The 55,500-nt window shown below is 69.7% G+C and carries 53 protein-coding genes (2 of these 53 only partly in view); 35 read left to right on the top strand and 18 right to left on the bottom strand.

Going from position 1 to position 55,500, the window contains the following annotated elements:
• A protein-coding gene (locus HDC36_RS22950; protein WP_179571160.1) for a hypothetical protein crosses the window boundary here: on the bottom strand, nt 1-116 show its beginning. It extends 229 nt beyond the left edge of the window; only the first 116 of its 345 coding nucleotides appear in the window; it begins with the start codon at nt 114-116; its stop codon lies off the left edge, out of view.
• Between the two features lie 65 nt (nt 117-181).
• Here HDC36_RS22950 and HDC36_RS22945 point away from each other — a divergent pair, with 65 nt between their 5' ends.
• Complete coding sequence (locus HDC36_RS22945) at nt 182-364, top strand: hypothetical protein (protein WP_179571159.1); 183 nt, start codon at nt 182-184, stop codon at nt 362-364.
• Nucleotides 365-495: 131 nt separating this feature from the next.
• The gene (locus HDC36_RS22940) at nt 496-1,275 is read left to right on the top strand and encodes a hypothetical protein (RefSeq protein ID WP_179571158.1); all 780 of its coding nucleotides are present in this window, start codon (nt 496-498) and stop codon (nt 1,273-1,275) included.
• Between the two features lie 446 nt (nt 1,276-1,721).
• On the opposite strand, the gene HDC36_RS22935 is transcribed toward HDC36_RS22940, so the two are convergent.
• The gene (locus tag HDC36_RS22935) at nt 1,722-5,429 is read right to left on the bottom strand and encodes an indolepyruvate ferredoxin oxidoreductase family protein (RefSeq protein WP_179571157.1); all 3,708 of its coding nucleotides are present in this window, start codon (nt 5,427-5,429) and stop codon (nt 1,722-1,724) included.
• A gap of 190 nt (nt 5,430-5,619) precedes the next feature.
• Here HDC36_RS22935 and HDC36_RS22930 point away from each other — a divergent pair, with 190 nt between their 5' ends.
• Nucleotides 5,620-6,228, top strand: a complete 609-nt coding sequence (locus tag HDC36_RS22930; protein WP_179571221.1) for a tetratricopeptide repeat protein — start codon at nt 5,620-5,622, stop codon at nt 6,226-6,228.
• Nucleotides 6,229-6,712: 484 nt separating this feature from the next.
• A complete protein-coding gene (locus HDC36_RS22925) occupies nt 6,713-7,627 on the top strand; it encodes an AEC family transporter (protein ID WP_179571156.1) in 915 nt (304 codons plus the stop codon).
• 120 nt (nt 7,628-7,747) lie between these two features.
• Here HDC36_RS22925 and HDC36_RS22920 read toward each other — a convergent pair whose 3' ends face one another.
• Nucleotides 7,748-9,241, bottom strand: a complete 1,494-nt coding sequence (locus HDC36_RS22920; RefSeq protein WP_179571155.1) for an AAA family ATPase — start codon at nt 9,239-9,241, stop codon at nt 7,748-7,750.
• A 123-nt stretch (nt 9,242-9,364) separates the two neighbouring features.
• Between HDC36_RS22920 and HDC36_RS22915 the strand changes: the two genes are divergently transcribed.
• The 9 genes from HDC36_RS22915 to HDC36_RS22875 all read left to right on the top strand — a co-directional run bounded on the left by HDC36_RS22915 (nt 9,365) and on the right by HDC36_RS22875 (nt 18,495).
• The gene (locus tag HDC36_RS22915; RefSeq protein ID WP_039006481.1) at nt 9,365-9,997 is read left to right on the top strand and encodes a ParA family protein; all 633 of its coding nucleotides are present in this window, start codon (nt 9,365-9,367) and stop codon (nt 9,995-9,997) included.
• 15 nt (nt 9,998-10,012) lie between these two features.
• Nucleotides 10,013-10,489: a histidine phosphatase family protein gene (locus HDC36_RS22910; protein ID WP_179571220.1), complete on the top strand. Its 477-nt coding sequence runs from the start codon at nt 10,013-10,015 to the stop codon at nt 10,487-10,489.
• Nucleotides 10,490-10,539: 50 nt separating this feature from the next.
• Complete coding sequence (locus HDC36_RS22905) at nt 10,540-11,094, top strand: YceI family protein (protein WP_241092918.1); 555 nt, start codon at nt 10,540-10,542, stop codon at nt 11,092-11,094.
• The gene (locus tag HDC36_RS22900) at nt 11,091-13,073 is read left to right on the top strand and encodes a phospholipase D family protein (RefSeq protein ID WP_179571153.1); all 1,983 of its coding nucleotides are present in this window, start codon (nt 11,091-11,093) and stop codon (nt 13,071-13,073) included. Before HDC36_RS22905 ends, HDC36_RS22900 begins: the two co-directional genes overlap by 4 nt.
• 116 nt (nt 13,074-13,189) lie before the next feature.
• On the top strand, nt 13,190-13,609 hold the full coding sequence (locus HDC36_RS22895; RefSeq protein ID WP_179571152.1) for a hotdog fold thioesterase: 420 nt from the start codon (nt 13,190-13,192) through the stop codon (nt 13,607-13,609).
• Between the two features lie 76 nt (nt 13,610-13,685).
• Nucleotides 13,686-14,480, top strand: coding sequence for a lysophospholipid acyltransferase family protein (locus HDC36_RS22890; RefSeq protein WP_179571151.1), 795 nt, complete (start codon nt 13,686-13,688; stop codon nt 14,478-14,480).
• Nucleotides 14,481-14,551: 71 nt separating this feature from the next.
• Nucleotides 14,552-15,544: an alpha/beta fold hydrolase gene (locus HDC36_RS22885; protein WP_179571219.1), complete on the top strand. Its 993-nt coding sequence runs from the start codon at nt 14,552-14,554 to the stop codon at nt 15,542-15,544.
• A 244-nt stretch (nt 15,545-15,788) separates the two neighbouring features.
• Complete coding sequence (locus HDC36_RS22880) at nt 15,789-17,861, top strand: tetratricopeptide repeat protein (RefSeq protein ID WP_179571150.1); 2,073 nt, start codon at nt 15,789-15,791, stop codon at nt 17,859-17,861.
• A gap of 22 nt (nt 17,862-17,883) precedes the next feature.
• Nucleotides 17,884-18,495 carry a YbhB/YbcL family Raf kinase inhibitor-like protein gene (locus HDC36_RS22875; RefSeq protein ID WP_179571149.1) on the top strand — a complete coding sequence of 204 codons (612 nt, stop codon included), beginning with the start codon at nt 17,884-17,886 and terminating at the stop codon, nt 18,493-18,495.
• Between the two features lie 486 nt (nt 18,496-18,981).
• Here the strand turns inward: HDC36_RS22875 and HDC36_RS22870 are convergent, their stop codons facing one another.
• Entirely contained in the window at nt 18,982-19,773 is a 792-nt protein-coding gene (locus tag HDC36_RS22870) for an undecaprenyl-diphosphate phosphatase (RefSeq protein WP_179571148.1), read from the bottom strand.
• A 221-nt stretch (nt 19,774-19,994) separates the two neighbouring features.
• Between HDC36_RS22870 and glnA the strand changes: the two genes are divergently transcribed.
• The 7 genes from glnA (at nt 19,995) to HDC36_RS22835 (ending at nt 27,946) form a co-directional block, all read left to right on the top strand.
• Nucleotides 19,995-21,404, top strand: a complete 1,410-nt coding sequence (glnA, locus tag HDC36_RS22865) for a type I glutamate--ammonia ligase (RefSeq protein WP_003480122.1) — start codon at nt 19,995-19,997, stop codon at nt 21,402-21,404.
• Nucleotides 21,405-21,731: 327 nt separating this feature from the next.
• Nucleotides 21,732-22,070 (top strand): P-II family nitrogen regulator, encoded by a 339-nt coding sequence (locus HDC36_RS22860; protein ID WP_039009092.1) that lies wholly within the window; start codon nt 21,732-21,734, stop codon nt 22,068-22,070.
• 19 nt (nt 22,071-22,089) lie between these two features.
• Nucleotides 22,090-23,529: an ammonium transporter gene (amt, locus tag HDC36_RS22855; RefSeq protein WP_179571147.1), complete on the top strand. Its 1,440-nt coding sequence runs from the start codon at nt 22,090-22,092 to the stop codon at nt 23,527-23,529.
• 340 nt (nt 23,530-23,869) lie between these two features.
• Nucleotides 23,870-24,907, top strand: coding sequence for an ATP-binding protein (locus tag HDC36_RS22850; RefSeq protein ID WP_179571146.1), 1,038 nt, complete (start codon nt 23,870-23,872; stop codon nt 24,905-24,907).
• Between the two features lie 10 nt (nt 24,908-24,917).
• Nucleotides 24,918-26,342, top strand: a complete 1,425-nt coding sequence (gene ntrC, locus HDC36_RS22845) for a nitrogen regulation protein NR(I) (RefSeq protein WP_179571145.1) — start codon at nt 24,918-24,920, stop codon at nt 26,340-26,342.
• A 302-nt stretch (nt 26,343-26,644) separates the two neighbouring features.
• The gene (locus HDC36_RS22840; RefSeq protein ID WP_179571144.1) at nt 26,645-27,226 is read left to right on the top strand and encodes a superoxide dismutase family protein; all 582 of its coding nucleotides are present in this window, start codon (nt 26,645-26,647) and stop codon (nt 27,224-27,226) included.
• Nucleotides 27,227-27,295: 69 nt separating this feature from the next.
• The gene (locus tag HDC36_RS22835) at nt 27,296-27,946 is read left to right on the top strand and encodes a superoxide dismutase family protein (RefSeq protein WP_179571143.1); all 651 of its coding nucleotides are present in this window, start codon (nt 27,296-27,298) and stop codon (nt 27,944-27,946) included.
• Between the two features lie 613 nt (nt 27,947-28,559).
• Here the strand turns inward: HDC36_RS22835 and HDC36_RS22830 are convergent.
• Complete coding sequence (locus tag HDC36_RS22830) at nt 28,560-29,447, bottom strand: hypothetical protein (RefSeq protein WP_179571142.1); 888 nt, start codon at nt 29,445-29,447, stop codon at nt 28,560-28,562.
• 102 nt (nt 29,448-29,549) lie between these two features.
• Here HDC36_RS22830 and HDC36_RS22825 point away from each other — a divergent pair, with 102 nt between their 5' ends.
• On the top strand, nt 29,550-30,830 hold the full coding sequence (locus HDC36_RS22825; protein ID WP_179571141.1) for an acetyl-CoA C-acetyltransferase: 1,281 nt from the start codon (nt 29,550-29,552) through the stop codon (nt 30,828-30,830).
• 220 nt (nt 30,831-31,050) lie between these two features.
• Nucleotides 31,051-31,620 carry a hypothetical protein gene (locus HDC36_RS22820; RefSeq protein ID WP_179571140.1) on the top strand — a complete coding sequence of 190 codons (570 nt, stop codon included), beginning with the start codon at nt 31,051-31,053 and terminating at the stop codon, nt 31,618-31,620.
• A 114-nt stretch (nt 31,621-31,734) separates the two neighbouring features.
• On the opposite strand, the gene HDC36_RS22815 is transcribed toward HDC36_RS22820, so the two are convergent.
• From HDC36_RS22815 to HDC36_RS22805, 3 genes are all read right to left on the bottom strand, one after another.
• Nucleotides 31,735-33,003: a heme biosynthesis HemY N-terminal domain-containing protein gene (locus HDC36_RS22815; RefSeq protein WP_179571139.1), complete on the bottom strand. Its 1,269-nt coding sequence runs from the start codon at nt 33,001-33,003 to the stop codon at nt 31,735-31,737.
• The gene (locus HDC36_RS22810) at nt 33,000-33,977 is read right to left on the bottom strand and encodes a uroporphyrinogen-III C-methyltransferase (protein ID WP_179571138.1); all 978 of its coding nucleotides are present in this window, start codon (nt 33,975-33,977) and stop codon (nt 33,000-33,002) included. The genes HDC36_RS22815 and HDC36_RS22810 overlap by 4 nt, the downstream gene beginning before the upstream one ends.
• Before the next feature lie 119 nt (nt 33,978-34,096).
• On the bottom strand, nt 34,097-34,882 hold the full coding sequence (locus tag HDC36_RS22805; RefSeq protein WP_179571137.1) for a uroporphyrinogen-III synthase: 786 nt from the start codon (nt 34,880-34,882) through the stop codon (nt 34,097-34,099).
• A 33-nt stretch (nt 34,883-34,915) separates the two neighbouring features.
• Here HDC36_RS22805 and HDC36_RS22800 point away from each other — a divergent pair, with 33 nt between their 5' ends.
• From HDC36_RS22800 to HDC36_RS22780, 5 genes are all read left to right on the top strand, one after another.
• On the top strand, nt 34,916-35,386 hold the full coding sequence (locus tag HDC36_RS22800; protein ID WP_179571136.1) for a YiiD C-terminal domain-containing protein: 471 nt from the start codon (nt 34,916-34,918) through the stop codon (nt 35,384-35,386).
• A gap of 37 nt (nt 35,387-35,423) precedes the next feature.
• Nucleotides 35,424-35,843, top strand: a complete 420-nt coding sequence (locus HDC36_RS22795) for a hypothetical protein (RefSeq protein ID WP_179571135.1) — start codon at nt 35,424-35,426, stop codon at nt 35,841-35,843.
• Between the two features lie 53 nt (nt 35,844-35,896).
• Nucleotides 35,897-36,331 carry a rhodanese-like domain-containing protein gene (locus HDC36_RS22790; protein WP_179571134.1) on the top strand — a complete coding sequence of 145 codons (435 nt, stop codon included), beginning with the start codon at nt 35,897-35,899 and terminating at the stop codon, nt 36,329-36,331.
• 88 nt (nt 36,332-36,419) lie between these two features.
• Nucleotides 36,420-36,938 carry a protein-export chaperone SecB gene (gene secB / locus HDC36_RS22785; RefSeq protein ID WP_179571133.1) on the top strand — a complete coding sequence of 173 codons (519 nt, stop codon included), beginning with the start codon at nt 36,420-36,422 and terminating at the stop codon, nt 36,936-36,938.
• Nucleotides 36,939-36,956: 18 nt separating this feature from the next.
• Complete coding sequence (locus tag HDC36_RS22780) at nt 36,957-37,982, top strand: NAD(P)H-dependent glycerol-3-phosphate dehydrogenase (RefSeq protein WP_179571132.1); 1,026 nt, start codon at nt 36,957-36,959, stop codon at nt 37,980-37,982.
• 165 nt (nt 37,983-38,147) lie between these two features.
• Here HDC36_RS22780 and HDC36_RS22775 read toward each other — a convergent pair whose 3' ends face one another.
• The 4 genes from HDC36_RS22775 to HDC36_RS22760 all read right to left on the bottom strand — a co-directional run bounded on the left by HDC36_RS22775 (nt 38,148) and on the right by HDC36_RS22760 (nt 41,231).
• Complete coding sequence (locus HDC36_RS22775; RefSeq protein ID WP_179571131.1) at nt 38,148-38,720, bottom strand: Ax21 family protein; 573 nt, start codon at nt 38,718-38,720, stop codon at nt 38,148-38,150.
• 346 nt (nt 38,721-39,066) lie between these two features.
• Complete coding sequence (locus HDC36_RS22770; protein WP_179571130.1) at nt 39,067-39,735, bottom strand: SDR family oxidoreductase; 669 nt, start codon at nt 39,733-39,735, stop codon at nt 39,067-39,069.
• Between the two features lie 113 nt (nt 39,736-39,848).
• A complete protein-coding gene (locus HDC36_RS22765; RefSeq protein ID WP_179571129.1) occupies nt 39,849-40,322 on the bottom strand; it encodes an SRPBCC family protein in 474 nt (157 codons plus the stop codon).
• A gap of 39 nt (nt 40,323-40,361) precedes the next feature.
• Nucleotides 40,362-41,231 carry an NmrA/HSCARG family protein gene (locus HDC36_RS22760; protein ID WP_179571128.1) on the bottom strand — a complete coding sequence of 290 codons (870 nt, stop codon included), beginning with the start codon at nt 41,229-41,231 and terminating at the stop codon, nt 40,362-40,364.
• A 110-nt stretch (nt 41,232-41,341) separates the two neighbouring features.
• Between HDC36_RS22760 and HDC36_RS22755 the strand changes: the two genes are divergently transcribed.
• Nucleotides 41,342-42,223, top strand: a complete 882-nt coding sequence (locus HDC36_RS22755) for a LysR family transcriptional regulator (RefSeq protein WP_179571127.1) — start codon at nt 41,342-41,344, stop codon at nt 42,221-42,223.
• A gap of 173 nt (nt 42,224-42,396) precedes the next feature.
• Here the strand turns inward: HDC36_RS22755 and HDC36_RS22750 are convergent, their stop codons facing one another.
• From HDC36_RS22750 to HDC36_RS22735, 4 genes are all read right to left on the bottom strand, one after another.
• Nucleotides 42,397-42,804 carry a DUF2000 domain-containing protein gene (locus tag HDC36_RS22750; protein ID WP_179571126.1) on the bottom strand — a complete coding sequence of 136 codons (408 nt, stop codon included), beginning with the start codon at nt 42,802-42,804 and terminating at the stop codon, nt 42,397-42,399.
• A gap of 52 nt (nt 42,805-42,856) precedes the next feature.
• Nucleotides 42,857-43,708 (bottom strand): AraC family transcriptional regulator, encoded by an 852-nt coding sequence (locus HDC36_RS22745; protein ID WP_179571125.1) that lies wholly within the window; start codon nt 43,706-43,708, stop codon nt 42,857-42,859.
• Between the two features lie 302 nt (nt 43,709-44,010).
• Nucleotides 44,011-44,490, bottom strand: coding sequence for a tRNA (cytidine(34)-2'-O)-methyltransferase (locus HDC36_RS22740; RefSeq protein ID WP_179571124.1), 480 nt, complete (start codon nt 44,488-44,490; stop codon nt 44,011-44,013).
• 51 nt (nt 44,491-44,541) lie between these two features.
• Entirely contained in the window at nt 44,542-45,018 is a 477-nt protein-coding gene (locus HDC36_RS22735) for a hypothetical protein (protein WP_179571123.1), read from the bottom strand.
• A gap of 412 nt (nt 45,019-45,430) precedes the next feature.
• On the opposite strand from HDC36_RS22735, the gene HDC36_RS22730 reads away from it, so the two are divergent.
• The 6 genes from HDC36_RS22730 (at nt 45,431) to HDC36_RS22705 (ending at nt 53,337) form a co-directional block, all read left to right on the top strand.
• Nucleotides 45,431-48,307 carry a pitrilysin family protein gene (locus tag HDC36_RS22730; protein WP_179571122.1) on the top strand — a complete coding sequence of 959 codons (2,877 nt, stop codon included), beginning with the start codon at nt 45,431-45,433 and terminating at the stop codon, nt 48,305-48,307.
• 602 nt (nt 48,308-48,909) lie between these two features.
• Nucleotides 48,910-49,227 (top strand): DUF4156 domain-containing protein, encoded by a 318-nt coding sequence (locus tag HDC36_RS22725; protein ID WP_179571121.1) that lies wholly within the window; start codon nt 48,910-48,912, stop codon nt 49,225-49,227.
• A gap of 102 nt (nt 49,228-49,329) precedes the next feature.
• Nucleotides 49,330-50,346, top strand: a complete 1,017-nt coding sequence (locus HDC36_RS22720; RefSeq protein WP_179571120.1) for a 3-oxoacyl-ACP synthase III — start codon at nt 49,330-49,332, stop codon at nt 50,344-50,346.
• 87 nt (nt 50,347-50,433) lie between these two features.
• Nucleotides 50,434-51,597, top strand: coding sequence for a Fic family protein (locus HDC36_RS22715; protein WP_179571119.1), 1,164 nt, complete (start codon nt 50,434-50,436; stop codon nt 51,595-51,597).
• Nucleotides 51,598-51,745: 148 nt separating this feature from the next.
• On the top strand, nt 51,746-52,651 hold the full coding sequence (locus HDC36_RS22710) for an alpha/beta fold hydrolase (RefSeq protein WP_179571118.1): 906 nt from the start codon (nt 51,746-51,748) through the stop codon (nt 52,649-52,651).
• Between the two features lie 194 nt (nt 52,652-52,845).
• Nucleotides 52,846-53,337 carry a hypothetical protein gene (locus HDC36_RS22705; protein WP_343204371.1) on the top strand — a complete coding sequence of 164 codons (492 nt, stop codon included), beginning with the start codon at nt 52,846-52,848 and terminating at the stop codon, nt 53,335-53,337.
• Between the two features lie 140 nt (nt 53,338-53,477).
• On the opposite strand, the gene HDC36_RS22700 is transcribed toward HDC36_RS22705, so the two are convergent.
• Together HDC36_RS22700 and HDC36_RS22695 are read right to left on the bottom strand one after the other, a co-directional pair.
• Nucleotides 53,478-53,852 (bottom strand): YkgJ family cysteine cluster protein, encoded by a 375-nt coding sequence (locus HDC36_RS22700; RefSeq protein ID WP_179571116.1) that lies wholly within the window; start codon nt 53,850-53,852, stop codon nt 53,478-53,480.
• A 108-nt stretch (nt 53,853-53,960) separates the two neighbouring features.
• Nucleotides 53,961-54,857 carry a LysR family transcriptional regulator gene (locus HDC36_RS22695; RefSeq protein ID WP_179571115.1) on the bottom strand — a complete coding sequence of 299 codons (897 nt, stop codon included), beginning with the start codon at nt 54,855-54,857 and terminating at the stop codon, nt 53,961-53,963.
• A gap of 100 nt (nt 54,858-54,957) precedes the next feature.
• Between HDC36_RS22695 and HDC36_RS22690 the strand changes: the two genes are divergently transcribed.
• A protein-coding gene (locus HDC36_RS22690) for a short chain dehydrogenase (protein WP_179571114.1) crosses the window boundary here: on the top strand, nt 54,958-55,500 show its 5' portion. 57 nt of this gene lie beyond the right edge of the window; 543 of the gene's 600 nt are visible here — the first part of the coding sequence; its start codon is at nt 54,958-54,960; its stop codon lies beyond the right edge, outside the window.

Raw genomic sequence — 55,500 nt, 5'->3', positions numbered from 1 at the left:
AGGTTGCTTCCGGTACAGTCGAGGGTGACGCTTTGGGCGCGTGCCGATGGCGCGATGCCCAGCGAGGCGGCAGCGACGAACAGCAAAGCGGCGAGTGTCGAAACGGCCTTGTTCATGGACATGTCCTGGCTGAAGATCCCCTGCGTCGGCGATGCTGCCAGATCGTTCGGGCGAAGACGCGATGTCCATCACCGTCCACGAAGCGCGGCAGGTTGCCACGTCGCGACGTGGCGCATTTGGGATTGATTTCTCGGCGTATCGGGAGATCGACGGCCACGCTTGCATGGCGCCGGCCGGCAAATGGATGCACCGCAGCATGGCGTTGCCGCGCCGGCGTCTGCCGAGGCGCGTTGCGGGTACGTGAGGACAAGGACGTGCAGCCTCATCGCGCGCTCACTCCGGTGGCACGGGGGATTAACCGGACGTTCGCCACTGTGCGATCACCACGGGCCGATGCAGATGGCCGGTGATCCCAATCACTGCGGAGCGTTCCCAATGAGCAACAACGAAGCACGCGATCTCAATCGCGATCCCATCTCCGGCACGCCGGGCTCGCATCCGGTCGGCGTCGGCGTCGGCGGCACCGCGGGCGGCGTCGCCGCCGGGGCGCTGGCCGGTACCGTGTTCGGACCGCTCGGCACGCTGATCGGTGCTGCGGTCGGCGTCGTCGTCGGTGCCGCCGCGGGCAAGGGCGTGGCCGAACGCATCGACCCGACCGGCGAAACCGAGTACTGGCGCGAGGAATACCGCAACCGCGACTACGTGAAGTCCGATTACGACTACGAGCGCGACTATGCGGCGGCCTACGGCCTCGGCCTGCAGGCGCGCGAGCAGTATCCGACCCGCAGCTGGGAAGAGACAGAAACCGAGCTGTCGCGCGACTGGGGCACGCGCCGCGGCGAGTCGCGCCTGGAGTGGGAGGATGCCCGCCTGGCGGCGCGCGACTCCTGGCAGCGTGCCGACACCACGTATCGCACCTACGAAGACAGCGACCGCTACTACGCCGAGCGCTTCGACAGCGTGGATTACCGCGACGCCGATGCCGGCTACGACGACTACCGCCCGGCCTACCGCTACGGCATCCAGGCGCGCAGCCGCTATCAGGACCGCGACTGGGACGACCGCCTGGAGACGGACCTGGAAAGCGGTTGGGAACGCGCCAAGGATCGCTCGCGGCTGACCTGGGCGCAGGCCAAGGCGGCGGTGCGCGAGGCCTTCCATTCGGATCGCTACCACGGTACGGGTCGCGGCACGCCGCCGGATCCGCGCGTCTGACCCGGCGCATCTCCAGGCCACGGGGCCCATGCCTAGTGCCTGGCGATGCGTGCTTTCAGAACATGAAAGCGGAAGCCTGCTGTCCAACCTGTAGGAGCGGCTTCAGCGACATGCGCCATCAGTCGCCCATGTCGCGGCTGAAGCCGCTCCTACAGAAATCGGCGCCTTGCACACGAGGCGTTGCCGGTTGCTCCTGGACTCGGACCAGCCCTGCCACTCACATACTGACACTTTTGGGAGCGACTTCAATCGCGACGGGGGCCTTCGCCCATACGTCCCGTCGCGACTGAAGTCGCTCCCACATTCGTCATGTCTCGCCCTGCATGCCAGCAATCGTGCGCGCATTGCAGGAAGCAGTCTGTCGCTGGACGCCTCTCCGCCAAGCAAGCGCTGTTCTCCAGCGGATACGGCACGGCCGCAACCGCGCGATCCGCGACCGCTATCGCTCAAGCCGCCTGCACGATATGCAGCGCCTTCGGATTGCGCCAGGTCGCCAGCAGCCGCGCCTCGCGCTGCTTGGCCTCGTGCAGGTGCGCTTCCTTGACGTGGCCGTAGCCGCGGATGTGTTCCGGCACGCTGGCGATCTCCACCGCCAGCGCCAGGTTGTCCGCCGCGAGCCGTTCCAGCAGCTCGCCCACGGTGCGCTGGTAGTCGGCGATCAGCTGCCGTTCGCCGCGGCGTTCGGCGCTGTAGCCGAAGAGGTCGAACGCGCCGCCGCGCAGCACGCGCAGCTTGGCCAGCCACTTGAACGCGGTGAACATCCACGGCCCAAACTCGCGCTTGAGGGCGCGGCCTTGCGCGTCCTTCTTGGCCAGCAGCGGCGGCGCCAGGTGGAAACGCAGCGAATAGGCGCCGTCGAACTGCTGCTGCAGCTGGCGCTGGAAATCGCCGCTGGTGTACAGCCGGGCCACTTCGTATTCGTCCTTGTAGGCCATCAGCTTGAACGCGTAGCGCGCCACCGCCTCGGTCAAGGCGGTGGAACCGGCGGCGACGCGCTGCTCGGCCTCGCGCACGCGTTCCACCAGCGCGGCGTAGCGCGCGGCGTAGGCGGCGTCCTGGTAATCGACCAGGAACGCGCGGCGGCGCGCGACCAGTTCGTGCAGCGAGCGCGACAGGCGGGTGTCGTCCAGCGGCGCATGGCCGCTGTCGCCGGCATCGCCGGCGGCGGGCAGGTCGCGTGCCTGGCGCGCGTTGTGCGGATTGCGCGGCGCGGCGCTGGCGCCGCCCTCGTGGCCTTCCCACTCGCCCGGCGGCAGCTGCTGCAGCCGTTGCGCGCCGGGTACGGCGCCGGCCGCGACGCTGCCGGGCATGCCCGCGGCCTGCTGCACCGCGGCCAGGTCCAGCGCCGCCAGGCGGCCCCAGGCGAAGGCCTGCTGGTTCATCGCCACCGCGGCGCCGTTGAGTTCGATCGCGCGCATCAGCGCGTCGTGCGACAGCGGCACCAGCCCCTGCTGCCAGGCGTAGCCGAGCATGAACAGGTTGCTGGCGATGGCGTCGCCGAGCAGCGCGGTGGCCAGTTGCGTGGCGTCGAGCAGCAAGGGCTCGCGCCCGCCCAGGGCCAGGCGCACGCCGGCGACGATGTCGGCGGCGGGGAACTGCATGTCCGGGTGCGTGGTGAAGGTGCCGGGCATCGCCTCGTAGGTGTTGAGCACCACCTGCGAGCGGTCGCCGCGCACCTTGGACAGCGCCCAGTAGTCGTTGACCACCACCATGTCGCAGCCCAGCACCAGATCGGCCTCGCCGGCGGCGATGCGCACCGCGTGCAGGTCCTCGGGCTGGCGCGCCAGGCGGATATGGGTGGTGACCGCGCCGCCCTTCTGCGCCAGCCCGGTCTGGTCGAGCACGCTGGCGCCCTTGCCTTCCAGGTGTCCGGCCATGCCCAGCAGCGCGCCGATGGTGACCACGCCGGTGCCGCCGACGCCGGTGATCAGGATGTTCCAGGGCTGCGCCAGGTCGCTGCGGAACACCGGCGGCGGCAGGTCCTGCAGCAGCGTGGCCGCGTCGGCCTTGCGGCCCTTGCGCAGCGCTCCGCCATGCACGGTGACGAAGCTGGGGCAGAAGCCGGAGACGCAGGAGTAGTCCTTGTTGCAGCCGGACTGGTCGATCTGCCGCTTGCGCCCGAACTCGGTCTCCTTCGGCAGCACCGACACGCAGAAGCTCTTCTCGCCGCAGTCGCCGCAGCCTTCGCAGACCAGCGAGTTGACCAGCACCCGCTTGGCCGGATCGGGCAGCTTGCCGCGCTTGCGCCGGCGCCGCTTCTCGGTGGCGCAGGTCTGGTCGTAGATCAGGATGCTGGTGCCCTTGACCTCGCGCAGGCGCTTTTGCACCGCGTCCAGCTCGCTGCGGTCGTGGAACTCGACGTCGCTGGGGAACTGCTCGCGGCGCCGCGTCCACTTGCCGATGTCGTCGCTGACCAGGGCGATGCTGTGCACGCCTTCGGCACGCATCTGCCGGGCGATGTCGGGCACGCTCAACGTGCCGTCCACCGGCTGCCCGCCGGTCATCGCCACCGCGTCGTTGTAGAGGATCTTGTAGGTGATGTTGACGCCGGCGGCGATCGACTGCCGGATCGCCAGCGAGCCGCTGTGGAAATAGGTGCCGTCGCCCAGGTTCTGGAACACGTGCGGGGTGTCGGTGAACGGCGCCTGCCCGGCCCAGGTCACGCCTTCGCCGCCCATGTGGGTGAAGGTGTCGGTGGAGCGGTCCATCCACGTCACCATGTAGTGGCAGCCGATCCCGCCGAGCGCGCGCGAGCCCTCCGGCACCACGGTGGAGGTGTTGTGCGGGCAGCCGGAGCAGTAGTGCGGCACGCGCGGGAAATTGGCGCGCGGCAGGGCCATTTCCGCTTCCTTGGCCTCCATCCAGCGCAGCCGCTGCTCGATCGACTCGGTATTGAAGAACCGCTGGATACGCTTGCCGATCACCGCGGCGATGGTCGCCGGGGTCAGTTCGCCGGTGGACGGCAGGATCCACTCGCCGGCCTCGTCGTACTTGCCGACGATGCTCGGGCGCGGACCGGCGCTGGCCGGCCAGTTGTAGAACTGTTCCTTCATCTGCCGCTCGATGAAGGCCTTCTTCTCCTCCACCACCACGATGTCGTCCAGGCCCTGCGCGAACGCGGCGATGCCGATCGGCTCCAGCGGCCAGGTCATGCCGACCTTGTACACGCGGATGCCGATGTCGCGGCAGGCGCGTTCGTCCAGGCCCAGGTATTCCAGCGCCTGCAGCACGTCCAGGTAGCTCTTGCCGGTGGTGACGATGCCCAGCCGCGCATGCGGCGAATCCATCACCGTGCGGTCCACGCCGTTGGCGCGGGCGAAGGCCTGCGCGGCGCGCACTGCGTAACGGTGCAGGCGCATCTCCTGGTCCAGCGGCGGATCCGGCCAGCGGATGTTGAGCCCGCCCGGCGGCAATGCGAAATCCTCCGGCAGCACGATCTGCCGCGCGAACGGATCCACCTCCACCGAGGCCGAGGATTCCACCGTCTCGGCGATGGTCTTGAAGCCGATCCAGCGCCCGGTGTAGCGGCTCATCGCCCAGCCGAGCAGGCCCAGGTCGAGGATGTCCTGCACCCCGGCCGGGTTGAGCACCGGCATCATCGCGCTGACGAATTCCTCCTCCGAGCCGTGCGGCAGGGTCGAACTGCGGCAGGCGTGGTCGTCGGCGGCCAGCGCCAGCACGCCGCCGTGGCGCGAGGTGCCGGCGGCGTTGCCGTGCTTGAACACGTCGCCGCAGCGGTCCACGCCCGGGCCCTTGCCGTACCACATCGCGTACACGCCATCCACGCGCGCGCCGGGGAACAGGTTGGTCTGCTGCGTGCCCCACACCATGGTCGCGCCCAGGTCCTCGTTGAGGCCGGGCTGGAACTTCACGTTGGCCGCATCCAGGTGCTTGCGCGCGCGCCACAGTTCCAGGTCGAAGCCGCCCAGCGGGCTGCCGCGGTAGCCGCTGACGAAGCCGCCGGTGTTGAGTCCGGCGGCGCGGTCGCGCAACTGCTGCATCAGCGGCAGGCGCACCAGCGCCTGCACGCCGGACAGATAGATGCGGCCGTCGGTGCGGGTGTACTTGTGCTCCAGGGTGTAGCCGCTATCCACGCTGTCGGCGGCCGGTGTGACGAGGGAGGACGGCGGACGCGGATCGGCGATGCGGTTCATGGCTTGCCTGGAGATGGAAGGCTGGCGCGCGCCCGGCGCAGGCCAGGCACGATCCCCCGATTGTATCAGCGGCATTTTGTGCGCCCGCCCCTCGCCCCCGGCGGCGGACGCGGTTAGGATGCGGATGGGGGAGGGGACCACCTCCAAGGGGTTGTCAGCAGTGAATGCACATAAATACGCACTGGCCGCGATGCTGGCCTGGGTGGGCATGGCCGCGGTCGATGCGCACGCGCAGGCCTTGCCGGCGCCGAAGGAGTTCTATTTCGACCAGGACCGCAGCACCACGCGGCCGGTGACGGCGATCGCCGGCAGCGGCGAGGCGCTGGTCGATCGCCTCGCCAGCACCGTGCAACGCGATCCGAACGCGGTCGAGGCGCGCGCGCAGCTGGCGGCGATCGCGATGGCCGGCGGGCGCCGTGAGCTGGGCGAAGAGCTGTACCAGACGGCGCTGCGCGCGCTGAGCGCCGGCGCGCAGCGCCGCCAGATCGAGTGGAACTACGGCTGGGACCTGTTGCGTGGCGGCGACCCGGCGCGCGCGCTGGCGCAGTGGAGCGGCCTGGTCAACGGCCGTCCGGCGGCGCCGGACTGGGTGCCGCCGACGCTGGCGCTGGTGCTGTGGCGGCTGGACCGCAAGGACGAGGCGGTGAAGTGGTACGCCGCCGCCGTGCGCACCTGGCCGGACCAGTGGGGCGCTGGCGCCGACTTCGCCAAGCTGCTGCCGGCCTGGCGCGACGACGAACGCGCCACCCTGGCCGACGTGCAAGCCGCCTGGCAGGCCAAGCCGCCTGCCTGGCCTTGAGTTGCGCTTGTCCTCGAGCTGTAGCCTGAGTCGCCGCCGCTGCAGCTAGCGATGGCGCGGTTGGGCTGCTGCGGGAGGGTCTTCGGCCCCGACGCTGTGCGCGGTCGTCGGGTGCATCGCTCCGTTCGTCGCGGCTGAAGCCGCTCCTACAGGGGCTTGCGCGAAGCCGGCCGGATGCACTGTGGGAGGGGCTTCAGCCCCGACGCGGGACCGCTGCATGCGCCAGCGCCGCCACGCCGCGCTCCACCGCACGGGCATATCCGAAACCGAAGGTGCATCGCTCCGTTCGTCGCGGCTGAAGCCGCTCCTACAGTGGCTTGCGCGAAGCCGGCTGGGTGCACTGTGGGAGGGGCTTCAGCCCCGACGCAGGAACGTTGCAAGCGCCAGCGCCGCCGCGTCGCGCGCAGCGGTGCATGCGATCGACCGGCCTGCCCGCACGCGCATGCGATGATGCCGGCGTACCCGCCAGATTCCCGTTGTACCGATGGCTTTCGACGCGTTCGCCCTGATCCTGGCCATGTTGGCGCTCGGCAAGCTGTTCGCGCGCCTGCGCGTGTTGCCGGCCAACACCACCGAAGTGCTCAACGGCGTGGTGCTGTACCTGTGCCTGCCGGCCTCGGTGCTGATCTACGTGCCGCGCCTGCAGTTGAACCTGTCCCTGCTCGGGCTGATGCTGACCCCGTGGCTGTTGGCCGGCGTCACCGTGCTGGCGGTGCTGGCGCTGCGCCGGCCGCTGCGCCTGCGCCGCGAGGAGCACGCGGCGCTGCTGTTGTGCGTGGGCCTGAGCAATTCCAGCTTCATCGGCTATCCGATGGTGCGCGCGCTGCTCGGCGAGACGGCGCTGCCGTATGCGGTGGTCTACGACCAGTTCGGCACCTTCGTGCTGCTGTCCAGCTTCGGCCTGTACGTGCTGGCCCGCTACGGCGGCGAGACCCCGCCGTCGCTGCGGCAGACGCTGCTGCGCATGGCCCGCTTCCCGCCGCTGTGGGCGCTGGCGTTCGCGCTGACCCTGATGCCGGCGCAGCCGCCGGCGTGGATCGCCTCGGGCCTGCAGCATCTGGCCGATGCGATGCTGCCGCTGGTGATGCTGGCGGTGGGCTTCTCGATCCAGTTGCGGTTGCCGCGCGAGGAACTCAAGCCGCTCGCCGCCGGCCTGCTGCTGAAGCTGCTGCTGTTGCCGGCGCTGGCCTGGCCGCTGTCGTGGGCGCTGGGCCTGCGCGGACAGGCGCTGCAGGCCAACGTGCTCGAGTCGGCGATGCCGACGATGATCACCGCGGCGGCGCTGGCGATCTCGCACCGGCTGGCGCCGCGGCTGGCGGCGGCGTTGGTCGGTTACGGCATCCTGTTGTCCCTGGCCACGCTGCCGGCGTGGGCGTGGCTGCTCGGGGCGCTGGGCTGACGCTTCCGTTTCGCGCGATCGCGCGTGGAGCCCCGTAGCGGCGCTAAGACGGCACTACCGGCAAAACCCCCGATCGAGGGCGAAGCACCTCCCGCAGCGAAACGGAACCCAGCCGGACACTCAATCCGCCGGCACCGTGCGCTCGCGCGCCCACTCGCGCAGCGCCTGCACCTGCTCGGCCATCACCACCGACAGCGGCCGCGTGCCGCGGAGTTCCTGCATCAGCAGTTCGGTGTCCAGCGGCCGGCTCTCGGCATGCGCCGCATACAGGCCGGAGACGATGGCCTGCTCGATCTCGGCGCCGGAAAAGCCGTTCGCCGCGGCGGCCAGCGCCGGCAGCGCGAAGTCGTCCTCGCGCAGTTTGCGCCGCGCCAGGTGCAGGCGCAGCAATTCCACCCGCGTGTCGGCATCGGGCAGGTCGACGAAGAAGATCTCGTCGAAGCGGCCCTTGCGCAGCAGTTCCGCCGGCAGTTCGTGCACCTGGTTGGCGGTGGCGACGATGAACACGCCGCCGGCACCGGCTGTGCCGCCGCGCTCGGCCATCCAGGTCAGCAGGTAGCCGAGCACGCGCCGCGACACGCCGCCGTCCTCGCCGCCGCTGGCCAGGCCCTTCTCGATCTCGTCGATCCACAGCACGCACGGCGCCAGCTGTTCGGCCGCGGCCAGCGCCCCGCGCAGGTTCTTCTCGGTCTCGCCGTGGTACTTGTCGTACAGCGAGCCGAAGTCCAGGCGCAGCAGCGGCACGCCGAAGCCGGCGGCGGTGGCCTTGGCCAGCATCGACTTGCCGCAGCCCTGCACGCCCAGCAGCAGCACGCCCTTGGGCGGGTCCAGCCCGGGCGGGGCGGTGCCGGCGAACACCGCGCGGCGCTGCTCGATCCAGCGCTTGAGCCGGCGCGCGCCGGCCACGTCGGCGAAGCGGGTGGCGTCGTATTCGTAGTGCAGGTGGCCGCTGCGGTTGAGCAGCTCGAACTTGAGCCTGGCCAGCTGCGGCAGGTCGGCGGCGTTGAGCGCGCCGTCGGCGTAGATCAGCTGGCGGGCGATGCGGCGCGCGTCGATCAGGCTCAGCCCCTGCAGGTTGCGCACGACCTGCTTGACCGCCTCGCCGTCCACCTCGACCCGGCGCCCGCCGAACTCGCGCGCGTAGCCGGCGGCCTCTTCCTGCACCATCTTCAGCAGCGCGTTGGCGTCCGGCAGGCGCGGGTTGAAGCGCGTGGCCAGCGCTTCCAGCTCGGCCGGCAGCTCGACCCTGGCGCCGATCAGCACCAGCACGTGCGGCTGGCAATGGCGGCGCTCGACGATGTCGCGCAGCAGGCGCTGGTGGCTGGCGTAGCCCAGGTACGGCACCACGTCCAGCAACAGGTAGATGCCGCGCTGGTCGGCCTGCTTGATCGCCTGCAGCACCGCGCTGGCGTCGGGCGGGCCGCTCGGCTCGTCCTCGCGGTCCAGGTCGATGCGGCGCAGGCCCTCGGTGATCGACCAGCGGTGCAGCGCGCGCCAGACCTGCATCAGCGCCTGCCGGAACAGCGCCACGATGCGCGCCTCCTCCTGGGTCTCGATGACGATCAGGGGGGTGTTGGCGCGGATCAGCGCGGTCAGGTCCTGCAGCTCGCTCATGGGCGATCCGTTGCCGTGGGGCCGCCACGATAGCAACGCGCCGCCCCGCCCGCTACGCGTTGACTACCGGCCAACATGGGGCCGGTGTACGCTGCGGCCTCTTCTTCCGGAAGCGAGGCGCGCATGAAGACGATCCTGGTGGCCGGCTCCAAGGGCGGCGTGGGCAAGACCACGATTGCCACGCACCTGGCCGCGTACTACGCGCTGGCCGGCAAGCGTACGGTGCTGGCCGATGCCGATCCGCAGGGCTCCTCGACCCGCTGGGCCGAGCGCCGCGCCGGCCTGGACAGCGCGGTGCTGCCGATCGACGCCAGCCGCAAACGCAACTGGCGCGCGGCGCTGCCGGACGACACCCAGCGGGTGATCATCGACGGTGCCGCCGGCGCCATGGCCGAGGACCTGGCCCAGTTCCTGGACGAGGCCGACGCGGTGGTGGTGCCGGTGATGCCCTCGGCGCTGGACATCGAGGCCACCGTCGGCTTCCTCAACACCCTGGCCAAGGTGCCGCGGGTGCACCAGCGCAAGCTGCCGGTGGGGCTGGTGATCAACCGCAGCAAGCCGTGGACCCACGCCGCGCAACAGGCGCTGGAGATGCTCGGCGGCTGGCCGTATCCGGTTCTGGCGCAGCTGCGCGACAGCCAGGCCTACGTGGTGCTGGTCGGCCTCGGCCGCAGCCTGTTCGACTACCGTTCCGCTCAGGTGCGCGATCACCAGCAGGACTGGGAACCCTTGCTCAAGTGGCTCAAGAAGGCCTGACCGATGACCATCGTCCTGCGTGAAGTGATCCTGCTGCGCCATGCCCATGCCGAACCGGCCGACACCGGCCAGGCCGATTTCGACCGGCCGCTGTCGCCGCACGGCCTGGCCGAGGCCGAGGCCGCCGGGCGCTGGCTGCTGGAGCAGCGGCTGGTGCCCGACCGCGTGCTGTGCTCGCCGGCGCGCCGCGCGCGCGAGACCCTGGAAGCGGTGCTGGAACTGACCGGCTATGCCGAGCAGCGCCTGGAACCGCGGATCTACGAGGCCACCTCCGGCACCCTGGCCGCGCTGATGGACGAGCATCGCGACGTCGAGCGCCTGCTGCTGGTCGGCCACAACCCGGGCCTGGAGCAGCTGGCCGCGCTGATGCACAGCGGCCAGTCCGGCGACTACCGCGGCATGCCCACCGCCAGCGTGGTGGTGCTGACGGTGCCGCAGGACGCGGCGATCGAGCCGGGTGTCGCCCGACTGACTGCGTTCTGGTGGCCCTGAACGCACCGCGCCGGCGCCTGCGCCCGGCGCTGTGCACCGCGCTGCTGTCGCTGTGCCTGTTGCCGGGCTGGGGCAGCGCGCAGGCGCCGCCGCTGTCGCCGGGGGAGCATGCCTTCGACCCGGCCCAATCGCGCTTCGGTTTCGAGATCCGCACCCGTTTCGGGCAGCGCATCGAGGGCTTCTTCCCGCGCTTCGAAGGCACCGTGGAGATGCTGCCCGACGGCCGCCACCAGGTGCGCCTGCGCCTGTTCACCGCTTACGTGCAGATCCCCGGCAAGCCGCGCTACACCGGCTGGATGCGCGGCGAGGATTTCTTCGACGCGGAACGCTTTCCGACCGTGTCCTTCGATTCGCAACCGTTCTCTCCGCAGCTGCTGACCAGCGGCGGCGCGCTGGTCGGCACGCTGAGCATCCGCGGGGTCGGCCATACCGAGACCCTGACCATGATGCCGTCGGCATGCAGCCGCCCAGGCTATGATTGCGATGTGATCAGCCGCGGTACGGTTCTGCGTGGACGTTATGGAATGGACAAGTGGGATCTGGCCTTGAGCGATCGGGTCACCTTCGTGCTGCGCGCACGGCTGACCGGAGCGGACGCCCGGTGACAGCGTGGTTGAGGGTCCTGGTGCTGGCGGCGATGCTGCTCGGCAGCGGTTGCGCGAGCCTGTCGCAGGCCCAGCACGGCCGCGCGGTGGCGATCGCCGAGGCGGCGCGCGATGGCCGCGTCGATTGCACGCAAAGCGACCACTGCGCGCTGGCCTCGCCGCTGCGCGCGCTGGCCGGCAAGGCCTTCGCCGCATCCGGCGACGCCGCCCCGCGCCACTACGCCACCATCCTGGACCACGGCGAGGAAGCGCTGGTGGCGCGGGTCAACCTAATCCGCAGCGCCAGCCGCAGCATCGACCTGCAGACCTACATCTTCGACAAGGACGACAGCGCGCGGCTGGTGATGGACGAGCTGCTGGCCGCGGCGCGGCGCGGCGTGCAGGTGCGGGTGCTGATCGACCAGCTGTCGGCGATCTCCGACCTGCAGATCCTCGGCGCGCTGGCCGGCGCGCACCAGAATTTCTCGCTGCGCATCTACAACCCCACCTTCGGCCTGGCCAAGCCCAACTACATGCACTACGCCGCCAGCGTGCTGTGCTGTTTCCGCCGCTTCAACCAGCGCATGCACAACAAGCTGCTGGTGGTGGACGACGCGATCGGCGTGGTCGGCGGGCGCAACTACCAGGACGACTATTACGACTGGGACAGCGAGTACAACTTCCGCGACCGCGACGTGCTGGTGGCCGGGCCGGTGGCGCGCAGCATGGCCGCCAACTTCGACGCGTACTGGGCGGCGCGGCGCAGCGTGCCGGTGGCGCGGCTCAACGATGTCGGCAAGCTGCTGCTGCGCGACGGCGTGCCGCAGATGCCGCCGGCGCAGTTCCTGCGCCCGGAGCGGGTGCAGCGGGTGAGCGAGGAGGCCGCCGATCCGGCCTTCGTCGAGGACGCCTTCGTGCTGCCGGCGCTGCCGGTCAGGCACGTGGACTACGTCGCCGACCTGCCGCAGAAGCACCGCCGCGAGCACGGCCCCAAGGCGATCTCCACTGCGCCCAGGCTGGACAGGCTGATCGCCGATGCCAAGCAGGAGATCATCCTGCAGACGCCGTACCTGGTGCTGTCGGATCCGGCGCAGGAGATCTTCCGCGACCTGCGCAAGCGCGCGCAGCCGCCGAAGGTGATCGTGGCCACCAACAGCCTGGCCAGCACCGACAACCCGGTGGTGTATGCGCTGTCGTACAAGTACAAGCGCCGCAACCTGCGCGAGATGGGCTTCGACATCTACGAGTACAAGCCGTTCCCGCTGGACGCGCCGGTGGACTACGCCAACCTGCTGCCGTCGCCGCTGCAGTTGCCGGACGCCGGGGAGGCCCGCGGCCGCAATCCGCTGATCGGCGGCAGTGCCGCCGGGCGCAGCACGGTGCTCGGCAGCGGCAGCGGCGGAGCCTCCGGCAGCGGCCGTCGCGCCGACGGCAGCCAGGTCGATCGGCGCGTGCTGCGCACCGAGACCCGCCCGTCGTTCCTCAGCCGCCGCGTCGCCAACCGGCCGCTGCCGGTGACCCGCGACGGCGCGCGCATGGGCCTGCACGCCAAGTCGCTGGTGGTGGACCGACGCGTCGGCGTGATCGGCACCCACAACTTCGATCCGCGCAGCGAGACCTACAACACCGAGGGCGCGGTGATCATCGACGATCCGGCGTTCGCGCAGGCACTGGCCGCCAGCATCGGCCGCGACATCGAGCCGGAGAATTCGTGGACGGTGGCGGCGCGGGTCAAGCCGCCGGTGCTGTCGGGCCTGAACTACAGCATGGGCAAGGCCTCCGAGGCGCTGCCGGTGCTGGATTTCTGGCCATGGCGCTACGCCACCAACTACGAATTCCAGCCCGGCCCCGACTGCCCGGCGCCGCTGACCCGGCGCGATCCGGGCTTCCACCGCTGCTACAGCGCGGTCGGCGACTTCCCCGAGGTCAACGTCGGCCCGAAGTGGCTGCTGGTGCGGATGCTGACGGCGTTCGGTTCGGGGTTGGTGCCGATTCTTTGAGTGCCGGGATTGGGGATTGGGGATTCGGGATTGGCAAAAGCGGTAGTACTGTTTGAGGGAGACGCCGCTGGCGAATCCCCAATCCCGAATCCCAAATCCCTAATCCCGGACCCAACATGACCTTCCGCGACCCTGTCGATCTCGATGCCCTCAACGCCGCCGCCCGCGACACTCTGATCGCGCACCTGGGCATCGTCTTCACCGAGGCCGGGCCGGACTGGCTGCGCGCGACGATGCCGGTCGATGCGCGCACGCTGCAGCCGTACGGACTGCTGCACGGCGGCGCCTCGGTGGTGCTGGCCGAAACCCTGGGCAGCAGCGCCGGCAACCTGTGCGTGGCGCCGGACCGGATCTGCGTGGGCCTGGAGATCAACGCCAACCACTTGCGCGCGGCCCGCGCCGGCACGGTCACCGGCACCGCGCGGCCGCTGCACGTGGGCCGCGCCACCCAGGTCTGGGAGATCCGCATCGAGGACGCGGCCGGCAAGCCGGTCTGCGTGTCGCGGCTGACCCTGGCGGTGATCGCACGCAATTAGCGTGCACTCAGCCGTAACCGTCTTCATGCTGACACAATAGGGTGCTTCCCTCCCGGCTTCCGGTACCCTGACCAGAATGAGCGAGTTCTCCTCAACCGCCACGCACCACCACGGTGGGGCGCTGCGCTGGGTCCGTTACGGCTACCGCGTTCCGCTGCTGGCGTTGCACGTGTTGGTGTCGTTGCCGTTCCTGCTGGCGTGCATGGCGCTGTCGCCCGGCCGCGCCGGCGTCGAATCGTTCGGCGACCGCGTGGTGTGCTGGTGGTCGACCTGGTTGCTGCGCATCTTCGGCCTGCGCGTGCGCCGGGTCGGCACGCCGCTGCCCAATCCGGTGCTGTTCGTGGCCAACCACGTCAGCTGGATCGACATCGTGATGCTGCACAGCCAGCGCATGATGGGCTTCGTCGCCAAGCGCGAGATCGCCGGCTGGCCGCTGGTCGGCTGGCTGGCCACGCGCGGCCAGACCATCTTCCACCAGCGCGGCAACACCGAATCGCTGGGCGGGGTGCTGCAGGCGATGCTGGAACGGCTGCGCTCGGGGCGCTCGGTCGGCGTGTTCCCGGAGGGGCGCACCCGCGGCGGCCACGATGTCGGCCCGTTCCACGCGCGCATCTTCCAGGCCGCGGTGGAGGCCGAGGTGGCGGTGCAGCCGGTGGCGGTGCGCTACGGCGCCGGCGGTTCGGCGCAGACGGTCATCGCGTTCGGCCCGCACGAGAGCTTCTTCGCCAATTTCCTGCGCCTGCTGGGCGAGCCGGGCCGGGTGGCCGAGGTGCACTTCCTGGAACCGATCCGGCTGCAGGACGTGGAAGGGCGCCGGCGCATCGCCGAGATCGCGCGCGCGCGCATCGTCGCGGCGATGGCGCAACGCTGAACCATGGAACACTGCGGTCCGGGCGATTTGACCTATTGCTCCAATCGCCCGGCGCAAGCTCGCTGCCGATGATGAATGCCGCCGACTACCTCCCCCCGCGTTGGCTGCGCAACCCGCACCTGCAATCGGTGCTGGGCTCCAGCGCGCTGCGCGTGCGCCGCGGCGAACAGCTGCTCGCCGCCAGCGGCGCGACCACCACCTCGCACATCCTGGATGGCGGCGACGGCGTACGCCTGCAGGGCTGGCTGAGCGTGCCGGCCGGCGTTGCCGAGCCGCGCGGCACCGTGTTGCTGCTGCACGGTTGGGAAGGCAGCGCCGACTCCAGCTACATGCGCCTGACCGCGGCGCAACTGCTGGCGCGCGGCTACCAGGTGTTCCGGCTCAACTTCCGCGACCACGGCGGGACCCACCACCTCAACGTGGACCTGTTCCACTCCGAGCGCCTGGACGAAGTGGTCAACGCCGCCGGCGACCTGTGGCGGCGTTTTCCGGCGCCGATCCTGCTGGCCGCCGGCTATTCGCTGGGCGGCAATTTCGCGTTGCGCCTGGCGCTGCGCGCCCCCGACGCCGGCCTGCCGCTGCAGCACGTGGCGGCGGTGTGCCCGCTGCTGGATCCGGCCACCACCATGCATCGGATCGAGCATGGCCCGCAGTTCTACGACTGGTATTTCCGCCGCAAGTGGCGCGAATCGCTGCTGCGCAAGCGCGAGCTGTTCCCCGACCGGCACGGCTACGACGATGCCACCCTGGCGCTGGACATGCGCGAGTTGATGGGCTGGCTGGCGCAGCGCCATGCCGGCTTCGCCAGCCTGGATGCGTATTTCGAAAGCTATTCGATCGCCGGCGAGCGCTTGCGCAACCTGAGCGTGCCGGCCGACATCCTGATGGCCGAGGACGACCCGGTGATCCCGCTGGACGATTTCCGCAACCTGCGCCTGCCGGACCTGGCGCGGCTGGAAATCGCGCGCTGGGGCGGGCACTGCGGCTTCATCGAGAATGCGCGCGGCGACGGGTTCGCCGAGCGCTGGGTGGCCGAACGCCTGACCGACGGCCTGCCTGCCTGAGCTAGGGTCTGTCGCCGTTTGCAGGGCGGGCCGCGCCGTGCGTGGCCCTGCCGGTGGGACCTGGCAGACCGCCAGCCGGCACCGCGTCGCTTGACCCGACCGGCGTCGCGCCACGCAGCACCAACCGACGGCCTGCCAGACCCAACGCGGCCTGCGCGCGAATTGGTGACGCGTCCAGCGCGCCCAGGCGCAGGCCGGCCGGGCGCTCCCGTTACAATGCCGGTTTGCCCAGAGCCGGACCCTCATGCAAGAGCAAATTCTCGACGCCCTGCGCCGCCAGGCCAACGCCGACGCGCTGCGCATCGCCCAGGCCTGGGTGGCCGACGCCGCCGCCGACGCGCAGGCGCACCGCTGGCTGGCGCTGGCGCAGCAACAGAACGGCGACACCGCCGCTGCGCTGGTCAGCATCGACCAGGCCATCGCGCTGGCGCCGGAAGACGCCGGCCTGCACCTGCTGCGCGCCGGCATGCTGCTCAGCGCCAACGACCTGGCCCAGGCCGAGGACGCGCTGGCACGCACCGCCGCGCTGGATCCCAACCAGTTCCTGGCCTACGTGATGCGCGCCCATCTGGCGCTGGGCCGCGGCGATCTGGACGAAGTGGAGCGGCTCAGCCGCACCGCCGCGCGGCTGGATCCGGAACATCCGCAACTGTTGGGCCTGGACGGCATGCTGGCGCTGCGCCGCGGCGATGCCGACCGCGCGCTGGCGCTGCTGTCGCGCGCGAGCAAGGCGCTGCCCGACGATCCGCGCTTGCTGTACGCGCTCGGTTTCGCCTACCTGGACAAGCAGCACCTGGCATTCGCCGAGACCGCGTTCCGCCGCGTCGCCACGCTGACCCGCGGCACCAGCGCGCTGATGGCGCTGGTCGCGCAGCTGGCGTACCGCCAGGGCCGCCTCGACGACGCCATCGCCGCGCTGGACGCGGTGCTGGCCGATCCGGTCAGCGACACCGCCGGCATGCGCCGGCTGGCCGGCGAATACGCCTTGCAGGCCGGGCGCCCGGCCGATGCGCTGGAGCACCTGCGGCGCGCACTGGGCGCCGCCCCGGCCGACCGCCGCACCCTGCATGCAGCGTTGATCGCCTGGCAGCGGCTGGGGGCGGTCGAGGATGCCCGCGCCACCCTGGAAGCGGCGCTGGCCACCACCACCGATGCGCACGACCTGTGGCTGGCGCGGCTGGCGCTGGAGCCGGTCGGCGGCGCCGAGGCGCGCGCGCTGATCGCGCGCTGGCAGGCGGCGATGCCGGGCCACGTGCCGGCATTGGAAGCGCAGCTGCGGGTGCACGACATGGCCGGCGAACGCGATCAAGGCGAGGCCGTGGCGCAGCGCATCGTGGCCCTGGAGCCGGGCCGCATCAGCGGCGAGGAGCGCCTGGTCGAAGCGCTGCTGGAGCGTGGCGAGCACGACGCCGCCATCGCCCACGTGCGTGGCCTGATGCAGCGCATGCCCGAGAACGAGCAGACCACGCTGCGGCCGTGGCTGGCGGCGGTGCAGGACCGCGCCGGGCACTCGGCCGAGGCGCTGGCGACCTGGCTGGCGTTCCAGCAGGAGCAGCTGCCGCATCGCCTGCCGCTGCCGCCGCTGGGCCAGGCCACGACGGCGTGGCCGGCGTTGGCCGAGATCGATCCGCAACAGCCTGCGCGGCCGCTGTTCGTATGGGGCGCGCCGGGCAGCGGCGTGGAGCGGGTGATCGCGGTGATGGACGCGACCAGCCAGGTGCTGCGCAGCGACCGCTTCGGCGTGCAGCCGCCCACCGACGGCTTCCAGCGCTACCGCACCGTCCCCGAGCTCGACAGCGGCGAACTCGACGGCGCGGCGCTGATCGCCGAGTGGCGCGCGCAGCTGCCGGCACGCGGCATCGACGACGGCAACATCGTCGATTGGCTGCTGTGGTGGGACAACGCGCTGCTGCGCGCGCTGCGCCCGCAGCTGCCGGAAGGGCGGCTGCTGATCGCGCTGCGCGACCCGCGCGACATGCTGCTGGACTGGCTGGCCAACGGCGCCCCGGCGCCGCTCGGCCTGGCCACCCCGGAGACCGGCGCGCGCTGGCTGGCGGCGGTGCTGACCCAGGTCGCCGACTTGCACGAGCAGGACCTGTATCCGCACCGCCTGCTGCGCCTGGACGGCATCGAGGCCGATCCGGCCGGGGTGGCCGCGGCGCTGCAACAGGCCTTCGGCATTCCGTTCCCGAGCGTGCCCACGATCGGTCCGCCGCGCCTGCCGTCCGGCCACTGGCGCGCCTACGCCGCGCCGCTGGCGGCCGCGTTCGCGCTGCTCACGCCGGTGGCCGTGCGCCTCGGCTACGCCGAAACCTGATTCCCCCCACAGGAGTTTTCGCATGCGTCTTCGCAGTGACAGCATCCAGCCCGGCCAGCCGATCGCCGCGACCTACGCGATGGGCCAGGCCGACGGCTTCGCCGCCAATCGCAATCCGCACCTGGCCTGGGACGACGTCCCGGCCGGCACCGCGGCGTTCGCGCTGCTGTGCATCGATCCGGACGTACCGACCGTGGCCGAGATGGTCGGCCGCGAGGACGTGCAGATCCCGGTCGAGCAGCCACGCACCAATTTCGTGCATTGGGCTGCCGTTGATCTTCCGGCCGACCTGCGCGAGATCGCCGAAGGCAGCGCCAGCGACGGCGTCGTGGCCAAGGGCAAGCGGCAACCGCCCGGCCTGCCTGGCGCGCGGCAGGGTTTGAACAGCTATACCGACTGGTTCGCCGGCGACGCGCAGATGGGCGGCGACTACTACGGCTACGACGGCCCGTACCCGCCGGCCAACGACCTGCGCCTGCACCGCTACTTCTTCCGCCTGTTCGCGCTGGACGTGGCTACGCTGGACCTGCCGGCGCGCTTCACCGCCGCCGACGCGCTGCGCGCGATGCAAGGCCATGTGCTGGCCGAGGCCAGCCTCCATGGCACGTACAGCCTGAATCCCAAGCTTGCCTGAAGCCCCTTTCCCGTCGGGGAGAGGGGTTGAGGTGAGGGTCCGGCGCGAAGCGTCTCGCGGAGTTGGGGTGCGCGAGGCTGCGCCCGTACCCTCATCCGGCCCTGCGGGCCACCTTCCCCCGATGGCAGAAGGGAGCAGCCGCTAGCCCCTCTCCCGTCGGGAGAGGGGTTGGGGTGAGGGTACGGCGCGAAAGCGACTCGCGGAGTTGGGTGCGCGAGGCTGCGCCCGTACCCTCATCCGGCCCTGCGGGCCACCTTCTCCCGATGGGAGAAGGGAACAACCGCTAGCCCCTCTCCCGTCGGGAGAGGGGTTGGGGTGAGGGTCCGGCGCGAAAGCGACTCGCGGAGTTGGGTGAGCGAGGCTTCGCCCGTACCCTCATCCGGCCCTGCGGGGCACCTTCTCCCGACGGGAGAAGGAACAGCCGCTAGCCCCTCTCCCCTCGGGAGAGGGGTTGGGGTGAGGGTCCGGCCGCCAGCCAACCAGCCCTCAGGCCGCCGGCAGCCACAGCAGCAGCGCCGCACCGAGCACGATGCGGTACACCGCGAACGCAGTGAAGCGGTGCGACTTGATGTAGCCCAGCAGCCACTTCACCACGATGAAGCCGGTCACCACCGCGGCGGCGAAGGCGACGGCCACGTCGCCCCAATCCTCGCTGCCCACCGCGCCGTTCTTGTACAGCTCCAGGAACGAATAGCCGCTGGCCGCGAACATGGTCGGGATGCCGACCAGGAACGCGAAATCGGCCGCGGCCGAGCGCTTGCTCAGGCCCAGCAGCATCGCCAGGAAGATCGTCGCGGCCGAGCGCGAGGTGCCGGGAAACACGCCGGCCACCACCTGCGCCAGGCCCACCGCGATGGCCACCTTCCAGGTCACCAGCTCGCGCTCGGGCATGCGCGCGGCGAAATGCTCGGCCACCAGCATCCACACGCCGCCGATCACCAAGGCCCAGGCCACCGGCTGCACCGTTTCCGGCAGCTGCCAGCCGGCCTTGCGCACCGCCAGGCCGACCACCGCGGTGACCAGGAACGCGGTGCCCAGCTTGAGCACGTAGTCGCGGTTGGCGCGGTCGCCCAGCCCGGTGGCCAGCGTCCATAGCTTCTGCCGGAACACCAGGGTGGTGGCCAGGATCGCGCCGGCCTGGATCACGATGTTGAAGAAGTCCGAGCGGCGGCCGAGCCATTGCTCGGCGATCAGCAGGTGGCCGGTGCTGGAGACCGGCAGGAATTCGGTCAGGCCTTCGAGGATGCCCAGCAGCAGGGCGGAGAACATGTCGCTCATGGGGGGAGGGTTCGGCTTGTGGGGAGGAAAGCCGGGCAAGGATAAAACATTGCCTCGAGCACCATTTTGGTGCTCTCAATCGCTATCGAACTATTTTGGTGCATGGATTTCGCCCCGTTGGCGTGCTCCCTTCACCAAAATCAAGGACTTGTGAACCGGTCACAGTTGGCACGGCGATTGCTGTTACTGGGCAAGTCATTCACCAACCCGAGGTTTCATCGATGTCTGCGGAAAATATTGAGAAGCTGGTCAAGGACAACAAGGTCGAGTTCGTCGACCTGCGGTTCGTCGATATGCGCGGCGTGCAGCAGCACGTGACCTTCCCCGTGAGCATCATCGAGCCGGCGCTGTTCGAAGAGGGCAAGATGTTCGACGGCAGCTCGATCTCGGGTTGGAAGGGCATCAACGAGTCGGACATGGTCCTGCTGCCCGACGCCGACACCGCGTTCATCGATCCGTTCATGGCCGACCCGACCCTGGTCCTGACCTGCGACATCCTCGATCCGGCCACCATGCAGAGCTACGACCGCGACCCGCGCGGCGTGGCCAAGCGCGCCGAGGCCTACCTGAAGTCCAGCGGCATCGCCGACCAGGCGTTCTTCGGCCCGGAGCCGGAATTCTTCATCTTCGACGGCGTGCGCTTCGGCAACGAGATGGGCCACACCTTCTTCAAGATCGATTCGGAAGAAGCGGCGTGGAGCAGCGGCAGCAAGATCGAAGGCGGCAACAGCGGCTACCGTCCGGCGGTCAAGGGCGGCTACTTCCCGGTGCCGCCGACCGACTCGCTGCAGGACCTGCGCGCTGAAATGTGCAAGACCCTGGAGCAGGTCGGCATCGAGGTCGAGGTGCACCACCACGAAGTGGCCACCGCCGGCCAGTGCGAGATCGGCACCAAGTTCAACTCGCTGGTGAAGAAGGCCGACGAGCTGATGATGATGAAGTACATCATCAAGAACGTCGCCTACCGCAACGGCAAGACCGCGACCTTCATGCCCAAGCCGATCGTCGGCGACAACGGCTCGGGCATGCACGTGCACCAGTCGCTGGCCAAGGGCGGCACCAACCTGTTCTCCGGCGACGGCTACGGCGGCCTGTCGCAGATGGCGCTGTGGTACATCGGCGGCATCTTCAAGCACGCCAAGGCGATCAACGCCTTCACCAACTCCGGTACCAACAGCTACAAGCGCCTGGTCCCGGGCTTCGAGGCGCCGGTGATGCTGGCCTACTCGGCGCGCAACCGCTCGGCCTCGTGCCGCATTCCGTGGGTGTCCAACCCGAAGGCGCGCCGCATCGAGATCCGTTTCCCGGATCCGCTGCAGTCCGGCTACCTGACCTTCGCCGCGCTGATGATGGCCGGCCTGGACGGCATCAAGAACCAGATCGACCCGGGCGCGCCCAGCGACAAGGACCTGTACGACCTGCCGCCGGAAGAAGAGAAGAAGATCCCGCAGGTGTGCTCCAGCCTCGACCAGGCGCTGGAAGCGCTCGACGCCGACCGCGAGTTCCTCAAGGCCGGCGGCGTGTTCAGCGACGACTTCATCGACGGCTACATCGCGCTGAAGATGCAGGAAGTGACCAAGTTCCGCGCCGCAACGCACCCGCTGGAATACCAGCTGTACTACGCCAACTGAGTTCCACGCGCGGCGATGGCGAAGGTTACCCCTCCCTCCTTCGTCATCGCCGCCACCTACTCGGCTGGGGAGCCGTGCCGGTGGTCCGCGCCCGAATCAGTCGCAACAGCCGGTTTTCCAGGGGATGCACCACGAAAGACAGCGCTTGCGTGCCGTGGGCCACGCTCCCTCCCACGTCGCCGTTGCCGTCGCACTGCCGTGCGCCGCGCCACGGCGTGATCCGCGGGACGCACCGCGCAGCAGGACGGCGCCGTTCGCGGCGCCGATGACATGCAAACCGCCGGCCGGCGTTCGGCGGCCGGCTCCTTCCACCAACGGGGTATGCGCATGAAACTGATCACCGCCATCATCCGGCCATTCAAGCTCGACGAGGTCCGCGAGGCCTTGTCGCAGGCAGGCGTGTCCGGCATCACCGTCACCGAGGTCAAGGGCTTCGGCCGGCAGAAAGGCCACACCGAGCTGTACCGCGGTGCCGAGTACGTCGTCGACTTCCTGCCCAAGATCAAGATCGAGACCGTGGTGACCGACGAGCGTCTGGAGGCCGTGGTCGAGGCGATCCAGACCGCGGCCGGGACCGGCAAGATCGGCGACGGCAAGATCTTCGTCACCGCGATCGAACAGGTCATCCGGATCCGCACCGGCGAGATCGGCGCAGATGCGCTCTAACCCCACCCTGGAGCCCCTCATGAAGACAGGTCTTTTCTCCGGGTGGAAGGCCCGGTTCTACGCGGTATGCATGCTGATGCTGGTCAGCGCGATGGCGATGGGCGTGCCGGGCACGGCCTTCGCCCAGGCCGAAGTGACCCCGGCGCCGACGCCGGACGTGGTCACCGAACAACTGACGCCGCCGGCGCCGCCGGCCGCCGCCGCCGCGCCCGAAGCCGCCGCGCCGGTGGTGGACAAGGGCGACGTCGCCTGGATGCTGACCTCCACGCTGCTGGTGCTGCTGATGGTGGTGCCGGGGCTGGCGCTGTTCTACGGCGGCATGGTGCGCTCCAAGAACGTGCTGTCGGTACTGATCCAGGTCGGCGTGGTGTTCTCGCTGATCGCGGTCCTGTGGGTGCTGTACGGCTACAGCCTGGCCTTCGCCGATGGCGGCCCGTTCGTCGGCACGCTCAACAAGGCGCTGCTGCACGGCGTGGATACCACCACGCTGGCCGATACCTTCTCCAAGGGCTTCAAACTGCCGGAATACGTGTTCGTCGCCTTCCAGCTGACCTTCGCCGGCATCACCGGCGCGCTGATCGTCGGCGCCTTCGCCGAGCGCGTGAAGTTCGCCGCGGTGCTGCTGTTCGTCGTCATCTGGTTCACCTTCGGCTACCTGCCGCTGGCGCACATGGTGTGGGCGGCGCCGGGCTTCCTGTTCACCAAGGGCGCGCTGGACTTCGCCGGCGGCACCGTGGTGCACATCAATGCCGGTATAGCCGGCCTGGTCGGTTCCTACTTCGTCGGCAAGCGCCTGGGCTTCGGCCAGACCGCGCTCAAGCCGCACAACGTGACCCTGACCTTCGTCGGCGCCTCGCTGCTGTGGGTGGGCTGGTTCGGCTTCAACGCCGGTTCGGCGCTGGAAGCCAACGCCACTGCGGCACTGGCCTTCCTCAACACGCTGCTGGCCACCGCCGCCGCGGTGCTGGCCTGGTCGCTGGTCGAGAAGCTGGTCAAGGGCAAGTCCTCGGCGCTGGGCGTGGCCTCGGGCATGGTCGCCGGCCTGGTCGGCATCACCCCGGCTGCCGGCACCGTCGGCCCGTTCGGCGCGATCGCCATCGGCGTGGCCGCCGGCGCGATCTGCGTGTGGGGCGTGACCGGGCTGAAGAAGCTGCTCAACGCCGACGACACGCTGGACGTGTTCGGCGTGCACGGCGTCGGCGGCATCGTCGGTGCGATCCTGACCGGCGTGTTCACCGACAAGGCCCTGGGCGGCGCCGGCTATGCCGAAGGCGTGACCATGGGCCATCAGGTGCTGGTGCAGGCCACCGGCGTCGGCGTGACCGTGGTCTGGATCGGCGTGGTCTCGGTGGTCGGCTTCCTGGTCGCCAAGCTGGTGTTCGGCCTGCGGGTGTCGGAAGAAGCCGAGCGCGAGGGTCTGGACATCACCTCGCACGGCGAAGCCGCGTACGAGTCCTGAGCAAGACCGGCCCGCGACCTCGCGTCGCGGGCCGCTGCGGCAATCCCGCCTGCGGCCGGTATGCGCCGGTCCTGGCGGTCAGTGGCCATCGCCGGCGCTCCATGGGGCGGAACGACGGCAGTTTTCTTAGCGATCTGAGGTATTCCCGCGTGGCCGCTAGCCTCGCCCGACCCCCACTCATTGGTTCCCCCGTTGCCCGCGGCGCCTCGTGCCCGCCGGCCGCGGTGGCTGCGACAGGCCGCGCCTCGGTGCCGGCCGACGTTGCCGGCAGGTTCCGGCAAATGGCCCGCCCGGCCAGGCGTTCAGCGCCTTCCGGCAGCCTTTGCACTACATTGGTGCAATGCAGATGACGTCGCCTCCGCCCCCGCTCGACGCGCTCGGCACCCCGGTGGTTTGGGCCGATGCCGACGGCCGCCTGCTCGGCGCCAATCCGGCCTTCGCGCGCTGGCTGGGCGTGAGCGTGCGGCGCCTGCTCGACCAGCCGCTGGCCTCGCTGGAAGTGCAGGGCGACGCGCTGGCGCGGTTCCTGCTCAACGACGAGCGCGACGTGCTGCGCCTGCACCGCATGGCCCTGGCCATTCCCGGCGAGACCCCGCGCTTCGCCGAGGGCTGGCTGTCGCGGATGGACAATGGCGGCTGGCTGCTGGAAGCGCATCCGGTCGACGAATTCCCCACCCCGGATCCGGCCCAGGCGTTGCCCAACGCGCTCGGCGCGGCGTTGAAGGGGCTGGCCCACGAACTGCGCAATCCGCTGGCCGGACTCAAGGGCGCAGCGCAGCTGCTGGCGCGGCGCGCGCAGCATCGCGACGAGGACGAGCGCGAGCTGATCGACCTGATCGGCGCGGAGATCGAGCGCCTCAACAGCCTGCTCGACCAGTTGCTGTCGCCGGCGCCGGCGCGGCCGCACGCCATGCTCAACATCCACGCGGTGCTGGAACGGGTGCTGCGCCTGGCCGAGAACGAAGGCGGCTGGTCGGTGCGCTTGCAGCGCGACTACGACCCCAGCATTCCCGAATTCCTCGGCGACGCCGACCGCCTGACCCAGGCGGTGTGGAACCTGGTCCGCAACGCGATCCAGGCCGGCGCCGCGCAGGTGACCCTGCGCACCCGCGTCGAGCACGCCCAGCGCATCCGCGACCGCGTGCATGCGCGCGGCGTGCGCCTGGAGATCGTCGACGACGGCCGTGGCGTGCCGGAGGAACTGGCCGAGCACCTGTTCCTGCCGCTGGTCAGCGGCCGCGCCGAAGGCAGCGGCCTGGGCCTGGCGCTGGCGCAGCAGGTGGCGCGCGAGCACGCCGGTTCGCTGACCTTCCGCTCCCGCCCCGGGCATACCGTTTTCACCCTGCTGCTGCCGCAGGCCGCAGCGGACCCCGAATAGGAGCATTCCGATGACCGAATCCCTGGAAGGATCGCAACGCATCTGGGTGGTCGACGACGACCGCTCGGTCCGCTTCGTGCTGTCCACCGCCTTGCGCGACGCCGGCTACAGCGTGGACGGCTTCGACAGCGCCGCCTCGGCGTTGCAGGCGCTGGCGCAGCGTCCGCTGCCGGACCTGCTGTTCACCGACGTGCGCATGCCCGGCGACGACGGCCTGGTGCTGCTGGACAAGCTCAAGGCCGCGCATCCGCAACTGCCGGTGATCGTGATGTCCGCCTACACCGACGTGGCCAGCACCGCCGGCGCGTTCCGCGGCGGCGCGCACGAATTCCTGTCCAAGCCGTTCGACCTGGACGACGCGGTGGCGCTGGCCGCGCGCGCGCTGCCGGAGGCCGGCGGCGTCGCCGAGGTCGCGCTGCCGGTGTCCAGCCAGGGCAGCGCCGAACTGATCGGCGATACCCCGGCGATGCGCGCGCTGTTCCGCGCCATCGGCCGCCTGGCGCAGGCGCCGCTGTCGGTGCTGATCAACGGCGAAACCGGCACCGGCAAGGAACTGGTCGCGCACGCGCTGCACACCGAGTCGCCGCGCGCGCGCAAGCCGTTCGTCGCGCTCAACACCGCGGCGATCCCGGCCGAGCTGCTGGAAAGCGAACTGTTCGGCCACGAGGCCGGCGCCTTCACCGGCGCGCAGCGGCGCCACATCGGCCGCTTCGAACAGGCCGACGGCGGCACCCTGTTCCTGGACGAGATCGGCGACATGCCGCTGCCGCTGCAGACCCGGCTGCTGCGCGTGCTGGCCGAGAACGAATTCTTCCGCGTCGGCGGCCGCGAACTGATCCGGGTCGACGTGCGGGTGATCGCCGCGACCCACCAGGACCTGGAGGCGCTGGTCGAACAGGGCCGCTTCCGCGCCGACCTGCTGCATCGGCTGGACGTGGTGCGGCTGCAGCTGCCGCCGCTGCGCGAGCGCCGTGCCGACGTGCCGCAGCTGGCCGAGAACTTCCTGGCGATGGCCGCGCGCAAGCTCGACACCCCGCCCAAACGGCTGTCGCCGGCGGCGCTGGACGCGTTGCGCGGCTACGCCTGGCCGGGCAACGTGCGCGAACTGGAGAACGTGTGCTGGCGGCTGGCCGCGCTGGCGCCGGCCGAGGTCATCGACGCGCACGACGTGGACGGCGCGCTGCTGCGCGGCAGCCGCCGCGAGCGCAGCGGCGAGGGCGGCGAATGGGATGCGCAGTTGTCGGCCTGGGCGCAGCAGCGCCTGACCGACGGCGCCGAGGGCCTGCACGCGGAAGCGCGCGACCGTTTCGACAAAGCGCTGCTGGAAGTGGCGCTGCGCTTCACCCAGGGCCGCCGTGCCGAAGCCGCCGCGCGCCTGGGCGTGGGCCGCAACACGGTCACCCGCAAGCTCGGCCCGGGCCGGCGCCGGCGCTGAGTGCGGCCGGGACCCGGGACTCGGGACCGGGGACCCGGAAAGCAACGGGCCTTGTCTGATTTCTCCGCAGACTTCGTAAGCAACCGCTGCGACGCTCTGCCGATTCCCGATTCCCGATTCCCGATTCCCGAATCCCGAATCCCGAATCCCGATTCCCGAATCCCGAATCCCGAATCCCGAATCCCGAATCCCGAATCCCGAACCGGCGCGCAGCGCCGGTTTAGACTTGCCCGCCGGGCGCAGCCTTCATGAGCTGTGAACGGCCACCTCTCTAGTTTTCGCTGCACAAGGAGCCAATGCCGATGCGTTACAGCTTGCATGCCATCGTGGGAAGCGCGTTGCTGATACTGGCCGGCTGCAGCAGTGCGCCGCCGGTAGCGCCGCCGCCGCCGCCGCCGAAAGCGCCGCCGATGCCCACCAGTGGCACCGCACAGCAGGCGCAGGCGGTGCTCGCCCCGGCCTCCGGCAGCCTGGTCAGCGGCAAGCTGTCGCTGGTCGCCGCGCCCGGTGGCGTGCGCATCACCGGCACCCTCGGCGGCCTGCAGCCCAACCGCGCGTTCGCGTTCCACGTGCACGAGCGCGGCGATTGCAGTGCGGCCGACGCCAGCAGCGCCGGCGGCCACTTCAATCCGCTCGGCGGTCCGCATGGCCGGGCCGGCAGCGGTCCGCACCATGCCGGCGACATGGACAACCTCAGCGCCAACGCCGACGGCGTCGCCCAAGTGGATGTGCTGTTGCACGGCGTGGTGCTCGGCGGCGGCGCGGCCAACGACATCGCCGGCCGCGCGCTGGTCGCGCATGCCGATGCCGACGACTACCGCAGCCAGCCGGCCGGCAACGCCGGCGCGCGCGTGGCCTGCGGCGTGATCCGCGTGTTGCGCTAACCGATCATCCGCCCGGAGCGTGCTCCGCGGCGAACGTCCGCATTCCGCGGCCCCTCAAGGAGAACCACCATGCGTACGCTTCCCACCGTCCTGTTCCTGGCCACCACCCTCGCGCTCGGCGCCTGCAAGCGCGAAGCGCCTGCCGCTGCCGACGCCCCCGCTGCGGCCGCGACGCCCGCCGCCACCCCGGCACCGGCCGCAGAACCCGCGCCCGCCGCCACGCCCGCCCAGGCCGCCGCCAGCGCCGCACTGAGCCCGACCCAGGGCAACCAGGTCGCCGGCGAGGTCAAGTTCGACACGGTCGATGGCGTCGTGCACGTCACCGGCACCATCACCGGGCTCAAGCCCAACAGCGAGCACGGCTTCCACATCCACGAGTTCGGCGATTGCAGCGCGCCCGACGGCAGCAGCGCCGGCGGCCACTTCAACCCGGCCAAGTCCGAACACGGCCAGGTCAGCGCCGACCCGCACCACGGCGGCGACATGCCGAACCTGAAGGCCGACGCCGACGGCAAGGCCACGATCGACGCGCCGGTATCCAACAACGTCAACATCGGCAAGGGCGACGGCTTCGACATCCTCAACCATGCGGTGATCGTCCACGCCGACGCGGACGACTACAAGACCCAGCCCACCGGCAACGCCGGCGGCCGCCTGGCCTGCGGCGTGATCAAGGGCAACGCGACCGCGGCCGCCCCGGCGGCACCTTCCGCGCAGTAAGCGGCAGGTCGTCGTACGCCGATGCAAGCGCGCCGCCGGTGGCTTCGGGCCACCGGCGGCGACGCGCTCTGACGTCGGCAAATCCGCCGACTTTGGAGCCGCCAGTCGGGATTGAAACCGCTTCTACAGCCCTGGTGCAGGCCGCCAGAGCCTGCCTGTGCAGGAAATGCGTCCGCTTGTGTAGGAGCGTCTTCAGCCGCGACCACCGAAGTGGGGAAGTTGGCCGGCTTCGGCAGCAGTCGGGACTGAAGTCCCTCCCACGGTGCACCCAGCCAGCGCGACGAACTCCTGTGTGGGAGCGACTTCAGCCGCGACGAGCGAAGCCGGGAAGTCGGCTGGCTTCGGTGCCTATCTGGGTCGATGGCGCGAGGCGGGATCTGCCGGGAGGCTGCCGGCTTCGGCACAGGTGGGGTTGAAACCCCATCTACAGAGCGCTCAGCGCCCAGCCGCCACTCCTGTGGGAGCGACTTCAGTCGCGACGCACGAAGCGATGGACGCAGGCGGCGTTGCACAGCCTCGGCGCCGACGCGCTAATCGCAGGACCACGCGGCCAGAGCGCCGCAAGTTCGCTTGCGCGCCTCAGTCGCCGTGCCACCCCACGATCAAACCCGATTCACGCCGCCAGCAACGCCTGCCGCGCGTCCTCGCCGGCCTCGCAATGCACGTACAGCACCGGCATGCCGTGCGCTTCCAGCACCGCGGCCAGCTGCCGCTGCCGGGCCAGGTAGTGTTCGTAGACCCGCTGCAGGCGCTCGCAGTCCTGGCGGTCGTGGGCGTAGTGCGCGCACCAGCTGGCCGGGTCGAACAAGGCCATGCGTACTTCGCCGCCGCGGTAGCGCAGCAGCGGCTCGGGCGGGCTGGCCAGCCATTCCTCCTGGTCCGGCGCGAGCAACGCGGTCTCGATCAGCGGCCACAGCGGCGCCAGGCCCTGGTTGTCGTACTGCATCGACATCATCGCGGCCAGGTCGTTGACCGTCAGATAGCGTGCGTGCTCGATCTGCGCGCCGAACGCCTGCTGCGCCAGCAGTGCGGTGTCCGGCTGCGCCATGCCCTGTGCCAGCAACACCTCTTCCAGCGCCTCGGCGACCGGTTGCAGCGTCTCGGCCGGGCCGCTGAGCAGGAACGGCACCACCCGCAGCGCGCCGCCGAGCAGGGCGGTGTCGGCCTGGAACGGCAGCGGCACGGCGCCGTCGGCATCGGCGCCGAACGCCAGCAGGCGCGGGCCGGCGTCGCGGCCGGGCGCGCGCGCGCGCAGTTCGTCCAGGCGGCGGTGCATCGGCCAGCCCGGGCGCAGCACCTCGGCGGGGTCGAAATGCGCGCCGGCCAGGCTTAATTCCAGCTCGCGCACCGCCGGCACCAGTTGCGCCAGGTCGCGGCCGACCTTCTCGGCCAGCTCCGCGGCCAGGGCGTGCGGCAGCGCCGCGTGGGCCGGGGCGAGCCCGGCGGACAGTTCCAGGGCGATCACGCCGCGGGCATTCATGCTGGCAATGGCTTGGCTCATGGCTTGGCGGTTGGCCCGTCGCGGGCGCAAAGCTACACTCGCTTCATTATGCCTGCGCTAACGTGCAGGCCATGTCCCCGACCCCTCGCGCGAGGTAATCCCATGCCAGTAGCCCGTCCCGTCGCCATTCTCGGCGGCGTCCGTATTCCGTTTTGCCGGCAGAACACGGCGTATGCGGATGTCGGGAACCTCGGCATGTCGGTGCGCACGCTGGGCGCGCTGGTCGAGCGCTACGGCCTGCACGGCCAGCAGCTGGGCGAGGTGGCGATGGGGGCGGTGATCAAGCACTCCAGCGACTGGAACCTGGGCCGCGAGGCCGCGCTGTCGTCGGGGCTGTCGCCGCTGACGCCGGGCATCACCCTGCAGCGCGCCTGCGGCACCAGCCTGGACAGCATCATCACCGTGGCCAACAAGATCGCGCTGGGGCAGATCGAGTCGGGCATCGGCGGCGGTTCGGACACCACGTCGGAAGTGCCGATCGTGTACGGCAAGAAGCTGCGCGCGCGGCTGCTGGCCGCCAACCGCGCCAAGACCACCGGCGACAAGATCCGCGCGCTGACCCGCAGCTTCAAGTTCGCCGAACTCAAGCCCGAGTTCCCCGGCGTGGCCGAGCCGCGCACCGGCAAGAGCATGGGCGACCACTGCGAGGACATGGCCAAACAGTGGAACATCGCGCGCGATTCGCAGGACGCCTGGGCGGTGTCCTCGCACCACAAGCTGGCCGCGGCCTACGAGCGCGGCTTCTTCGCCGACCTGATCGCGCCGTTCCGCGGCGTGGAGCGCGACAACATCCTGCGCGCCGACACCTCGCTGGAAAAGCTCGCCACGCTGAAGCCGGCGTTCGACAAGACCAGCGGCCGCGGCACCCTGACCGCGGCCAACTCCACGCCGCTGACCGACGGCGCCGCCGCGGTGCTGCTGGCCTCGGAGGAATGGGCGCAGGCGCACGGCCATGTGCCGATGGCGTACCTGCGCGATGCGCAGGTCGCCGCGGTGGACTTCGTGCACGGCGAAGGCCTGCTGATGGCGCCGACCATCGCCGTGCCGGACATGCTCAAGCGGCACAACCTGAGCCTGCAGGACTTCGATATCTACGAAATCCATGAGGCCTTCGCCGCGCAGGTGCTGTGCACGCTGCGCGCCTGGGAGAGCGAGGACTACTGCCGAACCCGGCTCGGCCTGGACGCGCCGCTGGGGCAGATCGATCCGGCCAAGATCAATCCGCTGGGGTCCTCGCTGGCCACCGGCCATCCGTTCGCGGCGACCGGCGCGCGCATCGTCGCCACGGTGGCCAAGCAGTTGGTCGAACGCGGCGGCGGGCGGGCGCTGATCTCGATCTGCACCGCCGGCGGCATGGGCGTGGTGGCGATCGTCGAGCGCTGAGCCGCGGCATGCGGCCAGCGCGCCTGGGGCGCCGGGCCGCGAAAGCGCGCAGGGCGATAGCGCCGGGCCCGAAGGCGCCGCTCGACGCGGCCACGACCGCCGCATCGTCGAATAGGTTTTTCCCCCGCCATCGCCCGCCAGCAGCGCTTGCCGCTGCGCTACCATGCGCGCCGATCCGCCTGCACGATGCAGGCCGAACGGCGCGCAGGGGGCGCATGCCATGAACCAGCTCGACAGCTTCAATCCGTATCAGGCGCCCGACGCCGCCATCCAGGCCACCACCATGCCGCCGCTGCCGGGCGAGACGCTGTGGCGCGACGGCGACGACCTGCTGTGCCTGCGCGATACGCCGTTCCCGGCGCATTGCGTCAAATGCGGGGTGGCGTTGCGCAACGACGAACTGAAGAAGCGCACGTTCTACTGGCACGCGCCGGGCTGGTACGTGCTGATCCTGGTGAGCGTGGTGATCTATGCGATCGCGGCGCTGATCGCGCGCAAGCGCAGCAGCCATGTGCTCGGCATGTGCGCGGAGCATCGGCGCCGGCGCAACCGCTTCGTGCTGCTCACGGCAGCTGCGTTCGTGGTCGCGCCGCTGCTGGGGTTTGCCGTCGGCGACGAAGCCGGGCTCTGGCTGGGCCTGGGGCTGTTCCTGGCCATGCTGGTCGCCGGCCTGCTCGGCGCGCGCATCCTAGTGCCGCGGCGCATGGACGAGCGCTATGCGCGCTACAAGGGTGTGGCGCCCGCATTCCTGGCGCGCCTGCCGGCGCTGCCGGCCGCGTTGCGGCGCTGAGCCGCTTGGTTCGGCCGGCCTGGCGCTGGCCTCGCCATCGTTGAATGAGAAAGCCGGCGCCGGCTGCAGCCGACGCCGGCCTCGGTCAACGGTGCGTCATCCCTGCTGCCGCACTCATTCCTGCAGGCGCGGGAACCCGTGTTCGTCGCGGCGTTCGTCGCTGCCCGGATCCGGGTCGATCGGCACCACCGGCGCGCTGGTCGCAGGCAGCGGCTGGGCCAGTTCGCCGCGTTGCACGCGCAGCGCGTTGGCGTAGCAGCGCTGCGCCATGAAGGAGTCGCCGGCCTCGGCATGGCCATCGCCGAACGCCTCCCAGGCCTCTGCGCCGGCGCCCAGCGCCAGCGCGCGATGCAGGAATTCTTCCGACTGCGGCCATTGCTGTTGCTGATGCGCCAGCCGCGCCAGGGTCAGCAGCAGGCCCGGGCTGTCCGGATGGCTCTGCAGCCAGCGCTGCGCGCTGGCGCGGCGCGAATCGTATTTCTCCACCGGCAGGCGCCCGTACAGCGCCGCCAGGCCTTCGTCCCAGCGCGTCTCCAGGGCCTGTTCCACGGCGCGCAGCGCCGCGTCGTCCCAGTGCAGCGCGGCGGCGCGGGTGGCATAGGCCTCGACCACGGCCGGTTCGCTGCGCTGCGACTTGGGCAGGCTTTCCCAGCGTTCGGCCAGCGCGTTGGCATCGTCCGCCTGCTGCAGCGAGGCGGCGGCCAGGCGCGATTCCAACGGGCCGATCGCGTCCAGCGGCAAGGCCTGCTGCTGGCGGATCGCACCAAGCTGGCCATAGGCCTCGCCGGCGCGGCCGATGCTGGTCAGCGCCTCGGTGCGCAGCAGCAACCCGCGCGGCGGCAACGGCTGCGCCGCGGCCACGTCCAGCGCATTGATCGCATCGACCGGACGTTGCTGGGCCAGAAGGCGTTCGCCCTGCAGCAGCGCGTGCGCGCCGGCGTCGCGCTCGCTCAGGCGCTGCAGATAGCGGTTGGCCGCCTCCGCGTCGGCGCGCGCATCGGCCACGCGGACCGCTGCGACCAGGGCGATGGCGCTGACGTCGGGATCTTCCGCAGCGGCATTGAGCTGTTTCTCTGCGCGCGCCCACTGGCCGTTGTGCAGCGCGGTCAGGCCTTCGATCAGGCGCGCGCGCGATTGCTTGCGGCGATGCCGGCCCCAGGCGCGGAACGGGAAGCTGAGCAGATTCCACAGCAGCAACAGCACCAGGAAGGCGATCACCAGCAGCAGCGCCGCCTGCGGCAGCGGCGAGATGTAGTCGTTGCCGCCGGCGCGCACGATCACTTCGCCGAGGTCGCCCAGCTTGTCCTGCGCCAGCCACTGCGCGCCGATCACGCCCAGGGCGATCACCACCAGCAACACGATCAGGGAACGGAGGGATTTCATGGTTGGCTCCTTGCGTCGCGCATGTTGCGCAACTGCTGCAGGGTGGTGCCCAGCTCCGGGACGGCCGGGCGCAGGGCGGCGTTGCGCAGGGTCTGCAATGTGGCACGGCGTTCGCGCAGCGGCGCCGAATCGGGCCACAGGCGTTGCAGCCAGGTGCCGGCGCGGGTCAGCGCGCCGCGGTAGCCGCGCGCGTCGCCACGCTCCAGTGCGGCGCGCGCCAGGCTCAGGTCCAGCTGCAGCGCATCGCGGGCGGCGATCCGCTCCGAACGCGCGACCAGCACGCCGCCCTGGGCGGGGCGGATCTTGACCAGCGGCGACAGCAGCCGTTGCCACAGCGGCGCTTGCGTGCGCTCGGGCAGTTGCGTGGGCAATGCCTCCAGGCTGGCGGCGAAGGCGTCCAACTGCGCCGACAGCCGCGCCTGCGGCCCTTCGCCGAGCGCGTCCAGCGCGGTGCGTTCCTGCAGCAGCACCTGGCGCAGGTTGAGATAGCGCGGATCGTCCACGCCTTCCAGCACGCCGCTGGCCAGCGCATAGGCGCGGCGGGCGCCCTGGGTATCGCCGGCCACGTCCAGGCGCTGCTGGCCCTGGCTCAGCAGCAGTTCCACCTCGTCCAGGCGCAGCGCCTGCGCGCCGTGGCGATTGGAGTCGGCGAGCTTGGCGACGTTGTCTTCGAGCAACGCGCTGCGCTGGCTGAGGCCGAGCATCTCGTCGCGCAGCACGCGGTTGGTGCTGGCCGCATCCTGTACCCGCTGCACGGTGGCGCGCTGGTCGCGGCGCAGGGTTTCCAGGTTCTGTTGCAGGGCCTGCAACTGCAGTTGGGTCTCCGATTGCTCGGCCAGCGCGCGCGCGTTGCGCGCCTGCCACCACTCCCAGCCGCGCCAACCGGCCAGCGCGAGCGCAGCCAGCATGGCCAGTACCAGAAGCAGCCAGATCCAGCGCGTGGAGCGGCGGGGCGTGGACGAGATTTCGGTCATCGGCGGGGGCATCCTTATAGCCTGCGTCCCGTCGCGACGATGGCGACGGCCGGACCCACGGCACGCGGGAGCATGGCGTGAGCGGCACCGCGCCCGCAAGCCGGGGGGGCGGCGCGCGTTCAGCGAGGTGGCGAGCGCGTTACGGCCGCGGCGGCGGCGGCGGCCAGTTGCTGCGGCAGCGGACCGGCGGCGCGCGCGATGTCGGCGAAGCCGAGTTCGGCCGCCTGCGCGGCCAGCCGCGCGCTGGCCGCGACCAGCGGCCGCGCGCGCCAGGCTGCGGTCAGGTCGTCGGGCAGGCGGTCCAGCACCAGCCGCAGCGCCTCGCCGCTGCTCAGCGCCAGCACGCCCGGCGCCGCGGCGCGCAGCCGGGCGATGCGCGCCGCGGACAGGGGCACCGGCACCCGGCGGTAGACATCGGCGCGCTGCAGCGGCGTGCCGCGCGCCTGCAGCTGCGCGGCGATCAGGCCACGCCCGCCGGGCGCGGTGACCAGGCCGACGGCGCCATCGCGGGCGGCCAGCTGCGGCAAGGCCAGCAGGCCATCGCTGTCCATCCGTTCCGGCACCGCGACCTCGGCGATGCCATGGCGCTGCAGCGCGCGTGCGGTGCCGGCGCCCACCGCCAGCCAGCATTGCCCGGGCGCCGCCGCCAGCGGCTGCAGCGCCGCGGCCGCGCGCACGGCTGCCGGACTGCTGAAGAGCACCCGCGGCGCGGCCAGCGCCAGCGCCAGCGCGGTGCGCGTGGCGGCGTCGTCGCAGGCGTGCAGGCGCCATGGCGAGACTGCCAGCAGCCGCGCGCCGACCCGTGCCGCGGCGCGGCGCAGCGGCGCGTGCTCGCCCTGCGGGCGCAGCGAGATCAGGGTCCAGGCCGCGGCGGCAACGGTTGCATGTGCGCTCATGCCAGGCATTATGCGAGCCCCCACCGGCAGCACAATCGCACCATGGCAGCGGATCTTCCTTTCGATGCGTTCCTGCAGCAGTTGCAGCGGCAGTTCGATGCGATGCCGCCGGTGGCGGCGCTGCAGGTCGCGCTGCAGGGTTATGCCGATCAGCGCTTGCACGTGGTCGCGCCGCTGGCGGCCAACCTCAACGACAAGGGCAACGCCTTCGGCGGCAGCCTGGGCTCGGTGATGACCCTGGCCGGCTGGGCACTGGTCAATTGCGAGCTGCACCGCGCCGGCCTGCAGGCCGACGTCTACGTCGCCGATACCCAGGTGCGCTACCTGGCGCCGCTGTATGCCGACCTGCACGCGCAGGCCGGCGCCGATGCGCAGGCCGACTGGGACACCTTCGTGCAGACCTTCCGCCAGCGCGGCCGTGCCCGGATCGGCATCCAGGCCCAGGTCGGCCCGGCCGATGCCGCCGCCGCGGCGACGCTGAGCGGGCGTTTCGTCGCCATCGCGAAAGGGTAGGATGCGCGCACCGCTCGCGCCCATCCGGAAACCCGCCATGCACTCGACGTTCCGCGCCCTGGCGCTGCTGCTGGTGCTGGGTTTCGCCGGCACCGCGCTGGCCGCCAGCCGCAGCCAGCAGAACAAGCTCGACGATCTGCAGACCGCCTACGGCACCGCGATCCGCTGGAGCGAGTTCGAGTCGGCCTGGGAAGCGGTGGATCCGGCCTACCGGCAGGCGCACCCGCTGACCGATCTGCAACTGGAGCGCTACCGCCAGGTGCAGGTCTCCTCCTACAAGGTCGGGCGGGTCGGCGCGCTGGACGGCGACGCGGTACGCGACATCGAACTGGGCGTGATCAACCGCAATACCCAGGCCGAGCGCATCGTGCGCTACCGCGAGCGCTGGCGCTGGGACGCGCAGGCCAAGACCTGGTGGCTGCTGGACGGCCTGCCGGACTTGTGGAACGGCCAGTAGCGCCGCCGGCCAGCTGTGCGACAATCGGCGCCCGCTTCCAGCCCCCTATTCCTGTGAACTTCGAAGAACTGCTGGCCTTCGCCGGCCGCAACCCGATGCTGGCCCTGGCCCTGGTCGGCCTGACCATCGCCCTGATCGTCACCGAAATCGCGCGCCTGTTCCGCGGCTTCAAGACCCTGCGCCCGGCCGAACTGACCCTGCTGATCAATGCCGGCAACGCGGTCCTGGTCGACCTGTCGGCCGCGGCCGACTTCGAGAAGGGCCATATCGCCGGCAGCCGCAACGCCACGCCGAGCCAGTTCGGCCCCGAGCACAAGCTGGTGGCCAACGCCAAGTCCTCGCCGGTGGTGCTGGTGTGCCGCACCGGCAACACCGCCGACGCCGCCGCCAAGCAGCTGAAGAAGGCCGGCTTCGAGCAGGTCTACGTGCTCGACGGCGGCATCGCCGCCTGGCAGCAGGCCGATCTGCCGCTGGTCAAGGGCCGCTGATCGCGCGTCCCGGCCGGGCGCCGAGCGCCGCGGCCGGCATGTGATAATCCCGAATCTTTCTGTTACCTGAATCCACCGGAGTCAAGAAATGTCCGACGTCACCAACAACGGCGCCACGGCGCCGGCCGAAGCCGCAGCCGGCCCCGCTTTCACCATCGAGAAGATCTACGTCAAGGACGTATCCTTCGAGTCGCCGAACGCGCCGGCGGTGTTCAACGACAACGTGCAGCCGGAGTTGCAGCTCAACCTCAACCAGCGCGTGCAGCGCCTGAACGAGCAGGCCTTCGAAGTGGTGCTCGCGGTGACCCTGACCTGCACCGCCGCCGGCAAGACCGCCTACGTGGCCGAAGTGCAGCAGGCCGGCGTGTTCGGCCTGGTCGGCCTGGACCCGCAGGCGGTGGACGTGCTGCTCGGCACGCAGTGCCCGAACATCCTGTTCCCGTACGTGCGTTCGCTGGTCAGCGACCTGATCCAGGCCGGCGGCTTCCCGCCGTTCTTCCTGCAGCCGATCAACTTCGAAGCGCTGTACGCCGAAACCCTGCGCCAGCGCGCGCAGCAGGGCGAGACCCAGTCGCTGGCCGACTCGGAGCCGGCCGGCAACGCCTGAGCGCGTCCGCCGTTGCGCATGCGCGATAACCCTGCGAAGAAGATCGCCGTCCTCGGCGCCGGTTCCTGGGGCACCGCCCTGGCCGCGCTCGTCGCCCGGCACGGTTTCCCGACCGTGCTGTGGGGGCGCGACGCCGTCGTCGCCGAGGCGATCCAGCAGCGCCACGAGAACCCGCGCTACCTGCCGCAGATCCCGCTGCCGGCGAGCCTGCAGGCCACCACCGACCTGGCGGCGGCCGTGCACGGCGCCGACTGGATCCTGGTGGTGGTGCCGTCGCATGCGTTCACCGAAACCCTGCACCAGCTGGCGCCGCTGCGCCCGCCGCAGGCCGGCGTGGCCTGGGCGACCAAGGGCTTCGAGCCCGGATCCGGGCGCTTCCTGCATGAGGTGGCGCAGCAGATCCTGGGCGAGGACGTGCCGCTGGCGGTGGTGACCGGGCCGTCGTTCGCCAAGGAAGTGGCGCTGGACCTGCCGACCGCGGTGACCGTGCACGGCGATGCCGCGTTCGCGCAGCAGGTCGCCGACGCGATGCACGGCCCCACGTTCCGCGCCTACACCGGCGACGACATGGTCGGTGCCGAGCTGGGCGGGGCGATGAAGAACGTGCTGGCGGTGGCCACCGGCGTGGCCGACGGCATGGAGCTGGGCCTGAACGCCCGCGCCGGCCTGATCACCCGCGGGCTCAACGAGATGCTGCGGCTGGCCGCGGCGATCGGCGGCAAGCCGGAAACGCTGATGGGCCTGGCCGGACTCGGCGATCTGGTGCTGACCTGCACCGGCGACCTGTCGCGCAACCGGCGCCTGGGCCTGGCCCTGGGCCGCGGGCAGACCCTGCCTGACGCGGTTCGCGCGATCGGCCAGGTGGTCGAGTCGGTGCAGACCGCCGACGAAGTGATGCGCCAGGCCGAACGCCATGGCATCGACCTGCCGATCTCCAACGCGGTGCGCGCGGTGCTGCACGGCGAACTGACCCCGGCGGTCGGCCTGCAGCAGTTACTGGCCCGCGAGCAGAAGCCGGAGTACCCGACCACGCTGTTCAGCTGATCGCGCGTTGTTCCAGACACGAAAAAGCCCGGCCGAAGCCGGGCTTTTTCGTGTCTGCGGCCACTTGGCCCGAACGCCGCGCAAAAAAGAAGCCCGGTCCTGGGACCGGGCTTCGAACCGCGCGCAGCGGAGAGAGACGCGGCGCGCAGCGCTACGCGGTGCCGCTTACCAGCTGAAACGCGGGCCGACGAACCATTCCTTGTCGCCATCGCGGTTCATCTTCAGGTCCGCGCTCAGGCCCCAGTTCTGGTTGAGCTTGGCCTGGGCGCCGAGGCGGCCGTAGAACTCGCCGTCCGGGTTGATGCCGTCCTTCTTGGTGTAGTCCTCGTAACCGCCCAGCGCATACACCTCGAGGTACGGGTTGAACGCGGTACGGATGCCCACTTCGGCGCTGTAGCCGTTGAACTTGGTGCCGTATTCCGGGTCGAAGCGGTTGTAGGCCACGCGGGTCACCAGGTCGGTGCTGGTCGAGATCTCGTGGTTGTAGCCGGCGCCGATGCGCCACTGGTCGACGTCGACGTCGCCGAAATCGGTCTTCTGGCGGTTGAAGTCGCCGAACACGCTGAAGTTCGGGTTGATCGCGTAGGAGCCCTTGATGGCCCAACCATCCGCGTCGCCGCCGCTGGCGTCGGTCTTGATGTAACCGCCTTCGACGTAGTTGTAGGACAGGCCTTCGGCCGCAGAGGCAGCGAACGGCAGAGTGGCCAGGAGGCCGAGAGCGAGCAGAGAAGTCTTCATGATCGGGATACCCTTGTTATTGGTTTAGTCGGCGCTGAGGCGTGGGCCGTTCGCTGCCGATATGTAAATTATCCGTTAGCCACCCGAACTTGCCCTGAATTTCAAACTGACCGGTATATAAATCAGACACCGTGTTCAGGAACTTTCGGAGGCGCGGTTTCGAAGGCGCATGGCCCGCACGGTTCGCGCCGCTACCGGATCACAAGTCGCCGTAGTCCCGGGACGCCAAACCGCCATCGACTCGTTGCCGACAGCGTTGGTCGCTGGCTTCTGGTCGCGGCTACCGCGGCGGGCCGCGTCCGTCTGCTCGTCCGGCGCGGTCGGGGCAATGGCGCGCGCGGTGCGCTTACCAGGTGACCAGCGGCGCGCGATGCAACCAGGCATCGGAGGCCACATGGTCCAGGACGAACGTCGCGACATCCGCCCGCGCGATGCTGCCGCCGCGGAAGCCGGTGAGATCGGTGATCGCGCGGACATCGCCGCGGGCGGGCTTGTCGTTGAGCACGGATGGGCGGACCAGCACCCAGTCGAGGCCGCTGTCGCGGATCAGTGCTTCCTGCCGATTCTTGTCTGCATACACCTTGCGCAGAAGCAATGGAAAGATCAGCTTGTCGAACAGAAATCCGCCGTGTCCTGCGCTGTCGCCGGCCCCCATTCCGGTAATGCCGATCAGGCGTGTGACCTGCTCTGCCTTCATCGCGCTCACGAGCGCCCGCGTCGCGGTGGAGAGCAGGGTGACCTCGCGGCGCGGGCTGGCCGGCGTGCCCAATGCGCTGATGACGGCGTCGCGGTCGCGCAGCGCCTGGCGCAGGATCGTCTCGTCGCGGGCGTCTCCCACGATGAGTCGTGCCCCGCCGAGATGGCGCGCCGCATCGGGCGAACGCACGAGCGCCGCGACGTCGTACCCGCGTGCCACCGCCTGGCCGACGATGAGCCGGCCGGTGCCGCCGGTCGCACCCAGGACCAGAATCTTCGGTCGGTCAGGCGCGATATTGCCGCTGTCGTGCTGTTGCATGTTGGCTTCCTCGGAGGACGGGACGCCTGTTGATAGAGGTCGTCCCAGGGGGATCTCATGTCTCGGCCAGGCGTTTCCTGGCGGAGCCGTTGCGGCGAGAGGCGGACGGTTGTTCAGAGCCTGCCGTCCGCGAGCAGTTCGCGGGTGCGTTTCAGCGTCGATTGCAGCGCCGCCTTGTAGCCCTTGTCGCTGTCGAACTGGGCCTGCTCGGCTTGCTCCTCGGGGCCGCCCGGCTCTTTGCCGCGCAGGCCGAGATAGCAATAGAAGCGCAGCTGCAGCGCTCCGGCCGCGTCCTCGAAAAGCACGTTGACGATCGCGCCTTCGCGCGGGCCGGTGGCCTGGAAGAAGGTGATCTTGCTTTCCGGTTCGAGGACGATGATCTCGCGCAGGTCGGTGCCGGCGATCGTGGCTTCGCGCACGAAGTGCGTCGCGCTTTCCTCCACGACGTCGCAGCGGGTGCACAGGCCCTCGGGCAGGAACAGGCGGGCGTCGCGGGCCTTGAGCAGCAGGCCCTGCCAGGCCTGCGCGCGGGTCAGCGGGAGTTCGCCGGGAGGGTTCACGGCGACGGTGGCGGTCGAATAGATCATGGTGGAGTCCTGGTGGTGTAGGTGCGCAGGCGCTGCTTGTCAGGAGGAGGTCGCGACCCGGGTGGCGAACTCGCGATAGGAGTGGAGCGGGCGACCCAACAGCGTGGTCAGGCGTTCGACGTCGCCGGCGGCGGGGACCATTCCGTCGCTGATGAAACGCTCGCTCATCAGGCGCATGTCGAAGGCCATCCAGCTCGGCATGAACTGGCGCAGGTTCTGCTCGAATGCGGCAGTGTCTTCGCCCGGATAGGAGATCTGGCGGCCCAGCGCGTCGCTCCAGATCGCGGCGACGGCCGCGCCGGTCAGCGTCTCTGGGCCGACCAGGTTGATGCGGTCCAGCGCCAGCGGCACTGCCGACTGCTCGCGGCGCAGCAGTTCGATGGCCGCGACTTCGCCGATGTCGCGCGTGTCGACCATCGCCAGGCCCTTGCTGCCGATCGGCATCGGATACACGCCGTAGCCGCTCACCACGTCCTTGATCGTGAGGTCGTTGTCGATGAAGTAGGCAGGACGCAGGATGGTGGCGTTCAGGCCCATCTGCTCGATCATGCGTTCCACGCCGTACTTGCCCGCGAAGTGCGGCACGTTGACGTACAGGTCGCTGTGGATCACCGACAGATAGACGAACCGCTCGATCCCGGCCTCGCGGGCGACGTTCAGCGCGATCAGGGCCTGGGTGTACTCGTCGGCCACCACCGCGTTGAGCAGAAACAGCGTGGAGACGCCGGAGAAGGCGCCACGCAGCGCGTCGACATCGAGCAGATCGCCCTGGACGACCTCGACGCCTGCCGGCAGGTTGGCCTTGGAGGGGTCGCGGGCCAGCGCGCGGACATCGGCGCCGCGCTTGACGAGGTGTTCGACGACCTGACGGCCGACAGTGCCGGTTGCACCGGTTACGAGAATGGTCATGGTGATGTCCTTGGTTGGGGTTCGGTCTGGGTGTGGGCAAACGATAGGAGGTTCCATATTCAAAACACAGACTCTAAAATATGGACGCCTCGTACCAAATTTGAGACGAAATGGACCTGAACGCCCTGGAAGATTTCCAACTGGTGGCTGCGCACGGCGGCTTCGGCAGAGCCAGCCGCGCCAGTGGCCGGTCCAAAGCGACCCTGTCGCGCCGGGTTGCCGATCTCGAAGACTCCCTGGGCATACGGCTCATCGAGCGAGGCGAGCGCAGCCTGGGCCTGACCGAAGCCGGCCGGATCCTGCTGGCAAGACTCGAGGGGCCGATGCGCGAGGTTGCCGACGCGATCGCGGCGGCGCGGGATGGACTGGCGACCCCGCGAGGCCGGCTGCGTGTCGCAGCGCCGCTGCTGTTCTCGCAAGTGGCGCTGGGACGGCTTGCCGCCGCGTTCCAGGCGCTCCATCCGCAAGTGCAGATAGAAGCCGTCTCCGAGGACCGCGTCGCCGACCTCGTCGACGAGCACTTCGACGTCGCCATCCGCATCAACCCGCGCAAGGACAGCGCGCTGGTCGGCAGGTGTTTCGCCAAGGACCGGTTGGTGCTTGCGGCGGCTCCTGTCGTCGAGATCCCCAAAGGGCGCAAGGGCGAGACGCTGCGCGTCCCGGCCGTGGTGATGCCGTCCTATCGCGACGGCGAGCTGTGGTCCGTCCAGGGCGGCCAGCTCGTGGTCGAACCACAGCCCGTCCTGCGGCTGTCCTCGCTGCTGACGGTCCGCGATGCCGTCACCGCCGGCGCGGGCGCGGCCATGCTGCCGCAGTCGCTCATTGGGCGCCTTCTCGACGAGGGCGAACTGGTCGCGTGGGGCGCGGCCGGCGACGAGGTCGAACTGTGGGTGTTGCACACCTCACGGCGCCTGCAGAGCCCCAAGGTCCGGGCGTTCGTCGAGTTCATATGCGGCCGTTATCCGAGTGGCGTGTTTGTCGTCGACGCATGACCTTGGCCGGCGGCGCACGCCATCCGGATGCGCGGACCGTGCGCCTGCCCCGGGTGCCAGGCATCGCTACGCATCGCCTGGAGCCATCCGCTAACGACCGACCGTGCAGGGGACGGTGCGGCGTGCGGGACAACCCGGGAAGATTCGGCACGGCCGCATCGCCGCGCGCCGCGTCACGGATGCAGGGACAGGCGCTTCGTGGCTTTTTCCACGGCTTTCTTCGGCCCGCGCAACCCGATCCCCACAAGGTTCAGATCGCCCGGGTCTTCCGCGCCGAATGCCTGGCGATTGGCGTCGTCGTGCCCGGTCGCGAACATGGCGAACACATACGGCAGCACGGTGATCTCGCGCTCCAGTCCCACGCGATGCGCGGCCTGCAGTCCGGCGAGGTCGGCCTCGAACACCAGCATCGGTTGCCCGAGCATGTTGCCGTAGCGATGGCCGTTCGCATCGACGTAGGGTTCGCCCATGGCGTCCGGGGCGGCCGATGCGATGCCGGTCGCCAGGAACGCAACGACATTCAACCGTTGCCAGGTCGCCAGGTCGTTGCGGACGATGAGAGCCACTTTGGTGTCGAACATTGGGGAACTCCGTTCTTGCTGGACTGTGGCCATGGTCGGAGCCGCCCAGGATTCAATCTAGAACGCCTGTGCATTGCCGCCTGTAGGCGGCCGGGGTGAGCCGATAGGCGCGCTTGAACCAGCGGCCCAGATGGCTTTGATCGGCAAAGCCGACCTTGAGCGCCACGTCCGCCGGTTCCTGGCCAGTGGCCAGCAGGGCGCGCGCGACGCGCAACCGCAAGCGGACCAGGTACGCGTGCGGCGACAGGCCGAACGTGCGCTGGAATTGCCGGGTGAGGCGGAACCGGTCCATGCCGGCGTAGCCGGCAAGTTCATCGAGGCCGACGTCGCGTTCCATCTGCTCGTGAAGGAAATCCCTGGCCCGCGCCATCCTTGCCGCCGAATCGCGCGCGGGCTGCGCATCCGCGGACAGGTGCGAGGACAGCCGCCGCATCATGCGGTCCAGGCTCTGGTCCCGCGCCAGACGGCCTTCGCCATGATGCACGGCGAGGAACGCCTGCCGTATCGCCGCGCTCAACACCGCGTCGCCGGTCAAGGTGCTCCGGAACACCGGTTGAATCGCGGAGATGTCCCATTGGCCGAGCCGTTGCAGCATCTGCGCCACCCAGGACTGCGGGAGGTAGAGCATCGCGTAGGTGAAGCCGTCCTCCTCGGGCGCATGCCCGTCGTGGACCGCCCCAGGCTCGATCAGGATGGCGCGCCCCGGCGTGCTGGTATGGAGCGATCGATGGCAGTGGAACCGCTGGACTCCCTGCAAGGTGACGCCGACCAGCACTTCGTCGTGATCGTGGGGATCGTAGGCGTGTCCGCGGAAATGCGCGTGCACGCTCTCGATCCCGGTTTCCTGGTCGCGGCGAATCCTGACCCAATCGTCGGTGGTCGTTTTTCGGGAGCTGGAGGTCATAGCGCTACCCTGCAAGCGCGCGGCGGGTAGCGCGCCCGGATCGACTCAGGCGATGTCCCTGACGACCCAGTGTAAGAACGAAGCGTTGCCGACTTCAACCGCAAGCAAAGACGCCGCAATGCACGAGACGCAGCGGCTTTCCGGCGGAACGTCGGCGTGCAGCTTGCGTTCGTTGTCGTGGAGAAGGCCTCATGCCTGCGGCGCCGCCGCCGTGTGCCGGATCGCGTGGCAGTCGTCGTCTGCGTTGCCGCACAGCCCGGCCCGATGGACGTGGCGCCAGCGCCCCGTGCCCTGCCGCGCGTTCAATCCGCGCCGGGGAAGCCCAGCTGCCGCCATGCTTCGAACACCACCACCGCTACCGCGTTGGACAGGTTGAGGCTGCGGTTGTGCGGGCGCATCGGTAGGCGCAGGCGTTGCGCGGGCGGAACCTGTTCCAGCACCTCGGCGGGCAGGCCGCGGGTCTCCGGGCCGAACAGGAACGCATCGCCGTCGGCGAAGGCGGGCGCATCGTAGCGGGTGTCGCTGCGGGTACTCAGGGCGAACAGGCGGCGCGGGGCGATGCTCTGCAACGCGGCGTCCAGCGAAGCGTGGACCTGCAGGCGTGCGTACTCGTGGTAATCCAGGCCGGCGCGTTTGAGCTGCTTGTCCTCGAGGTCGAAGCCGAGCGGCTCGATCAGGTGCAGCTGCGCGCCGGTATTCGCGCAAAGGCGGATGGCATTGCCCGTGTTGGGCGGTATTTCGGGTTGGAACAGCAGGACATGCAGCGTGGGCGTGGCGGTCATCGGCGCAGTTTACGCGCCGGCTCCGGCCTGCGCCGGCGAAGCGTCGCCGGCTCAGCGCGCCAGGCTGGTGGTCAGGTCCTGGCTCAGGTTCTGCAGGCTCGGCTGCAACTGCAGCATCGCGCTGTCCAGGGCGCCGCTGACCACGCTGCCGATCGCGAAGACGCTCTGGGTGTCGGTGCCCGGACGCACCTGCACCGCGGCCAGGGTCACCACGCGCTGGCTGGTCGCCTGCTCGGCATCGCGCTGGGCGATCTGCTCGGCGGACGGACGCACCTGCACCGACGCCAGCGTGGCGATGCGGCTGGACAGTTCGGCATCGCGCTGCGCCAGTTGCTCGGCGGAGGGGCGCACCTGCACCGCGGCCAGGGTGGCGATGCCGCTGTTGCGCTCGAAGGTGCGCTGGGCGATCTGCTCGGCGGAGGGGCGGACCTGCACGCTGTCCAGGGTGGTGACGGTCGGTGCGGCGATGGCCGGCGCGGCGAGCAGGGCGGCGATGGCGAAGGTCAGGGCGAAGGAAGCGGTTTTCATGGCGGGCCTCGTTGGTGTTGTTGAGCAGTGGTGTGGTAGTAATGTAGAACACCTAATCAGGGTGTGCAAGAACTTTCTTCGGTTTTTTCTTTTTATTAAGCTCTCATTCATTATTTGCTTCGACTGCAGTTGTGGCGCCCAGATGCAAAGCAGATCCTGTGCCAACTTCAAGGCATTGTTATTCAAAGTTTTTTTTGCGAGCCGTGTGTCCGCGGGCGGACACCCGGTCGCTTGCGTACGTCCGTCTTCGGCCTGCCGGTCACCGTTGCGGCAGCGGCGTTGGCGCATCGCGTTCAGGATCGGAAGCGCCGGCCACGCTCGGAAACGGGCCGAAAGGCATACGCGGGCGCGGCGGCGGCCCGTTACGATCGAGGCCTGTTGTCCTTCCACTCATTTCTCAAAAGGAACTTGCATGACCGTGTCGATCCGCCCCCGTGGGGCGCTGCTGGCCATCGCCCTGTCCACCGCGCTCGGCGCGCTGAGCTACGCGCCGCCGTCGAGTGCGGCCAGGCCGCCGGCTGCGGCGAAAGTGGACATCGCGTTCGAGCAGTTCACCCTGCCCAATGGCCTGCGCGTGGTGGTGCATACCGATCGCAAGGCGCCGATCGTGGCGGTCAACCTCTGGTACCACGTCGGCGCCAAGGACGAGCCGGCCGGGCGCACCGGTTTCGCGCACCTGTTCGAACACCTGATGTTCCAGGGCAGCGAGAACCACAGCGGCGAATTCTTCGAACCGTTCAAGCAGGTCGGCGCCACCGACCAGAACGGCACCACCAACAGCGACCGCACCAACTATTTCGAGAACGTGCCGACCACCGCGCTGGACATGGCGCTATGGATGGAGTCCGACCGCATGGGCCACCTGGTCGGCGCCATCGACCAGGCCGCGCTCGACGAACAGCGCGGCGTGGTCCAGAACGAGAAGCGCCAGGGCGAGAACCAGCCCTACGGCCAGGCCTGGGACAAGCTGAGCCGCGCGCTGTACCCGAAGGGCCACCCGTACCACCACAGCGTGATCGGCTCGATGAACGACCTCAACGCCGCCTCGCTGGCCGACGTGAAGCAGTGGTTCCGCACCTGGTACGGGCCGAACAACGCGGTGCTGGTGCTGGCCGGCGACATCGACGTGGCCACCGCGAAGGAGAAGGTCGCCCGCTATTTCGGCGATATCCCGGCCGGGCCGAGCATGGCGCAGCCGCAGGTCGACGTGGCCCAGCGCACCCAGTCCACCCGCGAGACGATGACCGACAAGGTGCCGCAGGCGCGCATCTACCGGGTCTGGAACGTGGCCCAGACCGGCACCGAGGACATCGATCGCCTGCAGCTGCTGGCGCAGGTGCTGGGCGGCGCCAAGTCGTCGCGGCTGGATCGGCGCCTGGTGCACGAGGACAAGCTGGTCGACCAGATCAGCGCCGGCGCCTGGCCGTCGCAGCTGGGTTCCAGCTTCGGCATCATCGCCACGGTGAAGCAGGGCGTGGATCCGGCCAAGGTCGAGGCGGTGATCGACGAGGAGCTGCGCAAGCTGCTCGACAAGGGGCCGGACAAGGACGAACTGCTACGGGCCAAGACCGCGTTCCGCGCCGGCTTCGTGCGCGGCATCGAGCGCATCGGCGGTTTCGGCGGCAAGGCCGATGCGCTGGCCGAGTGCACGGTGTTCACCGGCGATCCGGGCTGCTTCCGCACCTCGCTGGCCACGATCGAGTCCACCCGCGCGCGCGACCTGAAGGCGGTGGGCCGCAAATGGCTGGGCAAGGGCGACCACACCCTGGTGGTGGAACCGGGCGAGCGCGTGGCGCTGGCCGAGGAGCCGGCCGTGCAGCCGGCGCCGCTGAATCCGCCGCCGGTCGATCCGAAGTACCGCGTGCTGCCCAGCGTCGTCGATCGCAGCGCCGGCCCGCCCAAGACCACCCAGTTCCCGCAGCTGAAGTTCCCGGCGCTGCAACGCGCCACGCTGAAGAACGGCACCCGGCTGATCCTGGCCGAGCGCCACGACGTGCCGGTGGTGCAGTTCAGCTACGAATTCCCGGGCGGCTTCAGCGCCGACCAGGGGCGCAAGTCGGGCACCGCCAACTTCACCATGGGCATGCTCGACGAAGGCGCCGGCAGCTACGACTCGCTGGGCTTCGCCGATGCCGCCGACACGCTGGGCGCCACGCTCAGCGCCGGCGCCTCGCTGGACGGCAGCAACGCCTACCTGTCGGCCTTGAAGGAGAACCTGGCGCCGTCGCTGGCGCTGTACGCCGACATGCTGCGGCGTCCGCGCTTCGAGCAGAAGGAGATCGAGCGGATCAAGGCGAGCTGGATCGCCGGCATCCGCCAGGAGAAGGCGCAGCCCAACGCGGTGGCGATGCGGGTGCTGCCGCCGCTGCTGTACGGCGCCGGCCACCCGTATGCGATCCCGTTCAGCGGCAGCGGCACCGAGCCGGCGATCGCGGCCCTGGAGCGCACCGACCTGGTGGACTTCCAGCGCGACTGGATCCGCCCCGAACAAGCCACCCTGATCGTGGTCGGCGACACCACCCTGGCCGAGGTGGTGCCGCTGCTGGACGCGCAGTTCGGCGACTGGAAGGGCGAGGGCACGGCGCCGTCGCTGCAGGCGCCGGCGGCGGTGGCGCGTCCGAGCAAGCCGCGGGTGTACCTGATCGACCAGCCCGGCGCGGTGCAGGCCAACCTGTTCGCCGCCGAACTGGTGCCGCCGACCACCGATGCGTCCTCGATCCGCTTCGACACCGCCAACGGCGTGCTCGGCGGCGATTTCACCTCGCGATTGAACATGAACCTGCGCGAGAACAAGCACTGGTCGTACGGCGCGCGCAGTTCTGCCTCCAATACGCTGGGCCAGCGCCCGTGGTCGGCCGCCGCGCCGGTGCAGATCGACAAGACCGCGCCGGCGTTGCAGGAGATGCAGAAGGAGATCAGCGCCTTCGCCAGCGGCAAGCTGCCGCCGACGGCGGAGGAAGTGGCGCGGATCCGCAACATCCAGACCCTGAGCCTGCCTGGCGCCTACGAGACCGCCAGTTCGGTGCTCGGTGCGATCGGCGGCATCGTCCGCTACGGGCGGCCCGACGACTACGTGTTCAAGCGCAAGGCCGAGATCGAGGCGATGACCCCGGCGCAGGTGGCGCAGGCCGCCGCGACCCTGGATCCGAACGCACTGACCTGGGTGGTGGTGGGCGACCTGAAGCAGATCGAGCGGCCGGTGCGCGCGCTGAAGCTGGGCGAAGTGACGGTGATCGACGCCGACGGCAAGCCCCAGGGCGCGGCCGCGCCGGTCGCGCCCAAGCGCTGAGGGTGGCGGCCTGCGGGGCCGGGTGAGGATGCGGGCGCAGCCTCGCGCTCAACTCCGCGAGACGCTTCGCGCCGGACCCTCACCCCAACCCCTCTCCCGGTGGGAGAGGGGCTAGTCGGCTGTTCCTTCTCCCATCGGGAGAAGGTGCCCCATAGGGGCGGATGAGGGTACGGGCGCAGCCTCGCGCGCCCAACCCCGCGAGACGCTTCGCGCCGGACCCTCACCCCAACCCCTCTCCCGGCGGGAGAGGGGCTAGTCGGCTGTTCCTTCTCCCCTCGGGAGAAGGTGCCCCGCAGGGGCGGATGAGGGTACGGGCGCAGCCTCGCGCACCCAACTCCGCGAGACGCTTCGCGCCGGACCCTCACCCCACCCCCTCTCGCGGTGGGAGAGGGGCTTAGGCCGTTCCCTTCTCCTTGCGGGGACATGGCTCCTTTCGGGGGACGGTGGCCCACGGGGCCGGACGACGCATGGCGAAGCTTCGCGCACCGGAGCCGCCGTGGCCGGCTCCGGTGCGCATTGCGGCCACCGGGATCCGGCGGCGTCATTGCCAATTCAGCAATCTGCGGCACAATCCGGGTTCTCTCAGCCTGCGGTCCCTCTCCATGCGTCTACCGATCGCGTTGCTCCTGCTCGCCAGTCTCTCCGCCTGCACCTGGGTGCCGATGGCGCCGGAAGGCAAGACCGTGCGCGTACTGCCGCCAGGGCAGGCGCCGGCCGGCTGCGAGAAGCGGGGCGAGGTGGTGGTGTCGGTGAAGAGCAACGTGGGCTTCTACCAGCGCAACCCGCTGCGGGTGCGCGAGGAACTGGAGACCCTGGCGCGCAACGAAGCCCCCGGCGTCGGTGCGAATACCGTGCAGGCGATGGGCGAACCGGTCGACGGCGACCAGCGCTACGGCGCCTATCAGTGCAGCGTTCGCTGAACCGGTTAAGCCATACGCTCTGTTCCAATTTGTTAAAGATGCGATAAAACCGGGCAACCGCTAGAATTGGCGCCCCTTCGCCTTATCCCGGCGTACATCTCGATGCTCTTCAACAATGTCTCCATCGCGGGACTGGCGCATATCGATGCGCCGCACACGCTGACTTCCAAGCAGATCAACGAACGCCTGCAACCGACCTACGACCGTCTCGGCATCCGCACCGACGTGCTCGGCGACATCGCCGGCATCCACGCGCGGCGCATGTGGGATGCGGACATGCAGGCGTCCGATGCGGCCACCCTGGCCGCGCGCAAGGCGATGACCGACGCGGGCATCGACGCCGGCCAGGTCGGGCTGCTGGTCAATACCTCGGTCAGCCGCGACTACCTGGAACCGTCCACCGCCAGCATCGTCTCCGGCAACCTGGGCGTGGGCGAGGAATGCATGACCTTCGACGTCGCCAATGCCTGCCTGGCCTTCATCAACGGCATGGACATCGCGGCGCGGATGATCGAGCGCGGCGAGATCGACTATGCGCTGGTGGTGGACGGCGAGACCGCCAACCTGGTGTACGAGAAGACCCTGGAGCGGATGACCTCCCCGGACGTGACCGCACAGGAATTCCGCGACGAGCTGGCCGCGCTGACCCTGGGCTGCGGCGCCGCGGCGATGGTGATGGCGCGCGCCGAGCTGGTGCCCGACGCCCCGCGCTACCGCGGCGGCGTGACCCGCTCGGCCACCGAGTGGAACACCCTGTGCCGGGGCAACCTGGATCGCATGGTCACCGATACCCGCATGCTGCTGATCGAGGGCCTCAAGCTGGCGCAGAAGACCTTCATCGCCGCCAGGCAGGCGCTGGGCTGGGCGGTGGACGAGCTGGACCAGTTCGTGATCCACCAGGTCAGCCTGCCGCACACCCAGGCCTTCATCAAGAACTTCGGCATCGACCCGAAGAAGGTGATGACCATCTTCGGCGAGCACGGCAACATCGGTCCGGCCAGCGTGCCGATCGTGCTGAGCAAGCTGCGCGAACTGGGGCGCCTGAAGAAGGGCGACCGGATCGCGCTGATGGGCATCGGCTCGGGCCTGAACTGCTCGATGGCCGAGGTGGTCTGGTAGCGGTACGGAGGCCTGGCGGACGCATAAGACGTGTTAAAAAAAATGGATTTTTAGTACACGTTATTGCATCATGTTCGTTCTCCGAACATGATTGACGCAGCCATGGAAGATGTGTCGACGTTCAAGGCCGAGTTCCCGTACAACGATCTCCCGTTGCTTCCGCCAACGGGAGATATCGAGACCCGCAGCCTGCTCAAGGCCTGCATCGGGGCTAGAACCGCGTTGGCCGAGTTGAAGCAGGCCACGGCGCTGCTGCCAAATCCCACGGTGTTGATCAACACGATTCCGATCCTCGAGGCTCAGGCCAGTTCGGAAATCGAGAACATCGTCACCACGACGGACGACCTGTTCCGCTACGCCGAAGATCAGGACAAGGCGCAGAAGCCTGCGACCAAGGAGGCGTTGCGCTACCGCAGCGCGCTCTACGAAGGCTTCCAGTCTTTGCAGCAGCGCCCCTTGTGCACTGATACCGCGGTCGTCGTCTGCAGCCGCATCAAGGCGGTGCAGATGCAGATCCGCCGCGTCCCCGGCACGGCTTTAGCCAACGACCAGACCCAGCAGGTCATCTATACCCCGCCGGTGGGGGAGACGCTGCTGCGCGACAAGCTGGCCAACTGGGAGCGTTTCATCCATGAGCACACCGACATCGATCCATTGATCCGCATGGCGGTCGCGCACTACCAGTTCGAAGCCATCCACCCCTTCACCGACGGCAACGGCCGTACCGGGCGCGTGCTGAACCTGCTGATGCTCATCGAACAGGGATTGCTCGACTTGCCGGTGCTGTATCTGTCGCGCTACATCATCCGCCACCGCAGCGACTATTACCGCCTGCTGCTGGACGTGACCCGGCATGGCCGCTGGGCCGAGTGGATCCAGTACATGCTCAGCGCCGTGGCCGAGACGGCTGCCTGGACCACGGCCAAGATCCAGGCGATCCGCGGGCTGGAGGCACAGGCGCGCGACTACATTCGCAGTCATGCGCCCAAGGCGTATAGCCGAGAGCTTGTGGAGGTGATTTTCAACCAGCCCTATTGCCGCATCCAAAACGCCGTGGAGGTGGTGGGCGTGACCCGGCAGACCGCTGCGCGTCAGTTGAAGGAGTTGGTGGAGATTGGCGTGTTGCAGGAGCAGCGCCTGGGCAAGGAAAAACTGTTTCTGCACCCTGCTTTTCTGCGCCTGCTTTCCAATGACGACCATCGTTTGCCTGCTTACCATGCGTCTGCGCGCGATGAGGAATCGATGGCGTGATTGGCAAGCACGGTGCGGTCCATCGAGACGGTGGCGCAGTCTTCATGGTGGCAAGTGAGCGCGGCGAGCGCGAATTCTTCTCCCTGCCGAAGTTGGGCGAATGCCTACAAAACGCGGGTTCCTTCGATCTGGATCGGATGCGATTTGCATGAACTACCCCGGCTACCCCTTCACCCCGCAGCGTTTCCAGGTCCGTCCGGGGCTGGCGATGTCCTACCTCGACGAAGGCCCGCGCGATGGCGAGGTGGTGCTGATGCTGCACGGCAATCCGTCGTGGAGCTATCTGTGGCGGCATCTGGTGACCGGCCTGTCGGACCGCTATCGCTGCATCGTGCCCGACCATATCGGCATGGGCCTGTCGGACAAGCCGGACGATGCGCCGGGCGCGCAGCCGGGCTACGACTACACCCTGCAATCGCGCGTGGACGATCTCGACGCGCTGCTGCGGCACCTGGGCATCGACGGTCCGGTAACGCTGGCGGTGCACGACTGGGGCGGCATGATCGGCTTCGGCTGGGCGCTGTCGCACCATGCGCAGGTCAAGCGGCTGGTGATCACCAACACCGCCGCGTTCCCGTTGCCGGCGGCCAAGCCGATGCCGTGGCAGATCGCGATGGGCCGGCATTGGCGCCCGGGCGAGTGGTTCATCCGCACCTTCAACGCGTTCTCCTCCGGCGCGTCGTGGCTGGGCGTGTCGCGGCGTATGCCCGCCGCCGTGCGCCGCGCCTACGTGGCGCCGTACGACAGTTGGGCCAACCGCATTTCCACGATCCGCTTCATGCAGGACATCCCGCTGTCGCCGGCCGACAAGGCCTGGTCGTTGCTGGAACGCTCGGCGCAGGCGTTGCCGTCGTTCGCCGACCGCCCGGCGTTCATCGCCTGGGGCCTGCGCGACATCTGCTTCGACCATCACTTCCTGGCCGGTTTCCGCCAGGCGCTGCCGCAGGCCGAGGTCATGGCGTTCGAGGACGCCAACCACTACGTGCTCGAAGACAAGCACGAGGTACTGGTGCCCGCGATCCGCACGTTCCTGGACAGGCATCCGCTGGGCTGACGCGCCGTCGCCGGCGCGCATCGGTCCGGCGGCGGGCGCGCATCTCGCTGAGGCGCGTCGTTGGCCATGGCGCGCGTCGCAGCGGGAGACGTCGCCGGCTTGTTCGCGAAAACTGCAAACGACTGCCGCTCTGTAATAAACAGGTCTCTGTACAGTGCAGGCGATGCACGCAAGCGGACCGGAGTAAAGACGAAGTGAGAGCGATCGCAATGTCGATGTTGTTGATGTCGATGAGCGCCACCGGCGCGCACGCGGAAGGCCTGACCACCTCCCCCGACGGCAAGCACCTGGCGGTCGGTTTCGGCCAGCCCACCTACAAACAGGTGCTGCACTACCGGAAAATGTACGACAAGAAGCCGTTTCCCGATGCCGAGCTCTATTACTACAGCAACGGCATGTACAAGCTCATCTCGCAAGGCGAGAACCACTACGGCGTCTATGTGCTGCAAGGCAGTTTCGACGACGAGAGCTATACCGTCCGCTTCATTTCCCTGCCTTCCGAGGACTGGGGCAACAAGACCGCCTTCCACCAGTTGACCTTCGTCCGCGGCGAGGACAAGAACATCTTCATCCAGAACGCGATCGTCGACACCGGCGAAGCCATCGCCCAGCAGAACGGCACCTCCTACACCATGGAAAAGAACACCGTGACCAATCCGGTGCCGACCAAGTGGAAGAACCGCTGAAGCGCGTTCATGCTCGGCCGTGGCGCTGGCGGGCGGATGTCGCCGGCGCCATCGGCATCCTGCACCGATGAGAGGACGGTCGTCGGACGGGTTGCGATGCGCATGGGCGGCCTTGCGCTGAGCGCAGCGGCATCGCGCAATCAGGCGTCCGGAAGATTACGCTCGGTCACGCCATCCCAATCGTCCTCGGTCAGCAACGGCAGCCCGTGCGCCAGCCGCGACTTGTCGCACTGCGCGCTGCGTTCGCCGAACTCCAGCGAGGCGGGCACCGCGGCGCATACCGACGGGCGCCGGTCGTGGATCGTGCAGCGGCTGTAGCGGCCGATCTGCGCGTCCAGCGCCACGCAGCGCGGCTGCGCCTGCGAGGTGCCGCGCATCACCCGTTCGTGGGTGCGCAACGGTTCGGTGAGTGCGAACGGGACCCTGCCGCCTAGGTCGGGATCGGCTTCGCTCCAGTGGAAACTGACGCGGAAGTAGGCGCAGCACGCGCCGCAGGTGAGGCAGGGGTGTGCCATGGCAGCCGGGCCTTGCGCGGCAAACAGCGGTGGGGGGCGCGGCATTCTGACCGAACCGGCGCGCGCTGCAAGCGGCGCGGCATTCAGGCGGCGGCGTTTCGTGCGCGATCAGGCCAGTCGCGGCGCCGCATGCTGCTGCAGGAAGGTCAGAAAACTGGCGAGCTTGGGCAGCGGTCGACGGTCCTGCCGGTACAGCGCGTGGACCGGGCGGCTGGACGGCAGATAGGCTTCGAGCAGGCCGACCAGGCGCCCGGCGGCAAGATCCTCGGCCACCAGCACCTGCGGCTGCAACAGCAGTCCCGCGCCGTGCAGGGCGGCCTGGCGCAAGGCGGCGCTGCTGTTGCAGCGCAGGGCGGTCTCGGCCGGCCAGCCCGCGGTCGCGCCGGACGCCTCCAGCTGCCAGGCCGAACGCGGGTTCCAGGCCGCGTGACCGAGGCAGCGGTGCGCGGCCAGGTCGGCGGGCGTGGTCGGCACGCCGTGGCGCGCCAGATAGGCCGGCGCGGCGCAGATCGCCATGCGGTAGTGGCCCAGCGGGCGCGCCACCAGGTTCAGGGCGGGATCCAGCGCGCCGACCCGGATCGCCAGGTCGATGCCGTCTTCGATCAGGTCGACCACGCTGTTGCTCAGGTCCAGTTCGATGCGCACCTGCGGGAACTGCGCCTGGTACTCGGCCACCGCCGCGGCGATCACGCATTCGCCCAGCGTGGTGGCGGCGCTGATCCGCAGCAGCCCGCTCGGCGCGGCGGCCAGGCGCTCGACCGAGCTTTCGGCCCAGCGCAGCTGTTCGAGCACGCGCTTGCCCTCTTCGTAGAAACGGCGACCGGCGTCGGTCAGGCCCTGGCGGCGGGTGCTGCGTTCCAGCAGCCGCGCGCCCAGATGGGTCTCGAGCTGCCGGACCAGCTTGCCGACCATCACCGCGCTGATGTCCAGCCGCCGCGCGGCGGCGCTGAAGCTGCCGGCCTCCACGGCGGCGACGAAGCCCTCGATGCTGCGCAGCTTGTCCACGATTGCGAACCCTGGGTTTGCAGTGTCGGAAATTCTGCGCCATTTTTCGCCGCCCGGTACACGGCCAGACTGCCCGCCTCACACCAGCAGGAGCAGTGGCATGAAGGCAGTCGTCATCGGCGGAACCGGCACCCTGGGCCGGGCCGTGGTGCAGGAACTGGGGCGCGACCACGAGGTGATCGCGGTCGGCCACACGCGCGGCGCGTACCCCGTGGACATCACCGACGACGCCAGCGTGCAGGCGCTGTTCGCCGCGCTGGGGCCGGTGGATGCGATCGTCTCGACCAGCGGCGAACTGCACTTCGGCGAGCTCGCCACGCTGCAGCCGGCGCAGTTCGCGCTGGGGCTGCAGCACAAGCTGCTGGGCCAGGTGCGGCTGGCGCTGTTCGGCCAGCACCATCTCAACGAAGGCGGTTCGATCACGCTGACCGGCGGCATCGTCGCCGACGAGCCGATACGCGGCGGCAGCAATGCCACCACGGTCAACACCGCGCTGGAGGGCTTCGTGCGCGCGGCCGCCTGCGAGTTGCGCGGCGGCCGCCGCATCAATGTGGTCAGCCCGACCGTGCTGAGCGAATCGGCCGAACAGTACGGGGCGTTCTTTCCTGGATTCGAGAGCGTCAGCGCCGCGCGCGCGGCGCTG

The organism is Xanthomonas sp. JAI131 (assembly GCF_013410075.1).
GTDB lineage: Bacteria > Pseudomonadota > Gammaproteobacteria > Xanthomonadales > Xanthomonadaceae > Xanthomonas_A > Xanthomonas_A bonasiae.
The sequence above is the reverse complement of the archived record's forward strand: the minus strand, read 5'-3'. Positions and strand labels throughout refer to the sequence as shown.

Excerpts from the sequence above, each read along its gene's own strand:
- HDC36_RS22945 (WP_179571159.1), top strand. The coding sequence starts at position 182 with ATGTCCATCACCGTCCACGAAGCGCGGCAGGTTGCCACGTCGCGACGT.
- HDC36_RS22940 (WP_179571158.1), top strand. The coding sequence starts at position 496 with ATGAGCAACAACGAAGCACGCGATCTCAATCGCGATCCCATCTCCGGC.
- HDC36_RS22935 (WP_179571157.1), bottom strand. The coding sequence starts at position 5,429 with ATGAACCGCATCGCCGATCCGCGTCCGCCGTCCTCCCTCGTCACACCG.
- HDC36_RS22930 (WP_179571221.1), top strand. The coding sequence starts at position 5,620 with ATGCTGGCCTGGGTGGGCATGGCCGCGGTCGATGCGCACGCGCAGGCC.
- HDC36_RS22925 (WP_179571156.1), top strand. The coding sequence starts at position 6,713 with ATGGCTTTCGACGCGTTCGCCCTGATCCTGGCCATGTTGGCGCTCGGC.
- HDC36_RS22920 (WP_179571155.1), bottom strand. The coding sequence starts at position 9,241 with ATGAGCGAGCTGCAGGACCTGACCGCGCTGATCCGCGCCAACACCCCC.
- HDC36_RS22915 (WP_039006481.1), top strand. The coding sequence starts at position 9,365 with ATGAAGACGATCCTGGTGGCCGGCTCCAAGGGCGGCGTGGGCAAGACC.
- HDC36_RS22895 (WP_179571152.1), top strand. The coding sequence starts at position 13,190 with ATGACCTTCCGCGACCCTGTCGATCTCGATGCCCTCAACGCCGCCGCC.
- HDC36_RS22890 (WP_179571151.1), top strand. The coding sequence starts at position 13,686 with ATGAGCGAGTTCTCCTCAACCGCCACGCACCACCACGGTGGGGCGCTG.
- HDC36_RS22885 (WP_179571219.1), top strand. The coding sequence starts at position 14,552 with ATGAATGCCGCCGACTACCTCCCCCCGCGTTGGCTGCGCAACCCGCAC.
- HDC36_RS22880 (WP_179571150.1), top strand. The coding sequence starts at position 15,789 with ATGCAAGAGCAAATTCTCGACGCCCTGCGCCGCCAGGCCAACGCCGAC.
- HDC36_RS22875 (WP_179571149.1), top strand. The coding sequence starts at position 17,884 with ATGCGTCTTCGCAGTGACAGCATCCAGCCCGGCCAGCCGATCGCCGCG.
- HDC36_RS22870 (WP_179571148.1), bottom strand. The coding sequence starts at position 19,773 with ATGAGCGACATGTTCTCCGCCCTGCTGCTGGGCATCCTCGAAGGCCTG.
- glnA (WP_003480122.1), top strand. The coding sequence starts at position 19,995 with ATGTCTGCGGAAAATATTGAGAAGCTGGTCAAGGACAACAAGGTCGAG.
- HDC36_RS22860 (WP_039009092.1), top strand. The coding sequence starts at position 21,732 with ATGAAACTGATCACCGCCATCATCCGGCCATTCAAGCTCGACGAGGTC.
- amt (WP_179571147.1), top strand. The coding sequence starts at position 22,090 with ATGAAGACAGGTCTTTTCTCCGGGTGGAAGGCCCGGTTCTACGCGGTA.
- HDC36_RS22850 (WP_179571146.1), top strand. The coding sequence starts at position 23,870 with ATGCAGATGACGTCGCCTCCGCCCCCGCTCGACGCGCTCGGCACCCCG.
- ntrC (WP_179571145.1), top strand. The coding sequence starts at position 24,918 with ATGACCGAATCCCTGGAAGGATCGCAACGCATCTGGGTGGTCGACGAC.
- HDC36_RS22840 (WP_179571144.1), top strand. The coding sequence starts at position 26,645 with ATGCGTTACAGCTTGCATGCCATCGTGGGAAGCGCGTTGCTGATACTG.
- HDC36_RS22835 (WP_179571143.1), top strand. The coding sequence starts at position 27,296 with ATGCGTACGCTTCCCACCGTCCTGTTCCTGGCCACCACCCTCGCGCTC.
- HDC36_RS22830 (WP_179571142.1), bottom strand. The coding sequence starts at position 29,447 with ATGAGCCAAGCCATTGCCAGCATGAATGCCCGCGGCGTGATCGCCCTG.
- HDC36_RS22825 (WP_179571141.1), top strand. The coding sequence starts at position 29,550 with ATGCCAGTAGCCCGTCCCGTCGCCATTCTCGGCGGCGTCCGTATTCCG.
- HDC36_RS22820 (WP_179571140.1), top strand. The coding sequence starts at position 31,051 with ATGAACCAGCTCGACAGCTTCAATCCGTATCAGGCGCCCGACGCCGCC.
- HDC36_RS22815 (WP_179571139.1), bottom strand. The coding sequence starts at position 33,003 with ATGAAATCCCTCCGTTCCCTGATCGTGTTGCTGGTGGTGATCGCCCTG.
- HDC36_RS22810 (WP_179571138.1), bottom strand. The coding sequence starts at position 33,977 with ATGACCGAAATCTCGTCCACGCCCCGCCGCTCCACGCGCTGGATCTGG.
- HDC36_RS22805 (WP_179571137.1), bottom strand. The coding sequence starts at position 34,882 with ATGCCTGGCATGAGCGCACATGCAACCGTTGCCGCCGCGGCCTGGACC.
- HDC36_RS22800 (WP_179571136.1), top strand. The coding sequence starts at position 34,916 with ATGGCAGCGGATCTTCCTTTCGATGCGTTCCTGCAGCAGTTGCAGCGG.
- HDC36_RS22795 (WP_179571135.1), top strand. The coding sequence starts at position 35,424 with ATGCACTCGACGTTCCGCGCCCTGGCGCTGCTGCTGGTGCTGGGTTTC.
- secB (WP_179571133.1), top strand. The coding sequence starts at position 36,420 with ATGTCCGACGTCACCAACAACGGCGCCACGGCGCCGGCCGAAGCCGCA.
- HDC36_RS22780 (WP_179571132.1), top strand. The coding sequence starts at position 36,957 with ATGCGCGATAACCCTGCGAAGAAGATCGCCGTCCTCGGCGCCGGTTCC.
- HDC36_RS22775 (WP_179571131.1), bottom strand. The coding sequence starts at position 38,720 with ATGAAGACTTCTCTGCTCGCTCTCGGCCTCCTGGCCACTCTGCCGTTC.
- HDC36_RS22770 (WP_179571130.1), bottom strand. The coding sequence starts at position 39,735 with ATGCAACAGCACGACAGCGGCAATATCGCGCCTGACCGACCGAAGATT.
- HDC36_RS22765 (WP_179571129.1), bottom strand. The coding sequence starts at position 40,322 with ATGATCTATTCGACCGCCACCGTCGCCGTGAACCCTCCCGGCGAACTC.
- HDC36_RS22760 (WP_179571128.1), bottom strand. The coding sequence starts at position 41,231 with ATGACCATTCTCGTAACCGGTGCAACCGGCACTGTCGGCCGTCAGGTC.
- HDC36_RS22755 (WP_179571127.1), top strand. The coding sequence starts at position 41,342 with ATGGACCTGAACGCCCTGGAAGATTTCCAACTGGTGGCTGCGCACGGC.
- HDC36_RS22750 (WP_179571126.1), bottom strand. The coding sequence starts at position 42,804 with ATGTTCGACACCAAAGTGGCTCTCATCGTCCGCAACGACCTGGCGACC.
- HDC36_RS22745 (WP_179571125.1), bottom strand. The coding sequence starts at position 43,708 with ATGACCTCCAGCTCCCGAAAAACGACCACCGACGATTGGGTCAGGATT.
- HDC36_RS22740 (WP_179571124.1), bottom strand. The coding sequence starts at position 44,490 with ATGACCGCCACGCCCACGCTGCATGTCCTGCTGTTCCAACCCGAAATA.
- HDC36_RS22735 (WP_179571123.1), bottom strand. The coding sequence starts at position 45,018 with ATGAAAACCGCTTCCTTCGCCCTGACCTTCGCCATCGCCGCCCTGCTC.
- HDC36_RS22730 (WP_179571122.1), top strand. The coding sequence starts at position 45,431 with ATGACCGTGTCGATCCGCCCCCGTGGGGCGCTGCTGGCCATCGCCCTG.
- HDC36_RS22725 (WP_179571121.1), top strand. The coding sequence starts at position 48,910 with ATGCGTCTACCGATCGCGTTGCTCCTGCTCGCCAGTCTCTCCGCCTGC.
- HDC36_RS22720 (WP_179571120.1), top strand. The coding sequence starts at position 49,330 with ATGCTCTTCAACAATGTCTCCATCGCGGGACTGGCGCATATCGATGCG.
- HDC36_RS22715 (WP_179571119.1), top strand. The coding sequence starts at position 50,434 with ATGATTGACGCAGCCATGGAAGATGTGTCGACGTTCAAGGCCGAGTTC.
- HDC36_RS22710 (WP_179571118.1), top strand. The coding sequence starts at position 51,746 with ATGAACTACCCCGGCTACCCCTTCACCCCGCAGCGTTTCCAGGTCCGT.
- HDC36_RS22700 (WP_179571116.1), bottom strand. The coding sequence starts at position 53,852 with ATGGCACACCCCTGCCTCACCTGCGGCGCGTGCTGCGCCTACTTCCGC.